This is a genomic window from Edaphobacter aggregans DSM 19364, from assembly GCF_000745965.1.
Classification (GTDB): domain Bacteria; phylum Acidobacteriota; class Terriglobia; order Terriglobales; family Acidobacteriaceae; genus Edaphobacter; species Edaphobacter aggregans.
The window spans coordinates 1-57,671 of sequence record NZ_JQKI01000040.1; the positions used below are offsets into that span (position 1 = coordinate 1).

The window sequence follows — 57,671 nt, forward strand, 5'->3', positions numbered from 1 at the left end:
CTACCAGACTTGGATCATGAAACGGGATGTTATGCGGGCTTCCGCCTTTGCCTCACAGCGTTCCTACCAATGTTTGCCCTCACCCTCCAAAGACCAGAAGAAAGTGTCACCCATCACCAGAATCCAGTCTGGGCTTCAACAGCCGCTCGGGAGAATTCCATCCGGCGCGAATCTCTCAGACATGACGTCGAGTCTGCAGCCCCGTAATGACCTGCTGCCCCCAGTCCAGCAGGAAAACTCCAAGGCCTTCGCCATCATGGCCGTGCCGGACCAGATGGCCGATAGCTTTCTGTGCCAAAATCGTCAGCCGCACGAAGGTGCTCCGGACTTGAAACCTGCTGATGCAAAATACGGAGCTTATTACTTGTCCGCCAGTCGATTGAATTATGGAGAGGAAGAATCACCCGCTCTTCTGTTGTTGTGGACCAAAGAGGAAGCGAGTTGGAAGGTTGTTTCCTGGGCTGTGGAGCTTCCATGACTCCCGCTATGTCGCTGACCGTGAGCGGAAGCGTCAGGGTAAGTCACTTCGAAAAAGGATTCCAACCGGCAATTGCATCAGCCAGATCTGTAGACAAGCATTCTTGAAAGTGCGGAAGGACACGATTAAACCAATGCAATTAAACAAACGTACTCTGAAGATCGCTGGAATCGTTGTCGCGGCAGTGCTGGTAATCCTGATCGCGCTTCCGCTTTTCATCAACATCAACAGCTTTCGACCGAAGATCGAATCGGAACTGACGAGTGCCTTGGGACGGCCCGTGACGCTGGGAGAGATGAGCCTTTCGCTCTTCAGCGGCAAAGTCGGCGTGGAGAATGTCAGCATCGCCGACGATCCGGCCTTCAGCCAATCACCGTTTATAACAATGAAGTCGTTGGAGGTCGGCGTCGAGGTAATGCCGCTTATCTTCTCCAGGCAACTAAACATAACGGGGATCGAGTTGGAAGAGCCCCAGATTACTTTGCTCAAAGCTTCCAACGGAACCTGGAACTTTTCCAGCATCGGCGGGGCAAACAAAAACAAACCTCCTGAGCCGGCGGAGTCGGGTGGCTCACAGAACCTCTCGATTGCCAAGCTGGAGATCAAAGATGGAAAGTTGTCGGTCGGCAAAGTCAACTCCACGGCGAAGCCGCAGGTTTACGACAAGCTAAACGCAGAAATTTCGAACTTCTCTTTAGCTTCTCAGTTCCCGTTCGAGCTGACCGTCAACCTGCCTGGAGGCGGCGATGCCAAGCTCACAGGCAAAGTGGGACCGGTCAATCCGCAGGACTCGGCCAAGACTCCTTTCGGCGCCTCAGTGAAGGTGAAGGGTTTGGATCTCGCAGCCTCGGGCTTCGTCGATCCGGGGAGCGGCATCGCCGGCTCTGTCGATCTTGAGGGAACGTTGAACTCGAATGGCAGTCAGGCCAAGGCGGCGGGCGTGATCACCTGCGAAAAGCTCGAGCTTTCACCCAAGGGGTCACCGGCTCCGAAAGCCGTGACCGTGAAATACGCAATTGACGAAGACCTCGACCGACAGGCGGGCACCATCACCCAAGGGGACATAGCAATCGGCAAGTCAGTCGCTCGGCTCACGGGCGGATTTCAGACCCAGGGTGAAACGCAAGTGATGAACCTGAAGCTCAGCGCCCCGAACATGTCGGTCGATGAACTGGAAGCGATGCTCCCAGCCCTTGGCGTAGTGCTTCCTTCAGGATCGAAGTTGAGTGGTGGAACACTGTCGGCCGACTTGGCCATCAGCGGTTCACTCAACAACTTGGTGATTGCCGGCCCGGTGCGGATGTCGAACACGAAGTTGGCCGGTTTCGATATGGGTTCGAAATTGGGCGCTCTATCAGTCTTTAGTGGAAAGGCTTCCTCTAATCCCGACACGACCGTTCAGAATGCCAGCTCGAATGTGCGCATTGCTCCTGACATGACGAGGGCTGACGCCATCAATGTGACGATACCATCCCTCGGCGTGGTGACGGGAGCCGGTACGATTAGCCCAAACGGGGCGCTCGATTTCAGTATGATTGCCGACTTGCAGACCAACAGATCCGAAGCACGAGCGGAGAGAACGGGTCTGGGCGGCGATAGGGGAGGTGTGGCCTTCAGGATTCAAGGGACATCATCGAACCCGAGCTTTGTTGCGGACGTAGGGAGTTTGGCCGGTAACGCTGCAAAAGGGGCGATACAGAGATCTGTCTCAGAAAAAACCGGCGACAAGACGGGCGGCATCCTGCCGAAGAGGAGGCCGAGATAGGGCTGCGCGTGGAACAACTTCAATTAACTCGAATCAGATGAAAAACATGGCGATGTATTGACCACGCCGGAACGAAGTCCCAATGGGTCCGGGAGGTTCGGCAAGATCTGAAACGACAAGAGTTCGAAAATCGTCCCACTAGGGCCGATCATTATTTCCATTATTTTCAATGGGAGAAAGATCGTCGCTCGCGAAGCTGTAAACTTAACCCCGATCGGTTTCGGCTCGAAATTTACGACGAATCCGTTTGATTGCGGGCATGAAGCGGCTCTCAAAGTAGGTCGCGAAAATGATGGGTGATTTTCTCAGCAAGTGAGAGAACTCCGACGAAGTCAATAGCTACAGTCGGTAGTCAAGAATGTTACTACTGTTACTTTTGGTGGTTACTTTGCGTGTGGCGTATGGTATTATGCCGTTCAGGATTCACCGTCAACTGCTTATGTCTTGACCTGCCGTGACTTCCCTCCCAGTTGTTCTTCACAGGAACGGCGGTCTCCCGGGAGTTACCGTCTTCTTGGATGGAGCCCGCAATAGATGTTTGACGACCTCTGTGCTCTGGAAAGAGTGCCTGGCCTTTTTCGCCTGATTCCAGGAAGCAATTACGCCATGTCCAGATTCACGAGAAGAGCAGTTCCGCCACCTGCCGGGCACCTGTCGGTGATGGAGGATGTTACGGTGAAACATCATCGGGGCCAAGACAATCAGCAAGCTTTGTACGACGATTTGACCGGGCTGCCAAATCGCAGATTGCTCGCGCAACAGATGGTCCGTGCTTTGACTTCGGCGAGAGAAAGTGGACACCGCGCTGCCATTCTTTGTCTGGCGATCGATCGATTTCAGCAGGGCGACGATGGACATGGACAAATAGCGAAAGACAAGTGCATGAAGCGGATCGCAACGATGCTAACCCGGCGCTTGCGAGGAATGGATCTGGTAGTCCGTACCGGAGAAGAAGAGTTCACGATTGTCTTGGGTGAAATAGAAAGTGTGGGAGCTGCAGGCATTGTGGCGAAAGCTCTCGTGGAGTTGTTCGCAATACCTTTGGAAGTTGAGCAGTGCCCGATTCTGCTCCGCGCAAGTGTAGGTGGCGCTGTATATCCGGACCACGGCGAGAGAGAGATGCAGCTATGGCAGGGCGCAGACACTGCAATGCGCCGTGCCAAGCGAGATGGAGGTGGCCGTTACCATTTGGCAGCACAGGACACGAGTACGGACGTTGCCGAAAACGTGGAGCTTGAGGACCATATACGTACGACGCTGCAGGAGGGGGGACTTCGCCTGCACTATCAGCTGCAATACCACATGAATGGTCAAATCCGCGGAGTGGAGGCGCTGTTGCGATTGCCACATCCGACCCTCGGATATGTAAGTCCGGATCGCTTTATCCCACTGGCAGAGGCGAGCGGATTGATTCACCCTCTCGGAAAATTTGTGATCAAAGAAGCTTGCCGACAATTAATGCTCTGGAACAAGGCGGGAATGACACCAGTTCGAATTGCGATCAACGTATCTCCGCTGCAATTGATGCGCAGCGAATTTGCTGCAGAGGTGCAGCAAGCCATACTGGAGTCGGATGTCGACCCAGCATTGCTGGAGATAGAGATCACGGAGAGAGTGATCTTGAATTTCGACGAGACTGCCAAGCGCATGACGGAACTTGCTGCCCTGGGGATTCGTTTTGCCGTCGATGATTTCGGCACAGGTTATGCCTCGCTGCAACATCTGCATCGGTTGCCAATTTCAACGCTCAAGATTGACCGTTCCTTCATTCAGCGATTGTGCGAGTCCAGTCGCAGCTATCCAATTGTCAAGGCCATCGTCGAGTTGGCCCATAGCCTCAAAATGCAGGTAATTGCAGAAGGAGTCGAAGATGAAGATCAATTGCAGCTTCTTCGGGAGCTGAAGTGCGATTGCATCCAAGGCTTTCTCTTATCGCGTCCTTTACCTCCGGAAGAGATAAAGGTCTTCCTGAGCAACCAGATATAGACGTTCGAGGATTGCTGCCGCGTAGGCCGGTCATAATCACGTCTGACCAAAGCAGCTTCATCCTATTCTCAGACGAAGTCCCCAGCGTGGCGGAGTTAGCCCGCAGAAATCTCAGGCGACACGATGCGTGCGATCACGGCAAGCCGTGGAGTCGAACCAGCAGCCAGCGATGAGTGAGGTAATGCTTGCGAACAGCAGAAAATGTTTCTTCGGATTGCCGGGGGTCATCGTCGCAATTCTCTTTTCAGGGTCTCTCCATTCGTAGGACGCGGCCCACACGCCCCACACGCGGATACAGGAGACAAAAGCGAAAGTTCAGTTCATCGAAGTTGAACCGGGCGTTGAGCTAGAAGTCATGGATTGGGGCGGACTAATCGCCCCGTCGTTGTAATCGAGGGCCCTTCCAGAACCGCGTATAGGTTTGAATCCTTCGGATTGATCTGAACAAGAGTGTCCACGTCTACAGGATCAAGCGGAGAGGTTACGGCGCATCAAGCGTGTCAATGCCCACATCGAACAACTATTCCGCCGAGCGGTTGGGAGACGATGTCATCGCAGTACTTGATTCGCTGCAGCTCAAGTCACCCATCCTCATCGGGCACTCATTCGGAGGCGAAGAGTTGAGCTCAACGGAAGCCGGAGACCTGGACGGATAGCGAAGGCATCCGTCTCGCTTGATCCTGGAACTCTCATTGCATTCTACACGGCACCAGAGCCGCGAAAAACCGCGGGGATTGTTTGCAATAGTATTTTAATGTCGAGCCAGACCGACCACTGATCGATATATCGCATATCCAAGGCCATCCATTCGTCAAAACCAATTGTGCTTCGTCCCATAACCTGCCAAAGGCAGGTTATGCCAGGTTTCACGCTGAACCGCCGCCGGTGCCAATCCTGTGAGAATCCCTGGTAGTCCCGAAGCGGGAGCGGCCGCGGGCCAACTAAACTCATATCTCCTACGAGCACATTAATGAGCTGAGGGAGTTCATCAAGACTCGTCTTCCGCAAGAATTTGCCGAAGGTCGTTATACGGGGATCATTTTTCAATTTGAAGGTTGGCCCTTGAGTCTCATTGAGGTGCTCCACTTGCGCAATGAGCTTTTCAGCGTTTTGGACCATTGTGCGAAATTTCAGAATCTGAAACGGTCGCTTACCGTACCCCAATCTCGTCTGGGCGAAGAATACCGGCCCCTCGGATGTGAGCTTGATCAAGACTGCTATCATGAGTAATACCGGCGCAAGAATAATAAGCACAATGGCCGAGATGGCGATATCTGCTACACGTTTAATCATCGAAGCTCGGGCGTCCCACGATTCATCATGCAGAGTAATGGCTCCCAGAGGCCCCGTCAGATACGTTGTTCGCTTCGACTCTTCCTGGTCGAAAAAGGTTCCTATGGAGTGGACTGCAATACCGTGATGCCGGCAAGTCGCAACGATCTCCGCTATCTGCTGGTAAAAAGATGCAAGAGGCAGCGTTATAATCACTTCATCAACCGAAAGGGTTCTGAGGACAGCGGGGATTGCCTCGAATCCTCCGAGTAATGGCCCGAAATCGGACGTCCGATCGTGCCAGCGCTGTTCATCGATGAACCCCTGCACGCGATAGCCCCATTCAGGGTGTAGCCCGATGTCTTGGGCAAAACGATCGGACCGGTGATTGGTCCCTACAATCAATATGTTTCTGAGATTGCGTCCGTGTGAGCGTAATGCGTGCATTATCGCCCGGCCAGCCAGGCGAGTAGACATCAGTACAGTGAAGCTCAAAATGCCAAAGAGGATACTGATGATGCCCCACCCTACAATGTTGTGCTTGAATGGCGTTGAGATCAGCCATAACCAAGCAAGAGTAAACAATGCGCATACTGAGCAGGCGAAACAAATATCCAGAGATTGCTTGAAATAACCCTCCAATCTGCGGGAACGGTAGAACCCGTTTGACAGAAGTGTTCCCTGCCAGGCCAATGCCAGTAAAAACGTAGCCAGAAATACTTGAATTGGATGATGCGTCTCGAGAGAATTAAGCAGATCGAGGACCTTGTGATGGGATTCCAGTGCATAGGCAACGCCCAGACAGGAAAACAGCAGGGCGATATCAACAACTCGAACCAATTCTAAGATCGTTTTTCTGTTTGAAGGTGTCACGAGAAAAGCCTCTTGTCATGTGCTTTCTGTAGGCACAGGTTAGGGTGGAAACAAGGAGATTGCGATGTCGACGTCTGGCCTGATCGTAGGACGTGCCTGTAATCTTGACAATGAAGAGAAGTACCTCAATCCGACTTCTCACATTCCAGTGAACCGCTGTCTGACACCTCAACATCGCAGCCGATATGCCACCCAGGTCAACCCCGAGCAGGGTCCGTAAATGCTGATAGGAATTAAGTTGCAATACCTTCGTACTCTGGACGTGGCGCCAATAAACCCATAACCTTTTGACAGCTAGCTCCACACTCGATCCACCTTGGATTTGAAATCCCTCAAGGTGAAAACTGGTTCTCTAATAAGCGCAACCTCAGGGCCGGAGGTGCTCATGAACGAACTCACGGGGAAAAAGGGGGCGATTGGCATCAGACTCTTGATGGCTAGTCTGCCACTCATGCTTTGCGACCTCTTGCAGGGCGCATTTGAGGCTGTCCCAGACATACAAGTTGTTGAACCGATTAATGACGTACAGCATCTTTTGGATATCTCGAAGAGCGGCACCGCCGACGTAATTCTTCTGGGGTCTTCGCGAGTAGAAAATATTTGCAGCGCTGTCGCCATTCTTGATGCTCTTCCAGATCGTCATAAGGGCGCGAAAGCGATAGTGCTCACCCAAAAACCAGGCTATGCAGAGGTCATTTCTCTGTTCCGGGCTGGAGTGAGAGGCATTGTCTGTAGCGAGGACCTGCGATTCGATCTCCTCTGCAAGAGCATCCGGTGTGTGCATCGGGGGCAGATCTGGGCTAGCAATCAACAGTTGGCATACTTGGTGTCGTCTGTGTCTCGTCCAAAATCCACCGATGTCACCGACGCCAACGGCAGACCTCTGCTCACGGCAAGGGAGCAACAAGTTTTGCACTTATTGGCTGATGGTCTGAGCAATTCCGAGCTGGCCACAATGTTGCGGCTGAGTGAGCATACCATCAAAAATCACCTCTTCCGCATATACGACAAACTTGGTGTATCGAACCGAATGGAAGCGGTTTTGTACGCACTTACTCCGCGCAATACACTTCCAGTCTCCGACGATACTGCAAAAGAAATGGTATCGAGCAAAGTTCGGATGATTCGAACTGGCTAAGACTTGTACAACGTTACAACACACACAAGGTAATCCAACGAAAAATGAGGCCACTAGGACATCTATGAAGGACACGATTCAAATTGCCGTAGTTGGTTCTGGATACGTAGGCTTGGTAGCCGCCGTTTGCTTCGCTGAGATGGGGCATAGTGTTGTTTGCGTAGATAATGACCAGCGAAAAGTCGACGCTCTGCGGAGCGGGGATAGCTTGATTCACGAAAATCATCTGCCTGAGTTGCTCGAACGTTATCGGAATTCAAAGGTAAGGTTTACGAGTGACTTGGGTGAGGCTACGCGTGAGGCTGAAGCAATCTTCATCGCTGTCGGAACACCTCAAGGCGATTCCGGTAAGGCAGACCTTTCTTATGTCGAAGCGGTAGCCAATGAGATTGCGCGATCGCTTACATCTTATAAAGTCATCGTCGAAAAAAGCACGGTTCCCGTATACACAAATGAGTGGATACGGCGAGTGATGGAGCGTAACGGGGTTTCGCAGAGACTCTTCGATGTCGTGTCAAACCCGGAGTTTCTGAGAGAAGGCACGGCCATTAGCGACTTTCTTCATCCGGACCGAATCGTGGTTGGAACCGACAGTGAACCTGCGCGTGCGCTGCTAGCAAGGATATACGAACCGCTGACGAATGGCAGCTACTATGAGCAGGATGATTCAATTGACGGTTTCCGCAGCTCGGCCGCGCCACCGCCGTTGTTATTCACCTCTACCAAGAGCGCGGAGATTATCAAGCATGCCTCTAATGCCTTCCTCGCGCTAAAAATATCTTTCATCAACGCCGTATCAAATCTCTGCGAAGCTGCCGACGCTGATGTCGAACAGGTGGCGAGAGGAATGGGACTGGATAGCCGCATCGGCCCCAGATTTTTACGTCCTGGTATCGGCTATGGCGGATCTTGTTTTCCGAAAGATGTCGCTGCTTTTCGAGTTGTGGCAGAGCAGCTCGGGGTCGACTTCGCCTTGTTGACCGAGGTGGAAAACATCAATGCTGATCAGAAGAAGCGCTTCCTCAACAAAGTGCGTTCAGCCCTATGGACACTCCGAGGAAAGAAGATCGGCGTGCTTGGTCTTTCCTTCAAAGGGGGCACCGATGATATCCGCGAATCGCCGGCAATCGAACTTGTCGAAATGCTGCTGGCGGAAGGCTGTTCAATCAATGCGTTTGATCCAGCAGCAATGGCGCGGGCCGAACTAGTACTTCCTCCCGGCTCCAATCTGCGGTATATGCCGGATGCGTACGCTGTAGCCCATAATGCAGAAGCTTTGCTGATCTTGACGGACTGGGAAGAATTCAGCCACCTGGATCTGCACCGCCTCAATGGATTGATGCGTTATCCCATCGTAGTAGATGGTCGTAATCTCTACGATCCGGATGTCATGTCGCAGAACGGATTCACGTATTTCAGCGTGGGCAGACCGGCAACTCAACATGTGCATGAGCTCACGACTGCATAAGCCCCCAGCGACGGCGACAAACATTCAACCTTTGAATTGCCTGTGGAAAAGAGGCCTGTCCTGATCTACGCATGTAAATCAACCTTTCAGAGGTGGAGATGAACGCCAAGAGAATTCTCGTGACCGGAGCAGCAGGTTTTCTTGGCTCTCACCTGTGTGACTCCCTGCTCAATCAGGGAAACCATGTCGTTGGCGTCGACAACCTTAGCACAGGAAATGAGGTTAATTTAGCTCATCTTTCCAATGAGCCCCAGTTCGAGTTTGTTCAAAAGGACATCTGTCAACCTTTTGATGTCGGCTCAGTTGATTTTGTCTTCAACTTCGCTTCGCCTGCGAGCCCAGTGGATTATTCCCGGCTGGGGATCGAGACTCTGCTCGTGGGATCGGCGGGGACTATTAATACTCTCGATATCGCAAAGAAGCACAATGCCGGCTATCTTCATGCTTCTACTTCGGAGTGCTACGGCGATCCCACCGTTCACCCTCAGTCCGAAACCTACTGGGGCAACGTCAATCCAACTGGGCCACGCTCTGTTTACGACGAAGCTAAGAGATTCTCCGAGGCTGCGGTGATGGCTTATCACCGCTACTATGGGGTCAACACTCACTTGGTGCGAATCTTCAACACCTACGGCCCACGCTTGCAAGTCAACGATGGCCGGGTAATTTCAAACCTGATGAGCCAAGCTCTGCGTGGAGAATCGCTAACCATCTATGGTGACGGATCGCAGACCCGCAGCTTTTGTTACGTCTCAGACCTGATCGCAGGCATTCTGGCACTGGCGGATTCAGATGAACATCTACCAGTCAACATAGGTAATTCAGACGAGTGGACGATTCTCGACTGCGCAGAAGAGGTTCTGAAGGTTACTGGCCTCCACCGAGATATTACCTTCCAACCCCTTCCACAAGATGATCCGACGCGTCGCAGGCCGGACATCAGTAAGGCAAAGGCTCTTCTTGGATGGGAGCCGAAGATCACGTTACGTAAAGGTCTGGAGTTGTCACTTGCCTATTTTCAGGCCTGCGTAGATAAACAGCTCCTCGTGAAGGCTTAGCTCTTATGGAGTCATATTGTCTGGCATTGCCTACCATCTCCTGACTGAGGCCGAACCCTTCTCTGAGTTTCACGGAGGCGCAATTTCACGTTGGGCTGGCAATGTACTTCGCTATGCACCAGCGGTGGTCGTTTGCCCTTCAGCGGACAATACATGGGATTTTGCCTCAGAAGCCATCTTTGTACTTCAGGGTTTACAGCGCTATCACCGTCTTCGTCGCCGTCTTCTTCAGCTTCCATGGACCCTCCATCGGATGGTACTTGAGCGAGTATTTCGTCCACTTCTGAAACGTGTGCGACACGGTGATGTCGTGTGGATTCACAACCGACCGGACTTCGCTATCGCGCTTACGCCGCATATTCGTTGTGTCGGAGGCAAAGTTGTTCTCCATCTGCACAATGCTCACCTGGTCGAATGGCCAACCGCACTGATGAGACGGGTTCGCGTAGATAGGCTTGTCTTCGTAAGTGAATTTCTACGGAATCAGGCGCAAGCAAAATTTACATCACTTGATACCTCTTGTGTGCTTTACAACGGTGCTGACGAAACAATCTTCTACCCCTCCTCAGACCACAAAGAGGAGACGAGAATACCCATTGTTCTGTTCGCCGGGAGGATTGTTCGAGATAAAGGTGTTCACGTTTTAGTCGACGCCATGAAGCTCCTCGCACAACAAAACGTCAAACTTCAGCTCCGCATCGTTGGATCTTCGAACTTTGGCAATAGTCGAGAGACCGACTACATCACTCAACTTAAGGCGAATGCACCTAAGACCGTCACCTTTCTTCCTTATCGTTCTGGTGCTGCGCTAGGCGATCTCTTTCGGGAAGCCGACATATTTTGCTCACCCTCAATATGGGATGAGCCATTTGGTCTCGTCAATGTAGAGGCGTTCGCCTCGGGCATTCCGGTTGTCAGCACGCATGGCGGAGGATCCTCCGAGATCTTTGCGCACGGTGGTGGCATCCTTGTGGAACGCGGATCTGCCGAGCAGCTTGCCTCTGCTCTGCGTCGACTTGCGGAAGACGCAAAGCTTCGTTCCAACTTGGGTACGCAAGGCTATGCCGCGTTCCGCGAACGCTTCACATGGTCAGTTGCCCGTACGCAGGTTCAAGAGATCCAACGAGACCTCTCCATATGATTGCAGCTCAGATTAAACGGATTCGACAAAACACGCTAGCCCGCAATGCTGCATGGATCTTTGCCGGCCAAGGCCTGTCCTTCGTTATCCAAGCGTTGTACTTCGTTTTTCTTGCCCGCCTTCTCAATCCCACTCAGTATGGCGTACTAGCAGGTGCTGTTGCCCTGGTTACAGTTGTCAGTCAGTACAGTACGATGGGATCGGGTCTGGTTCTGCTTCGGTATGTAAGCCAGGACCAAAGACGGTTCCCAGAGTACTGGGGCAATGTACTGATGTCGACCATCATCTACGGCTCGCTCATCGTGCTCATTTTGCACCTCACCGGGCACTGGCTCGTCGGCGCGGAGAGCGCCTCACTGTTAACTCTCATCGCCTTCTCCGATTGCATCTGCGGACAGTTCAGCACATGCGCCGCTCAGGTCTTTCAAGCCTTTGAGCGAATGCGCCTGACTGCTACCCTCAATCTGCTCACGAATCTATTTCGACTCACGCTCGCTTGCATGATGCTACTCATCATGCATCATGCCGTGGCCCGACAATGGGCAGTCGCGATGCTTATTATTTCACTCTGCGCTACGTGTGCCGCCTTCATCATTGTTACGCGGCACTTTGGCTGGCCACACTTCACACCCCGACTGCTTTTCACACGTAGTGCAGAAGGCTTCGTATTCGCAGTCTCGGGGTCAACGACTTCGGCTTACAACGACTTTGACAAAGTTATGCTTGGCCACTACGGCATGACCGTAGCCAACGGCATCTACTCGATGGCATATCGTGTAATCAACATTGCGACGATGCCTATCCAGTCGATTGAGGCAGCGGCGTTCCCTCGTTTTTTTCGTGAAGGAGCGAAGGGCATAACCGCTGTACAGCCGCTCGCTACGAAAATCTTGAAGCGTACTGTCGTGCTTGGCCTTGCTGCCGCCGCTGGTATCTTCCTATTGGCCCCGATCGTTCCTTTCTTTATCGGAAAAGGCTTTACGCCTAGCATCAGCGCCTTGCGATGGCTGTGCCTCATTCCTTTTTTCCGCAGCTTTCACCTATGCGCTGGCGACGCAATCGCCGGTGTTGGTCAGCAGAAGTTACGCCTGCTCTGTCAAATCATTGCAGCCGGGTCGAACTTTGGTCTGAACCTCTATCTGATTCCGCATTATTCGTGGCGGGGCGCCGCGATCGCCAGCCTCTTAACTGACGCCGGGCTAGCCGTGCTTACCTGGTCGGTACTGTTTTGGTTGCGTCGACGAGAGCGAAAGACAGTTCTCGCTATGCAGATCGCCTGATAGCTCGTCTTTGCCCTTCGGTGAACGATTGCATCCGCATTCGCTCCAACTTCAACCCCACACAGGCAAGCAGAAACATCATTGAACCAAGATGCTTCGGCTCAAAGAGAAAGCTCTCATCCAGGTTGTAGATCGCAGTAAGAATTACGATCGCCATGTACCACTCCACGGCCCGAAGCTGGGATTGGTTATATGAGCGCAAGAGGCAGACGACTCCATCACGGAAGGCGAAGCCGAAGAGCGACAAGACAATTATCAAGCCTACTACGCCCATCTCAAGTGTGACATCGAGAAACCCGTTCTGAGCCTGCCCTAAAGCCCACGTCACTGCGAGAATAATGCGATAGGATTCGCCCTTGAAACCTAACCAGAACGCCTGATAGCCATAACCGAAGAGAGGATGTTTGACGATAGAAGTCATCACTTCATCCCATATCTCAGTACGACCGGTCAACGTCGCATCTTTCCCAAGTAGGCTAATCAAGAAGTCAGGCTGCAAGATAACTACTGTTGTTCCAGCGGCAAAGATCACGAACAGCAGGATAAAAGCAACGAAGTAATCTTTCTTTCGAAAGCCGCGCACCATCTTCAACGTCAGTGCGTAGGTAATATAGACAGCAGTCAATAGATAACTTGTCGCGGCTCGCGAAAACGCGATCGCCAGCAGGCAGAATAGGATCTGTGAGACTCGTACGGATTTCCAAAAGTTAGTGCGCGGACGATACGAGACTGCGACGGTTAAGAAAAATAAAGCCATATTGCCGAGATAGTTTTTAGCACTGAAGATACCCTTCCACGCTGTCGAATGACCTCCCATCAGATCACGGCCGTACTGCGGTAGAGCGATAGCGAAGAGGATACTCGCCACTATCGTTCCTGTACCCAGAACGAGAAACAACTCAAGCACTTCATTCAACGTGTATCGAGACATGATGTAAAAGATAAGCAGAATACCGCCCAGCAGCACGATACCAGAGCTGAACGTTCGCGTAATCTGCTGCGATACAGGTGAGAGAAGGAGTGCACATATTGGAAAGCTGGTTATCAGTTTCATCTTCAGACTCAACACGGAGACCGAATGATGGCGGCGAATCACAAAAATCATGCAGACGCCAAAAATCAAAATATTGCTAAATCGATCGAGAAAGACACCACCTGCTGAGCTTGTCTGAACCGCACGCATGGCGGTCCCACTGTTCACGAACGGAGAAACACCATCGAGCGCGAAGTAGAGCAGTGGTAGCAGGAGGCCCCAGGTCGAAGCACGACGCCAGAAATGGAGCGCTCCTTCTTCAGTACTCGCCGCCTTTTTCATATGACCGCCAATAAGGGCCGGTCTCAGGGCTTGGTAGGTCGCCAAACACACCCTCCTTGTTCACAGAAGCAATTCTAGTGAATGTATATTGCGGCGGAAGTAGCCGACGCCAGTATCGATTGGCCATTCACCGCAACATTCCTCAAAAAGCTGAATGGAACGTAGACCACATCGTCTGGCATCAAGGCGATATCCGCTTTTTTCCCTTTCTGCATCGCATTGATCGGCAGGTCGATCTCCTCCACACCTGTCGGTGTTTTGCGAACAAGCTTTGATTTTCCAACCGCTGCTGAGTGGTTTGCCGAGCCTGCAAGCGAAATGGCCTCAAGCACAGTCATCTTTGAATTGTTGGTGCTTATGGGGTAGCCGCCTGGCTTCAATACATCGCCGAGCACATAGACGACCGCAGCCTTTGGCACGACCACTGTATCGCCAGGGTAGACCATTGGATCGTCACTCAACGCTGTTCCGGCGACATTGGAGAAATAGTACTCAATCTTCTGGTTCGGATCACCATGTCGCTCAATGGTAATGTGCCTATCTGCAACATCAGTCAATCCACCTGCCAACGCGAGCACTTCGATGACTTTGCGGCGCGTGTCGATTTCGTATACTCCCGGCTTCAGCACCTGCCCCATCACCGAGGCGTTCTGGGTGGCATATGCATCCACTCGCACTGTCACCTGCGGGTGCAGCATGATAGCTGCGGCGATGAGTCGCTGCTCAATCTCTTTCGCTGCCTGACCAGGCGTGAGATTGGCTACCTTCACATTTCCTACAAAGCTAATCGGAATCTCCCCGGTATCGGTCACTCTGGCACGCTGCTCCATCTCCGGTGTATCGTAGACCTGAATGTGCAGTGCATCCCCAGGACCAATCAATAGACTCTCTTTCTGAGCCGGCGAACTTGTCGCAAGACCGAGAGTAAGGAAGAACAGAGTGCAAATTCGATTTAGATTATTCATCTAAGCCCTCACAGATTTACTTCCGAGATATTCGTAAAATACATGCCCCGCAGCGGGATGTTCGCGTACGCCATTGACGAGGATGTTGATCTTGCGGCCGCTCTCCGATGGCACTGCTTCCAACATCTGGTAGCTTCTCTCGAGCGCTGATAGGGGCGTCTTTTGATGCCGGGCAATCAGCAGGACCGAGGAAACGAACGAACTCAGAATGACTGAATCCGTCACTGGCAGTATGGGTGGAGCGTCCAGAATCACCAGATCATACTGCGATTCCCAGACTTTCAATAAAGTCGCCATGTGACCTGACGACAGGAGCTCCGCAGGATATGGTGGCACAGGTCCAGCGGGCATAAGATCGAGACCCGGGACCTCGGGCACCGGAATCATCGCAGAGGCGCCATCGTCTGAAAGCCCAGTCAACACAGCGCTCAACCCAGTCTGCCCGTCAATCTGCAGATCCCTGTGCAGTCGCGGCCTGCGCAGGTCCGCATCACATAGCAACACACGCTTCCCTTGCTGAGCGAAGAGGATGGCAAGGTTCCAGCTTATAAAACTCTTACCTTCTCCTGCCAGCGGGCTCGTCACCAACACCGATCGCGGAGGCGCTCCGCTGCGAGACAGCATCAAAGAGGTGCGGAGCGAGCGGAGCGACTCCACAAATATTGAGCGTGGACTACCGAGCGTTGGCAGAAAGATAAGCGGAGAGCTCGCTATCGAATGTTTTCCTGCAGGTAAATTCACATGCTCTTTCTGATATGGCAACACAGAAAGCGGAATTTCTCCCAGTTCTCGTGAGATCTCCCGTACGTCCTGAACCTTGGTGTCTGTCACATCACGCAGCAGTGCCAAAGCCGTACCGACAAACAGTCCTGCAACGATCGAGCCAAATAAATAGAGGATTGTCACAGGTTTGGCCGGCTTATCGGCTGCACGTGCCGGATCAACGATGGAAATATTCGTTGAGCGTAGACCTGCCAGCAGTCCTGATTCCTTAAGATGCTTTAAAAGATCTTCGTAGAGGGTGCGGCTCTGGTCGGCTTCCTGCCGGGCCATCTGATATTCAATGGTCTTGTTGTTTAGCGCCTCTGCCTGACCTTTCTCAATCTCGAAATCTTTGCGTGTACTCTGCTCTGTTTGCTGAGCGACGACAAAGTCATTGTGCGCGCGCCCCGCGACACGATCGACCTCAGCTCGAATCGCTCCTTGTACTGCATCCAAGTTGCCGCGAATCTCAGCAAGCTTCGGATAGGAGGCGCCAAACTTCGCAGAAAGTTCCTGCAGTTGCCCTTGAAGATTCGCCTCCTGCAATCGAAGATTCTGAATGAGCGTCAACGAACTGCCAATACCCGAAGACGAACTTGCCAAGATCGTATTTCCGCTCAATCCCGAGATCATCTCCGGATTGCCGGACTTCACGACATCGTAAATTGCTCCTTTCAGAATACGATTTGATTGTGCCTGCGCCACCGCCTGCGTTGCCATCTGTAGCTTGTCAAGCGTCGGACTGTAAACCTGATCCTTGCCTTGTCGATCGACTTCACCCAGAGCAAAGACTCCCGAGTCCTGTCGTAGTTTGACTACTTTCGCCTGTAACTCCTGTGTCTGTGCGCGGAGATCATCAAGTTGTCCGCTTAACCATGACGACGCCTGTGTCGTCGCATCAAAGCGCGTCTGAAACCCTGTCTCAATCAACCCCTGCAGCATGCGATTCACGACTGCGGCTGCCAGTTGTGGGTCGGGGCTTAGGTACTCCACATCGATAAGCCGTGTACCATCGACAACCTTCACCGTAAGCTTGCTATGAAAAACCCTTAGAACCTGCATTCTTCGGTGGGGAGAGTTATCGAGTGACGCTCCCTGAGGATCAGGTCTTCCCTTCGAGCTTAGAAGCCCAAAGACCCAACCGACCGGACTCCATTTTTCCTGGTAGTCTGCCGTTTGATCGAGGTGGAGCTCGTTGATCACACGCAGCGCTAGAGAGTCCGATTGCAGAATCATCGCTTGCGTATGAAGGACCATGTTCTCTTCAAGCGCATCGGAGGGAACATCTGCATTTGTCTGCAACCCCAGCGAACTAGCGGAGTCCTTTTGAACCTGGATCTCTCCGATGGAGCGATAGCGGCGGGTTGAGACCATGAGAGCCAGAATACCGAGCAGTAAGAAAACTGCTATTGCGCCATAGATAATTCTCCGGCGGCGCCGCAGCATCATCCATATCTCTCGAAGCGTGAGTTCGGACGGCGACGAGCCCGCGGAAACAACAACATTTGAGGACTGGAATGCGAGCTTATCCACATCGACCTTCCTTTACGGTGAACACAAGATTGATGACAAGCACCGAGACAGAGATGCGTGGTAACAGAAAATATTCACTCAGACTGGCCGGCTGAGAACTCTGGCGAAACGGTCCTTCAGACGCAAGAAAGGCGATTCCACCCAACGATAAGAGGCAAACGCCAGAATCGTTGTCAGAACAAACCCAAACGCTTTCGTAGCAAGCTGTGCAGTTCCCGAAACCGGATGAAGGAGGCTCTTCGCAATGAGCAGCCCTATGAGATGCAACAGATAGAGCCCGTAGCTCACCTTACCCAGGCTCACTACCCATGTCCCCGTAAGCAACTTACTGCGGCTGTGAAGGCAGCCGTACAACATCGCTCCAGCGGAGAGTGCAATGATCAGGCGCCCAAGCACCTCACGCATGCTGATTGGCCCCGGCTGATCGGTAAGCCATGCTGACGCGACAATCCACCCTGCGAGTCCACTCGCTACTAGCAGGAGACGCACCCCGCGCGTAAGCTTCGGCAGACTATCCGCAAACAACGCAAGCAAAATGCCTAAAGCGATGGAGTCACAGCGTGCCGTACTTCCGTAATAGATGAAACCTCCACTGACACCGGCAAGTACAAAGCCGATTCGGCACACCGTCGCGAGTAGAAACAGGATGATGCCGGATATGATCATGCCGTGACGATCAAGAGCCTTCACCATCACGGGCCAGATCAGATAGAACTGCTCCTCAATTGAGACTGTCCACAACGGAAAGGCTATCGACTCCGGCCGCCCGAAGGCCGCGTGCACCCAATTGCCAATGAAAAGAAGATATCCTGCAACGTAATACCACGGCAGGCTCTGCTTCGCCATCGTATGTGAGAGCACAACGCCCAATGCAATCACCAGGAAATACAAAGGCCAGATGCGCAGAATTCTTCTGTAGTAAAAGAATCGGAGTGAGATTCCACCTGTCTCCTGCTTTTCCTTCAGTAGGAGTGAGGTAATTAAGAACGCACTTAGTGCGAAGAAAAGATCGACACCCGCCGCTCCGGATTTTACTGTCGCGCCCCACAGCCAAGGCAATGGCAGATGGAGGCCACGATAGAACGATGCTTCGAAAGGCAAGGTATGACAGATGAAGACTCCGAGGAACGCGTAGTATCGCAAGCCATCCAGCTCCGGCTGGTAGAAACGGCGCGAAACGGGCGCACTCGATGACGCAACCTCGCTCAAGATTTCAGTTGATAGACCCACCGTCAACGCTCCTTCTACCGTATTGGTTCCGCGATTCATACAGGAGATCACTCTGAACTACCTGTAAAGAGCTGGGCATTCTATCGATAGAGATATTGAACTCCAAAGACCTTATAGCGTGATAGTCGAGACGAGAGTCGCGCGACGATAGCAAGTATCCGAAGAGGTCCTCCAGACGCTCGGTCTGCCGTGCAAGGTTGAAGTTCTCTAGGACGCGCTTCCGACCGGCGACACTGAAACGCTGCCATAGGTGGTCGTCTTGCAACAGCTTGAGAATCGCTTCTGCCAATGCCTCATGGTCGCCTTCCGCTACCAACAACCCGGTACGGCCGTCATCTACTGCCTCTGGGATTCCGCCGCTTCTGGTGCTGACAACGGGAAGTCCCATTGCCTGAGCTTCGATGAATACAATGCCAAAGCCCTCCGCGTCACCTGAGGACGCAATTACACTCGGCACACAAAAAACCGCTGCCCGCGCCATCCACTCCTGCACCACAGTTGCTGGCTGTGCGCCCAAAAAGCGGCAGCATATGTGTCGAGTGGCAGCCAACTCCTCGCACTCGGCGCGCAACGGGCCATCCCCAATTACGATCAGCTCGGCCTTTGCATTGCAACGTTGTACCGCAACCATCGCTTCGATCAGACTTCGGCAACCCTTCTTTTCCACCAAACGACCGACGAACAAGATAACCGGCTCGCGCAGCCCAGACTGGGGCGGCTCAAACCGTGTCACATCGACCCCAATATAGTGAACGATCGTGCGGTCAGCCGGATATCCTCGCTCAATCGCTCGCGAGCGTACGTACTCGGAGCATGCAACGAAAAGTGCTCCTTCCGTTTGCAGCCGCGAGCGCCCCTTCAGGTACTCGCGTCCAAGCCGCGTTGCACTGATGGCCTCGTCGCTCATGGTCACGTCATAACCATGCAATGCAGTCACGAGGGGCACTCCAAGTTGTTTGGCAAGCCGCATCGCTGCGTAGCCGTCCAGTGCGAAGTGCGCATAGACGAGACGTGGCGACTGTGCCCGTAGCTGCGCAATCTCACCGAAGGTAGGGCCTAAATATCGGAAACGCAACTCCCGCAATCGACCCCTACGGCCACCGTCATCAGCCGTCCAGCTTCCGTCCTCAGGCAGATCCAGTCCGGCCACTCTGCGCCAGCCGACGAAGTATGGCTCGAACCGTTTCATCGCCGCAGCCTGCGTGACGATAAACGTCTCGGAGCGTGGCAATAGTTGAATGCGGAAGATCACGACTCCCTCGTTCATAGCGCCGCCCATACTCCAGCCTTATGTTCGGTCCCTATTACCTTGTGGTATAGCTGCTCGTACTGCGGTGCGATCTCTGCCCAGGAGAACCGCCGCGTTGCCGCCCGTGCTGCCTCCCCGATCGCCAGCAATTTTTCCTGTGGCATCGCCAGCACATGCTCAATCCGGGTGGAGAGATCTGTCGCATCTACGTCCGCCAAGAAGCCGCTCACTCCATCCTGAATCACGTCGGGATGCGCTCCAACTCCAGTCACTACAGGTACTGTCGCCGCACTCATCGCTTCAATCGTTGATAGTCCAAATCCTTCGTAGTTCGAGGCAGACACAAAGAGATGCGCCCGTTCCAATAAGCTATACAGAGTCGAACGACTGGTCGCGCCGTGGAAACGCACCCTTTCACCCAGCCCAAGCTCAACAGCACGGCGCTCAAGGGAGGCCTGCAGCCCGGCGTAATCCGCTCCAACCCACTCAAGCCGCATATGTGGATAGCGATCCTTCAAGGGGGCCATCGCCTCCAATACTTTGTGAACGCACTTGTTTTCGGCCAGTCGCGAGATGCCCAACATCAGGCCGGGCTCCACTCTCTTCCGCAGGCTCCAGAAACGATCTATGTTGGCACCGTTTTCAATGAGGTGGATGCTCCGCAACGGCACGATCTCCCCAAATTTTTCGCGATCCTGCTGGCTTACGCACACCACCGCTCCCACCCCGGCCAGCGACATGCGCGTTACGGTCTTGAAGTACATCTGCTTAAAGCGAGTTGCCCATTGCGTGTGAAAGATGCCTCCATGCGTACTGACCACCAGGGGGATTCGATGGATCAGGCGCATCAGGCTTAGGTAGTCCACAAAGAAATCGATGGCATGAATATGCACAAGGTCGTAGCCGCGGATTTCCGTAAGCGCGGCAGGCGCAACTGGATAACGACGAGGTCCCCAATGACGCATGCGCCGGACCTCCAAACCTGCCTCGACCGACTTCGCGGGCGCCGCTGTGCTAGTCGCAAACAGCGACCGAAGGGTTGCCACCCGCACGGTATGCCCCTTCTGTTGCAGGGCACAACTCAGCCCCTCCACGACGCTCTCGATACCACCCTCGGAGGGAAGAAACTGCCGCGTTAGTTGAAGTATTTTCATCGTGAGTGTACTAATGTGCCCAGTACGGGACGGCGCGCCATCCAATCGCGCAGGCGACGGCGACGGCGACGGGGAAGCAACCACATTGCCAAAAAAATCGCATAGTCGCGGACTGTACTCCTGCCATGGCGTAAAACTTCTAAGAGCAGTGTGGGGAAGGCACGCCATTCTCCCTGTTCCGAAGCTTCCGGAGCGATTTGGTGAAAAACAAATCCAGTCAATGCCCTTGGCGTAAAGAGATGCCGATCACTACGCACCCATGCGAGCGAGTATCGCCAGTTCGCCCTACTGCTTACCGAGGCGCGTTCCTCCTCGATGTAGTGAATCGCCAGAACCTCGTTCACGAACATAACTTTCGCTCCAGGCAATCGCCCTACTCGCAGTAGCCACTCGGTATCCTGATGTTTCAACTGACCACTCTTGAAAGGCTGAGCCTGCATAAGCGCTCGCTGTACAAAGAAGGTCGACGTCTGGATCGACCCTTCGCCGCGTGAAAGTGTGCGACGCGCCAACAGATACTCGCAGATCTGCTCCTCCGGCTCCGGCATTCGACGTGGCCACACATAGTCACTACCCGGCGTACGCGCGATAATCTTGCAGGTTCCGATCACGACGGGTGCCGTCAATACTGTGACCGCCTCAAGCTGAGCCTGGAGTTTGCCCGGCAACCACTCATCATCATCATCGAGAAACGCAACCCATTCACCTGAAGCCGCATCCACACCGCGATTGCGTGCATCGGATCCTCCGACACTAGTTTCTAAAGCGATCACACGCACACGTGCGTCCTCTCGCACCAAATCTTCCAGAGCGCGCTCCGTTGGCGGATCATCTCCGTCGATGACGATAACCGCCTCAATATCACGCAGTGTCTGAGCTAGCACACTCCGCACCGCCCGCAGCAAGAGCTCAGGTCGCCCGCGCGTCGGAATGACAGCCGAAACAAGAGCCATAGCTAAAACTCCTTAAGATCTTTGTGTTAGCAGAGCGTTAGGGCTTTCTAAAAATGCATCACGGATCAAACACGACGAGGCGCCGCCTCGAGCGCCTCAGCGATAGCGAAGTACGCCGGCTTCGGCTGGCAATTTATGTCGAATGCAAGGGGCCGCACAGGCAAACCATCCTTGCGCGGACGATATCCGGAGATCCAACTGAAGGCGTCTGAGAGTCCCCACGCGACTACACCTTTCACCGCAGGTTGTCGCAAGCTTGCGGTAAGAAACTTCCTGTAAATGTCGGCAACGATCTTGTCACGTTCTCCGACATCTGCTGGAAGACTCGAATCTTGTATGTCCAATTCCGTGATGAAGATCTTCATTTTGCGTTGCGTCAACTCGCTAAGGAAGGCCTCGTAACTCGCATCACCCAACACGTTTGCCTGGTCCCCTCGCAGATGTGCCTCCAGCCCGACACCGTGAATCGGAACGCCCTTTGCAAGCAGTGCATCCAGCTGGTTGAGCATCGCCTTCCGCTTAGCGTCACCAAAACCGTTGGATACTTCGAGGTAGTTTTCGTTCCACACGAGAAGAGCTTTCGGATCGGCGGCCGCTGTCGCGCGGAACGCTTGCTCGATGTAGCTGACACCAATGTTTTGCAGCCAGAGATTAGACCGAAGACCATCCGGCCGTTGACTACCTGGATCGAGCGCCTCGTTCACGACATCCCAGGAGTACAGCTTGCCGGCGAAGTGCCCAGCGACCTTCTGAATATGGTCTAACATTACGGTCCGGGCCGTTACCGGCGAGAGCTGCCCTGGAACCCATACAGGCAGGGAATCGTGCCACACCAACGTATGGCCGCGCACCTTGATACGATTTGTTGCGCAGAATGCTACAAGCTGGTCGGCGGTACTGAAGTCATATATACCTGGTTGACGACTAAGCGAGTTCCACTTCATCTGCAGTTCTGGCGTCGCAATATCGCACTGCGATACAAACAATTGTTTGTATGCAGGCGATTGCTCGAAATACTTGAGTGCAAGGGATGAGCCGAACATCAGCCCCTTTTGATCAGCTAGCTGTTTTAGCGGGGCTGCCGCAGCCTGCACTGCCGTCTCAAGCGAAGCCCATTTCGTGACTGCCGTCGCGCTTAGCATTGTCACAAAGTCTCTGCGATTCATGGCGAGTTGGCCTCCTGAGAGCTTGTTGCCAGCGAGGGCAATGTTGATGAAGCGGAACGCGATGGTCGTACGGAAAGCAACTCCAGGACATTTGCCTCAACCTTCTCTCTGTGTCGTGACCTTCAGCTTTCCTCCACCTCGCAGGTAATCCATAATCAGCAGCGCCAAAATATACCAAGGCTCGACGAGATAGCGGCCGAAGAGGCGGCGCGGCTCATTCACCAGCCGAGAAGCCCACTCCAATCCCACTCGCCCCATCCAACGTGGCGGCGTCTTCACCGCTCCCGCAACGTAATCCATAGCCGCGCCACTTGACGACAAAATCACATGCGCCTCTATTCGAGCGAAGTTGTCATGAGTCCAGTACTCCTGCCGCGGCATGCTCATGCCCACCATCAGTATGTCGGGCTTGTAGGCATTGATCCGTTGCAACAATGATTCGTTCTCCAGACTGCCCTGTCGCGCGTCGAAGTATCCGTCGCTCACTTCGATCTGAAGCGTCGGGTACTGCCCGCGTAGCACCGCCGCACCCTTCTCCGCAACGCCTTTAGGCGATCCGAGATAGAAGACGCGCCAGCCTTTGGAAGCAGCCAACTCCATCAATGGATGGGTCCAATCAGCAAGCGTTACCCGATGGTTGCGCTTCAATGGATAGCCGTAGAGGCGCCCCAATACTACCAATGGCATCCCATCAATGAATGTCCAGTGTGCACCTGCATAAAAGTCGCGCAGCTTCGGCGACCGGAGAAACAGGTACACACTATGCAGGTTGTGGTTTGTGATTATCCACTTCCGCTGTTCAGTAATTGCTCGCTCCGTCAAGTCATTCAACTCATTCATGGACTTGGGGTGCAGTGTCAATCCAAAAAACGAAATCCCGCTAGTATCTGGACTTCTCTCTGAGGACCGACAATCAGAATTGCCGTTTATTTGCAACTTGTCTTCGTGGCCGCGGCTTGCTTCGCCAGGATCGGATGTTGGGTTGTATGTGTGCATAATCTCGATGCGGCGTCCACGACGATAGTATGGTTGGGCCAGCAGCCCGGACAATGAAGAGAAATACCTGAATCGTTCTTCTCATGCGCATTAGTATCGATCGATTTCTGCTCTAAAGTGCTAAAGCTAACCATGAATTAGAAGCAGGCATAGCCAACAACAAATGCAGTGGCTGCATTTAGCGGTATCGGTCCAGTGGACAGGACAAATCCGGTAGTGGTAGGCGGATTGATATACAAGCTTTTTAGCGCCGCCACTGCCGATGCATTCTGAGCTGCAGGGATACAGACATTTGGTTGCTGAGCCAGAGGGGTTGCAAAGGTAATCGTCGCTACAATGGCGGACGCTGCCGGAGTCGAACCCGTTTTGAACACGACTGAACCGGAAACGTTCGTGCTACCGGGAGCGAGTGATACATTTTCCGGCACCATGCCCGCGCCAGGTCCAGCGGAGATCAAGGGAAGAGCAGAGTTGCCAACGAACTGCGACGCGGAGAGCGTACCGGCATTGAGCCCCCCGGAGGCGTCGGCATTTACTCCATTTCCAAGGCAGAGTACTGGGGTCCCTGTGACGCACGGAGAAAAACCAACATAGTTTGCAGCAGTCGTCGGTCCGGTGGACCAACCTAAGACATAAGGGCCGCCAAGCCTCATGTTGTTTGAAAAGATAGCGAGCGCTGGGATGTTTGAAAATCGCATTAGGATGCTGTTATCGGAGTTCCATCCGAAGCTGTAGGTGGAACGGTTGATCTCCGTCGTCCCGTTCCATGTAAGCACTGCACCGGGGGCGATCGTGTTCGTCATGGAGGCCCCTAAGCTATTCACAAATCCGTTCGCAACAAACTGAGCGGACGGACCAAGATTGAGCAAAGTAGACCCAGTGCAGGGGCCAGAGGTATTGATGCACTCTCCCCGCAGGAAGACAGTGTCGTCACCCCAGTTCCCTCCTACTTTTCCGGTTCCACTCACTGACATAGCCGTGCCGGTGGCGTCAGAAGTCGCGACAATTGCGTCGATATAACTGTGGTACAAAAGAGTTGCGGTCTCTACGGAAAAGCCAATTTGATTCGTTCTGACCTGTGCGCGGAAACCCCGAATTGATGCGTAGCCAAAGCTCTGAGTGAGCACGTTACCTGCAGTATTGGTAAAACGCATTGCAATTGAGTTATTGTTCGCAATTAAGTCCACAAGAGCCATCCCCTCAGTGAAGGAGACCGTGTTGTCAAACCAATAGGCAGCCGATGTGGGTGTTCCATTGAAATTATTCACTGCTACATTTGTGAGGTGGATGTTGGAGATATCCCCGGCATGGATACCGCTGGTGGCTGTTGAGGACGCATTGTAGATTGAGCAATTCTGGACTGACGGGCCTTGATTTGGCTGGGTCGGGGCAGGCCCCGAAATCTGTACGCTGGGCAGAATGCGTATAGCGTCCCCCGACCCTGTATACGTCAGAATGGTACCGGGCTCGCAGCGCAAGTTCACATATGGGGAGTTGAGGACAATCGTTGCGAATTGGCGATAGGTGCCCGCAGGAATCGTGACCGTCCCTTGTGCCCATGTTTGTGAATTCTGAGTCACGGTAGGTAACGAAGCAATCTGGTTATTGACCACAACTCCAATGTCCCAGGTCTGTGCAGTTCCAGACGCGCCGCTCCCAACAAATATCGAAAATGCAAGAATGAGCTTCTTCATCGCAGTCGCCTCTATTCATGAAAATTCTCTAGACGGTGTCACAGTTATGAAGCAAGCAACGTTCATGAGAGAACGTTGGATCGACGCAGTCCTTCATCTCGATAATGGAAATTCTTGTCATCCGTTTCATCAAAAACTCAACCATCCCGACCACCCGGGAGTTAGATATTCTCCCGCGTCCGCTTCAATGGTCCGTGGTCCCGTTGGAAAAGTTATCTCCACTTGTAGCTGCAGGCTATTTTTCGCATCCAGGCTATTTTTCGCATCAAGGAGGGGCAAGAGGATGATCCTCCCGGTAATACTGTCGCTATCTGACGCCGATCTCTAGGGAACTGGCACCCGTGCCCCAAAGCCCCATTCATCTCATCAGTCCCGTAAACTCTAGTCTAAGAAACGCTTAATTCAATGTGTCTTAATACGTGACTCGCGATTGTCACTCACCGAGATTCAGATCGCACTGGTAACCGATGGGATTGTGCCCATGGTTTTTGTGACGATTTAGGGGGTCACCTCACAGCGTGGGTCCATTATGGGTCCAATAAGCGTTGCGTCGGATTATTTTCCGCTCTTTAGCGTATGGATAGGTTTCGCTAAGCTATTCAAATTGCGTCGTTTCTAGGGTTGGGGTGGGTGAGGTCGCTAGTTCGAATCTAGAGTCTGTTATGAACGTTGCACCCAGCTAGCTTCTTTGCGTGTGGAGGTTTGTTTGATGAGCATGGAGGGATGGGGAACAAGGGGCAGGTTGGATATCCAAGCGATGTGACGGACGAGGAGTGGGCGTTTGTGGCGCCGTATCTCCTGTTGTGCCGGGAGGACGCTGCGCAGCGGGAGTACTCTGTGCGAGCGGTCTTACACTTCTGCCGTCAATTTGCCGGGCACTCCAGGCAAAGATGGGTCAGCAAAGACAGTCCGTTGAGAAGTTGTTCGGCGACGCCCTGGATATGGCGCCCGAGGCCGGGCGTGCGTTTCTCGATGCCGCGTGCCAGGATGAGCCGGAATTGAAGCACCTGGTCGAACAAACTATTGATGGAAGACGAGCGCGCCGACAGCTTCCTCAAAGAGCCTCCTTACGATTTTCCTACAAAGGTCGGAATCCACACTCATACCATTGCGCTGACCCCAGGCACCAGACTTGGCCGTACGAGATCCTCGCAGCGGTCGGTGCTGGTGGAATGGGAGAGGTGTATCGCGCGCGTGACACGCGTCTCGGCCGCGACGTCTCTGTCAAAATTGTTTCAACCCATCTTTCGTTCGATCCTGATCTGAACGGCGGTTTGAGCGCGAAGCGCGAGCCGTCTCTCTGCTCACACATCCGAATATTTGCTGTCTGTATGACATCTGCTCGCAGGACGGAATTGATTTCATCGTCATGGAGTATTTGGAGGGCGAAACCCTTGCTGACCGGCTGGCAACTGGTCTGCTCCCCTTGCAGCAGGCGATGAAGATAGTCGTGGAGATTGCCGATGCTCTCGACAAGGCTCACCAGGAGGGCATCATCCATAGGGATTGGAAACTTGGCAACATCATGCTCACCAAATCTGGTGCGAAGCTGATGGACTTCGGATTGGCCAAGCCGGTCACCGCGACGATCATTACCGTCCCTCGGGCTTCGTCACAGACTCCGTGTCCGCCAACGATGAGTGTGACAGCTCTGACCGCGCAAAGGGCGATGTGGTTGTCGTCCGCAATGCTGACGATCTTGCGGCCTCTTCGTTTTTGGGCAGCGATACTTTGCAGGACAATGCGCACGAGGTTTGAGAGTGTTCAACGAAAACCAGTTTGGCGTCGAGCGACCGGGCGTGGAGCCGGAGACCGTGCAGCCGCGAGGTGAGGAGCGCCGCCGCCACGCGCGCTACGCGGTCGATGGCGATGCCGACGTGCTGGTGGCCGACAGCTCGCAAATCTTCCGCGGAAGGATTCGCGACATCAGCCTCTCCGGCTGCTTCATCGAGACGCGGGCGCGCCTGCGCATGGGCGTCGGGACACCGGTCGAAATGGTCTTCCGCGCCAACGGTGTAATGCTGCGCACCGCGGCGACCGTGCGGGCGGTGCGGATGGGAGCCGGCGCGGGATTTCTGTTCGACGGTCTCAACGCCCGAATGCAGGACGAGTTGGAGACGCTGATCGAAGCTCTCGAAGGCCGCGGGGGCTAGGCAATGGCGATCTCACACGCCCTGATACACAAAGCGCGTGAACATCTCAGGCGTAGTAAATCCTTTGCCCCACTTCTCGTCGAAGGCGACCGTAGGTTTGGCGGCGATGGTCTCGTCGATGCTCTTTCCCTGCTTCCTCAGATCGGCTACCTTGTCGCGAATTGCGGACAGCATCTCCAGAGATTCTGAGACCTGCTGCTTGTCGCCCACCGGACCGTGGCCCGGAATCACAATCGTCGATGTGGTTCCGGTGGCCAGCGTGCGCTTTGTTGCGCGGATCATGCCGTCGATGTGTCCACCCGTCGAGTAGTCGATGAAGGGATAGACGCCGTTGAACCATGTATCGCCGGTATGCAGCACGTCGGCATCGGCGAAGTGGACTGAGATGTCGGTGTCGGTGTGGGCAGGATCGTAGTGCTCAAGATAGAGCGTGTTCCCGTTCATCTGCAGGGTGTGCTGGCCGGTGAAGATCAGCGTGGGCAGAGCGCCGGCCGGTTCGGAGGGGAAGGTCGCATGAAAGAGCTCAATCTTCTGCGGCGAGGCGAGGCGCTGGCGAGTCTTCTCGTGCGCGATGATGGTCGCGCCGGCGGAGTGCATCCAGAGGTTGCCGTCGGTGTGGTCGTAGTGCCAGTGCGTATTGATCAGGTGCTGGATCGGGTCTGCGCTGATCGCAGCCAGCGCCTCCTGGATGTGCGGCTGCGAACTCGAGATGCCGGAGTCGACCAGCAGCTTGCCCTGTGGCCCCGACAGCACGGCGATGTTGCCTCCCGAACCCTGCACCACGCTGATATTTCCGCGAAGCTTCTGGGTGGTGATCTTTGCGCTCGCGGCGCCGGCGCGGGCCTTGAGGACCATCTCGGGCTGCTGGGGCTCCTGCTGGGCAAAGAGCGAGCGTGACGCGAAGCACGTGGCGGCAGCAGCGGTGGTCGCGAGAAAGTGGCGGCGAGTAACGAGCATGATGAACCTTTCCGTTAGGAGTTGATCATGAAACAGGGCAGAAGCAGCGGGGAAGCGGGCCTAGCCCGTCGTGTGGTCGACGATGATCTTCCAGCCCTTCTCCGTCTTTTCCAGTACCAAAGAGAAGATGCCGTCGGTGTTGCCGCCTTCCTTTTTGCTGCGCTCGAGGTGATAGCGGCCAATCACGACGGCAAAGCGCTCATCGAGCGGGTGGGCCTCGAGCTCGGAGAAGGAGAGCGTGCCCATCGCCGCCTTGTTGGGATAGTCACGGCGGTAGGCATCGACCATTCCGGCAAAGCCGCGGTTGACGGAATTGGTGATAAAGAGTGTGTCGGGCGAGTCTTTATACGCCTGTGAGAAGCCGTCGAGGTCGCCTCGGTTCCACGCGGCCTCCTGCGCCAGCAGAACCTTTATGATGTCCAGCTCCTGCTTAGGAACGGTTGTGAGCTGCTGTTGTTGGGCCAGAGCAGGAAAGCACGCAAACATCAGAGCAAGAAGAGCAGGAAAGAGGCGGAAGCGAAGGGACACGGGTCACCTCAGGGTTTGGCTCCACTGTAGCAAATCGCGGTTGCGCCTTGGGAGTCATAAACGCAGCCGCTACGCTGGCGCGGCAGGAATAGAATGGAGCGATGAGCCAGGAGCTTGTGGACGCGCGAAGCGAAACCCGGACGGCGACGCGTACGGTGCATGCGGTCTGCTCGCATGACTGCCCGGACTCCTGCGGTGTGCTGGTGACGGTCGACGAGCTGAGCGGCCGCGCCGTAAAGGTGCAGGGCGATCCTGCGCACCCGGTCACGCGAGGCTTTCTCTGCGGCAAGGTGGCGAAGTACCTGGACCGTGTCTACTCGCCGGATCGCCTGCTGTATCCCATGCGGCGCAGGGCTGGCGTCCCGAAGGGGCCGCTCGAGCAGGGGCGCGAGGCTGAGGCCTTTGACCGCATCTCGTGGGATGAGGCGCTCGACGAAATTGCTGCGCGCCTGAAGAAGATCGCCGCGGAGCACGGACCGGAGAGCATTCTGCCATACAGCTACGCCGGAACCATCGGCCAGCTTGGCTACGGTTCGATGGATCGCCGCTTCTTCCACCGGCTGGGAGCCTCACAGCTTGACCGCACGGTCTGTTCTTCGGCGGGCGGCACGGCGCTGCTCAGCGTCTATGGCGTGAAGTTGGGGACGTCGCCTGAGGACTTCGCGCATGCTGGTCTGATCATCGCGTGGGGCGCGAACATCCACGGCAACAACATTCACCTGTGGCCGTTCATTGAAGAGGCGCGCAGGAACGGCGCTCGGCTCGTAGTCATCGATCCGTACAGGACGCGCACCGCTACACTGGCCGACGAGCACCTTGCCATTCATCCCGGGACAGACACTGCACTCGCGCTTGGGATGATGCACGTCATCCTTCGCGAGGGCCTCGAAGACAGCGAGTACATCGAGCGCTGCACGCGCGGCTTTGCGGAGCTTCGCGCTCATGCCCTGAAGCCTGAACACGCGCCCGAGGCAGTGGCGAAGATCACCGGAATCGATGCTGCAACGATCGAGCGGTTGGCGCGAGTCTACGCTGCTGCGGGACGCAACGGACGCAAGCCGGCCGCGATCCGACTGAACTACGGGATTCAGCGCAGCGAGAACGGCGGGACGGCGGCGCGCACGGTGGCGATGCTGCCGCTGCTCACTGGCTCGTGGACGCAGCACGGCGGCGGTTTTCAGCTTTCGACCTCGGGCTCCTTTCCGTTCAACTCCAATGCGCTGCAGATGCCGGAGCTGATGAAGGCAAGTCCGCTCGGCCGCGCCGCGCGCGTGGTGAATATGAGCCGGCTGGGCCAGGCGCTCACGCAGCCGGACGCCGGCGTCGGCGGACCTCCGGTGAAGGCGCTCTTCGTCTACAACTCCAATCCCGCGGCTATCGCGCCCAACCAGAACGACGTGCTGACCGGAATGCGCCGCGCCGATCTCTTTATGGTGGTCCACGAGCAGTTCTTCACCGATACGGCCGACTACGCCGACATCGTGCTGCCGGCGCCAACCTTCCTCGAGACGAAAGACGTGCAGGGAGCTTACGGACATCTCTACGCCCAGGTCTCCGCGCAGGCGATTGCTCCGCTGGGCGAGGCGCGGAACAACGTCCGTCTCTTCGGCGAACTCGGCCGGCGGATGGGCTTCGAGGAGAGCTGTTTTGACGATCGCGAGGACGAGCTGATCGACCAGGCTCTCGGAAGCGGCAATCCGTGGTTCCAAGGCATCACGCGGGAGCGGCTGGAGCGCGAGGGCCATGTTCGGCTCACGCTTCCGGTGAATGAGGCTGGCGTGACGCTGCCGTTCTCCTCGCCGGAGTGGTTCCGGACGCCAAGCGGCAGAGGCGAGCTGGTTCCTGTCCCTGTCTTCGCCGCGCCGGTCGAGTCACGCGCCAACGCGCAGCAGTATCCGCTCGAGTTTCTGCCGCGCAAGGCGGACAACTATATGAACTCCACCTTTGCCAACATTCCTCTGCACCAGCGGATGGAGGCGAAGACGGCGGGCGTGCTCGAGATGCATGCCTCGGACGCGGCTCCGCGCGGGATTGTGTCCGGCCACGAGGTGGAAGTCTTCAACGCTCGCGGCAGGGTTACGCTGCGGGCGCACGTCAACGGTCACGTCGGCGCAGGCGTTGTGGCTGCACGGCTGGACTGGAACAAGCTGAGCCGCGACGGCGCTAATGTCAACGCGCTGACCAGCGAGCGGCTGACCGACCTTGGCGGCGGCGCGACGTTCTACTCCACGCTGGTCGAGGTTCGGAAAGCGTGACGCAACTTGAGATTCTGGCGATCCGCGACGCTGAAATGGCGAGCGTGCGACCGTTTTTGCGCGACTCCCGGGCGGAACCGGGGCCAAATTAGGCAAAGGGAACGGTTTATCGAGCGCTCGAACTCGCTAAGGCCCTGTGCGCTCCCATATAATCGAGACTCCCCCATCAGGAACCGGCGGGGCGTGATTTTCAGAGCAGTGAGGGTGTGCGTATCTTTACCGTAGATCGAGAGAGCGGAAGCTCCCTGAAAAGTGTGACCAGGCCTGTGTGCACGCGCTCCAGCTGCTCCCGCATTGCTTACGCCGTGTCGTTAACTCTTCTTGCCTTTGCGATGGTTCCCTCGCTCAAGGCGCAGCAGGCTGCCGGCTCGGCCCAGACGCTGTGCCAGCCGCAGGTGGTGGGGAACCGCAGGATTCCGAAGGAATCGGTGCTCGCGCGGCTGTTCTCGCATCAGGGCGACCTGTTCGATCCGCAGGTGGTGGAGCGGGACTTCAACTCGCTGTGGAACACGGGCTACTTCGACGACGTCCGCATCGAGCGGGTCGATACCGACAAGTGCGTGCAGCTAGTGATCTACGTTCGCGAGAAGCCGACGATCCGCGAGATCAACTACAAGGGCGTGAACGCCGTCTCGCAGTCTGACATTCTGGACCGCTTCAAAAAGGCGAAGGTGGGTCTCTCCGTCGAGAGCCAGTACGATCCGACGAAGATCAAGAAGGCCGAGGTGACGCTGAAGGACCTGCTCGCCGAGCACGGCCACCAGTTTGCAACGATCAGGACCGAGGTAAAGACGATTCCTCCGGCGGCGGTTTCGCTGACCTTCACGGTGAAGGAAGGTCCGACGGTCAAGGTGGGCAAGATTCAGTTCGACGGCAACGTCAGCGTTCCCGATCGGACGCTGCGGGCGTCGATGAGGAACCTGAAGCCGATCGGAATTCCACACTCGATCATCCTTGAGAACCTGTTCGCGCGCACCTATGACGAGAGCAAGCTCGAAGAGGACACGGAACGGGTGCGAGGGGCATATCGCGATCGTGGTTACTTCAAGGCCCTGACCAGCACACCGACGACGCATGTGCGGGACGCGGGCGGAATCAATCCCTTCACGTTGCGGCCTTCGACGGGCAAGCGCATCGACATCCTGATGCCGGTGGAAGAGGGCTCGCGTTACCGGCTCGGCGGCATCACCTTCACGGGCAACAAGAACTACCCGAACACGAAGGCGCTGCGCGCGCAGTTTGCCCAGAAGGACGGCGAGTACTTCAACGCCACGCTGTTCGGCAAGGGACTGGAGCAGCTGCGCAAGGCCTACGGCGAGGGCGGATACATCAACTTCGTCGGACAGCCCGTTCCGCGCATCGACGAGGCGAAGCAGCTGATCTATCTCGATATCGACATCGACGAGGGACAGCCATATTACGTGTCGCGCATCGAGTTCCAGGGCAACTCGATCACGCGTGACAAGGTCATCCGCCGCGAGCTTCTGCTCGATGAAGGCCAGATCTACAACTCGCGTCTGTGGGAGCTGTCGATCCTGCGACTGAATCAGCTGAACTACTTCGAGCCGCTCAAGGCCGAGCAGGATTCCGAGAGCCGCCAGAACCAGGACGACCACACGGTTGACCTGCTGCTGAAGCTGAAGGAGAAGGGCAAGAACTCGATCGGCCTGAACGGCGGCATCAGCGGCCTTTCGGGAACGTTCATCGGTCTGAACTACGAGACGAACAACTTCCTGGGCCTCGGCGAGACGCTGTCGGTGCAGGCGAACATCGGCGATCTGTCGCGCAACCTGAGTTTCGGGTTCACGGAGCCTTACTTCCGGAACAAGCCGATCTCGTTGGGCATTCAGGTCTTCACGAGCAAGTATGACTTCAACCCCGCGAAGGGCTACTCGATCGCGCAGGGCGCGAGCCAGAACCTGACCAATGCGCAGCAGTCGCTGCTGACGAACTATAACCAGTCGCAGACTGGTTTTACGCTGTCGGTGAGCTCGCCTTTGCGGCACCTGTTTGCGCGGACGGGCGTGACGCGCGTTGGCGTCTCGTATGCGCTGTCGCGGTCGTCGGTGACGACGTTCAACGACAATACGCGCAACGTCTTCCAGACGCTGGCGTTCCGCTCGGGCGTGCAGGGGCAGAACCAGCTGAACGGCATCATCTCCTCGGTGATCACGCCGAGCTTCACGTTCTCGAGCCTCGACCGCGCGGTCGGTCCGCACTCGGGCAAGGACTTCAACATCGCGGTGCAGGTGGCGGGCGCGGGCGGCAACGTGAAGTACGTCAACCCGGTGGCGAGCTGGCGGCAGTTCTTCCCGATGAAGAACCTGAAGGTGAACCGCGAGGGCCACAACGTTCTGGGTTACCGCGTGCAGGTCGCGCACATCTCGGGCTTCGCGGGCGAGGTCGCTCCTCCGACGAACCGCATCTACTCGGGCGGCGAGGCGGACGTGCGCGGCTTCGACGTCCGGTCGGCCTCTCCGTATACGTTCATTCCGAACCGTGTGATGTTCAACCTGACGAATCCGGATGGGAATACGGTTCCGCGCGATCCGACGAATCCGGCGCTGGGAACTGTGCAGATTCCGCTGCCGCTGTACCGTCTGGTCTCGATAGGCGGCGACACCAGCATGACCGCAAACCTGGAGTACAGGATCCCGATCGTCAACCAGGTGACGTTCGCGTTCTTCACGGACTTCAACATGACCTTCGATCTGCGCACAGACCAGCTGCGGCAGAGCGTCGCGGGCCAGCAGGAGATTTCGAGCCCGCTTTATGGCTGCCCGAACTTCGTCAACGGCGCGTGCTTTGGGGGCGAGAAGGTTTCGTTCCCGAATCCGCTGCGCCTGGTTCCGGGCACGAACTACGTTCCGCGCATGTCAAACGGTGCGGAGCTGCAGGTGATCCTGCCGATCGTGAATGCACCGTTCCGTATCTACTACGCGTATAACTCGCTTCGCCTGTACAAGGACGTTCCGCAGGCGCTGGCGACGGACCCCGCGACCTTCCGGAGCTTCTTCCCGAACTCGGGAGCGGGCCAGTACACGTACCTGCAGGCGATTCAGCTGTACGGATCGGACTACACGCTGCGCGAGCCGAGAAAGACGCTCCGGTTGACGGTGAGCACAACCTTCTGACCCCTCCCCCCAGGGGGGGGGATTGAGGCAAGCCGCCTGATTTGTTGATGTTAGGCGATTCGCGTAGGGCAAAATCTTGATTCCATGCGGTTTATGGGTCAAAATCTTGATTCGAAAAGAGATAGGGCCGGGATAATATCCCGGCCTTTTTTTATTTCTCTGGTTCTATTTAGCGAGTTGAGGGAAATGAATCGGCGCTTTTTCAGGGGTTGATTTTTTGGGGATAAGTGGTTTGGTTTGTGTTGATTGCGGAAATCATGGGCGGATGCGGGGCCTCGACATCTCTCTAACGCTGCTTGCGCCGGAGGCAGTTTGGAGACGGCGCGGCGCATGGTCGCCAGCTTGTGGCGGTGCATCAGCAACCGGCGCAGGTCGCGCGTAGCCTGGTCCGAAACCCCAATGCGCGGGAACCGGTCTTGCTCCAGAAGTTCCAGCAGCAGCCGGGCATTGTTGCGGTCGGTCTTCTGTTTGCGCGGCGCTGGAAGCGATGTCCGTTTGCGCGTCAGTTCAGTTCGCTGACCCGAAAGACAGCCTGTTTGCACGGGCCTAACGCGCCTCGTCCGTGAACTGCCGCTTCCAGTCGTGACCGGAGAGCGTGAAGGAACTTGAGGGTGCTGGCTGAGTTGCTTCGATCGAGGTGATGCTGATCCGCACGGCAAGTTTGCCATCGGAGAGGACACCGATCAGACGAGGGACCTGAACGCCGCGAAAGTCCTGAAATTGAGATTGAACCGTATCGAGGCCGCGGAAGTGGGAGCGGATGAGGAGGCCATCGGAGTTGAACCAGAGGCCACGTGATTGGCCGTCGAGGGTGCCCTCTGCAGACTCATGTCCGGTGGCGACGCGGATAAGCGAGACGTTATCGATCGTTTTACGGTCGATACGCCAGTCAGACTCGACGAAGGTGTCGGTCGCAGGGATTGGCTCGATGGCTTTGAGAACAATCTGGAGCAGAGGCGCGTGCTCTCCCTTCGAGAAGAGGTACCACTTATCTCCGTTGCGGCATCGGGAGAAGTGACTGTTGTCGAAGGTCGCTTCACGGCACCATTGCGCATCGGAGTTCCACGTGTCGCTGTACTGGCCTTGTTGAACGCCGTTCTTGGTTCCGGCTTCGAAGGTGGCGTGGAGGACGTACGGAGAAGCGGTTGTCCCGGCGGAAGGAGAGATGAGGCGGCGGCCATGTTCGAAGTAGTTGCGAGCGGAGTCAAAACTATCCTCGCCGGGGGGCCGGGTGGTCTTGAATGGCATGGTGATGCGGGAGTAGGCCTGAACGGGTTCTCGATTGAGGAGAAAAGGCTCGAAACGAATCGAGGCGATGTAGTCATGGGCCGCGGCATTGGTTCCCGGATTGTCGGAGACCATGAACCCGATGTCGTGGACCTGGCCGTTGCGGTCGACGACGACCGTCGTTGTGGTGACCCCCTCAAGTGGGCCGTCCTTGAGTGTGGGCCAGATTGGCGGAGCTGTCGGGAGAAGCTTTTTGCGTAAGGTGGCCTCGTCGATGGGTACTGTACGGAGTGGATTTGGATCGGAGCCAGGCTGAGTTGTGTCGAAGATGTCTTGAGCGACGGGATTCAGGTCTTCCAACGTTGTGATGGTGGCAGTGACTTCGGGATCGCTTCCGCCGCTGGCGGAGACGATCCGAGCGATCAAGAGGCTATGGAAGGCGGAGTAACTCTTGTTTTGGAAGTCCCAGTCAAAGCCGCCGCCATGAGCAAGCAGACCGGAGTTGTCATTGATGGTTATGCCTGCTCCCATCGCCTTCGTGGTGTCTCCGTTGGAGCTGAACTCCATCCAGCTGAAATGTGTGGTGCCCAGGATGGAATGGACTTCAGCAGTTTTGACCTTGGCGAGCACGGCATCGCGGTTTGGAACCGGCTCGATGAGGGCGATGGAGATCTCGCGGAGCCACTCTGGAAAGTAGTCGCCTTCGGTGTGCTGCCAGTGACGGGAGCCATCGGTGATCTCGATAAGGCGAAAGCCTGCGACCGCGAGGTCACGCTTCCACTGCGTCGGGGACGCCCACCAAATTTCGATCGTGCCGGTGCGATTGGAGGCACGGTCACGTTCCAGCGATGGAACCAGTGTGGCTTTGAGATGGAAGGGTGGCGTTTTTGGTTGATCGAGCGTACTGCGTTCGATGGCCTTGCGGACGCGAGAGACGTTGTCTTCAGAGTGGGCAGTCAGGGAAATGGAGAGCAGAAGACCAACGAGCAGTTTGAGACGCATGGGCTTAGTTGTAGCTGATTTTGCAGCAGAATTTTTAGTTATAAGATGGCGGCGTAAGATTTTGTATTGCTGAGGTCAATCATGGGACGTGACAAGATGCGTGGTCTGGGGCGGCGTGGTTTTTTGAAGGGTGGCGCTGGAGCGGTGGCTGTGGGGGTGGCCGGGGTGGCGATGCCGGTCCGCGCGAACGGCGCGGAGGCCGCTGAAGCTCTGGATGCAGCAGCCGCGGCAAAGGCCGTGCAGGCGATGATGCCTACGCGGAACCTGGGGAAGACGGGGTTCAAGGCCGGGATCTTTGGTCTGGGTGGTCAGGGTGCTCTGGAGACGAAGAACAATGCGGCGGTTGCTGTTCCGGTGATTGAGCGTGCACTAGAGCTGGGGGTGAATTACTTCGACACGTCGGCGATCTATGGCGGGCCGGAGCGGTGGAGCGAGCAGTATCTCGGAACGGCGCTGAAAGGACATCGCAACGATGTGTTTATCGCGACGAAGACGAAGGAGCGGACGCGTGATGCGGCGATGCGGAACATCGAGGTCTCTCTGAAGCTGTTGGGGACCGATCATGTGGATTCGTGGCAGTTGCATGATGTGGGGATCCAGGAGGACGTGGACCAGATCTTCGCGAAGGGCGGTGCGATGGAGGCCTTGCTGGCGGCGAAGGAGCAGGGGATGGTAAAGCATCTTGGCGTGACGGGCAGGTTTCGACCGGAGGCGCTGATGGAGTGCATACGCCGCTTCGACTTCGACACAGTGCTGATGGGGCTGAACGCTGCGGACAAGTATCACTACTCGTTTGCAAAGGAGCTGCTGCCGATGGCGGTAGGCAAGCAGATGGGCGTGATCGGCATGAAGGTGATGGCGCGGGGAAGGATTCTTTCGAGCTGGACTCCGCCGCCGGTAGAGCAGCAGAAGAAGAGCTGGGAGGGCACCGGTGCGATTGCGACGCGGCCGGGTACGCTGACGAAGCGGGAGACGACGTTCTACACACTGTCGCTGCCGCTCTCGACGGCGATCATCGGCTGCGACTCGGTGGCGCAGGTGGAGGAGTGTGTGAAGCTGGCACAGGAGTTTACTCCACTGAGCGAGGCGCAGATGACGGAGCTGGCGGAGAAGACGGCCCCGATTGCGGAGCAGGCCTTGTTCTTCAGGATGATGCCGCGATAGCGGGAGCCAATCTGCGGTTTGCGGTGTCTATATGGAAGAAGAGTCAATCGCCCTGCGGTTCGCGTGGGGTATTCGTGCTGGTGTAATCTGCCGGTAGCAGGGCGGTGTTTATGGTTCAGGTCGGGCGACGGCTTTGGGTGCTGGTGCTGTGGGGCATGGTGTTTGCGGCGGGAGCGATGGCTCCGGCACAGGACACGAAGACGACCCTGGTGGTTCCGCCTGCGCCGTTGCTGCCGCAGCAGGTAGGGGAGTGGGTTCGTCAGCCCGATAACGCGGCGCAGGCGGCGGCGAATGATCCGGCGAATGATCAGAAGACCGATGCGATCCTGACGGAAGACGGGTTGAAGCGCAGTGAGCAGGGGACGTATCGCGTGGGGAGCTCGGGGCCGGTGGTGACGGTTTCGGCGCGGCAGTTTGTGGATGCTACGGGCGCTCATGCGGCGTATAGCTACTATCAACGGCCGGGCTCGGCGTACCGCGGAGTTGGGCTGGGGGAAGAGACGAGTCTGAACGGCGACCGCTATCTGTTTCGCAGCGGCGTGAGCGTGGTGGAGGCCGCGGGCGCGCGCGGGGAGAAGGTCGATGCTCTGCTGAACGGGATCGAGGCGCGGCTGCCCAAGGTGGGCGGGCCGAAGGCGATCGCTCCGATGCTTCCGACGCTGCTGCCGGGGAGGGGGCTGGAGCGGGACTCGGTGAAGTACGCGCTGGGGCCGGTGAGCTATGAGGCGATGGGGGGAGTGCTGCCGGGTTCGCTGCTGGGCTTCGATAAGGCCGCCGAGGCGGTGACGGCGAGGTATGCGGGCAAGGGCGAGTTGACGATGCTGCTGTATCCGACGCCGGAGATTGCGGGCGACAGGATGCGGGCGATCGAAGAGGAGATTCATCGGCGGGGCTTGTCGGCGGGGACGGTGGTGATGCGGCGGACGGGCAACCTGCTGCTGGTGACGACGGGGAGATGGCAGTTGGCGGAGGCGAAGGCGCTGGTGGCGGGGGTGAGGCCGCGGGTCGAGCTGAGTTGGCACAAAGATATGCCGGTGAAGCTACCGGAGTTTCACGCGGAGCTTCGCAAGACGTACAGCCTGCTGTCCAGCATCCTGATCTTCTGCGGCTTCGGGGCGCTGGCGGCTGTGGTGCTGGGGCTTTCGCTGGGGGCGGGACGGGCGGCCATCCGGGTGCTGCAGGGTAAGCCGGCGGCGACGGAGCCGGAGTTTCTGCGCATTGATTTGAGCGGGAGGGCGGCACCGATCCATATGGAAGGCCCGGGGGCGGGAGCTAAAGGGTAGATTTTCCAACGCGAAAGCGGCTTGAAGCTTGCACCGGCGACGGTGCAGCGCGGGGGGTAAGCGGCTGATTCAATAGCCTTTTGAGTGCTGGCGGGACGTGGCAAAAGCGAATATCGAGCGAATAGAATACTGGTCGTTATTCACTTGATAACCCCAGTAACTATATGGAAAATAAAGAGTTATAGATTTCCCGTTTAAACCTTGACACGTCATTTTGACGACCATAGTATTTCGCCAGAAAGTTCTGATGGCTTTGCCTCCGTTGGAACTATTCTCCCTAAAGAAGAGGCTGCCCTGTTGCCGGGTGGCCTCTTCACGTTTTTGGCGGAAGCTAACGAGCGTACGTTGAGCATGTTACGAAAGGGCTATATCGGAGACTGAGACCGTGATGTGGTGCTGTCGCGTGCCGATGGATGAGTGTCGAGAGAGATGTTTGCTCTCTCCTTGGAGACGCTCAAGATGCTCCGTTTTCGGATCATTATTTTGCTATGGCTTGCGATGCTCGTGCTGCCGTGTGTGGTGGCGCCCAGGATCGACCTCGAGGAAGAGGACGCACTGGAGTGAAGGCTTTGAGGAAGATTTTGTTGGTGGGCGGGACGTGTTAGGGTCGCACTTGATCTTTGAGGGGGTCGCGACGAACGTTGCGGCAAATGCTTTTTTGTTTCTGTGGTTGTGGTGTCGACGGCGTTGTGCGCGACGGCGCAGGATACGCGCACGGTGGTTTAGCCGAAGATTCCGCGATCGTGCACGACGCTGAAGTCGGTGAACAATATGCTGGGGCCGGGCGGGACGAATATCCCCTTCAGCGACATATTAAGGTAGGGTCGCCGATGGCGCCGAAGCGGGTTGAGCCTTACTCGTGCGAGGGAAGTTTGTTCCGATGCAGTGAGGCGTTCGGTCAGAGCTGCAGGCGGAGTTTCGATCGCGTCAGCAGCGAGGCGATGGCGACGATGACTGCGGTGAAGACGATGGAGCGGATGACCCCGGGGAATCCCCAGGCGAGGTGGGTGCGGAACCAGGTGATGCCGAGGGCTCCGAGGATGAAGTACCAGAGGTCGGGGAGCAGGTAGGTGAGCAGGGTGTTCGATCCGGGGGCGTGAGTGAAGGCGGCCCAGCGAGTCTTCTGGCGCACATCGCAGAGGTAGTAGAGCAGCGTGAAGATGAGAATGGATGAGCCGACGCAGTAGAGCGACCAGGTGGGTGTGGCGCGGATCTTCGAGATGCCGAGTGGGGTGAGGATGTATCCGGCGATGAACACGATGGCTGCGAAGGCGAGGGCGTAGGTGGCCTTGGAGCGGAAGGTGGGCCAGCGGCGGCTCTGTTCACCGATGAAGAGGATGGAGGTGGCGACACCGGCCATGGAGATGAGGGTGTCGGAGCCGTTGCCGAAGGGCCAGAGATAGAGGCCGGCGCGGTGGGGGAACTCGACCCAATGCGCGGCGCAGAGTGCGCAGAAGGCGGTGAGGGCGACGAACCATGCGAATGGCGCCCAGCGCCAGCGTCGCGTGGGGAGATAGAGGATGCAGGTGGTGAGGTAGGCGAAGGCGAGCAGGCCGAGGATCTCGGGGTATGCGGTCTTGATCCAGGCGACGCTGCCGTCCTTCGTTGTGCGGCGGAAGATGGCGAACATCACGACCATCAGCGGGAGACCGGAGTAACGCAGGACGTTGTAGAGGGTGCGGCGGCTGTCGTTGTTCGGATAGACGCTCCAGAAGAGGATGGCGCCGGTGAGGGCGAGGAGCGCCCAGATGTAGGGCGGCATGTGGATGAGGGCGGGATCGCCGGCGCCGGCGTTGGCGAGGATGAGGCCGAGGACGAGGAGCGAGAGCGAGCGCATGACGACGTGCAGCCAGAGGTGGGGCTGCGAGGGATTCTTGCGCAGGCGCTGCTCGAAGGCGAGCGGGACGGCCATGCCGAGGATGAAGAGGAAGGCAGGGAAGACCATGTCGACGTAGGTCATGGCGTCGACCTTGCCGGGGGCGTGATAGGTCCACCAGGGGAGACCTTTCACTTCGGCGAGGTCGTTGACGAAGATCATGACGATCATGGTGAGGCCGCGGAAGATGTCGACGGAGGCGACGCGCGGGGCGCGGAGGGTGGTGGGGGTTTCGATGGCGAGCTGCTGAGGAGTAGAGGCCATGACGTTAGTCGGCTCCTGAGTTGGAGTCTGGCGGAGGCTGAAGACCGGCGTGGAGGGCATCGAGGAGGATGCCGGTCGAGTCGTTGGAGTACTCCCAGAACATGACGCCGGCCAAGTGGCGCTCACGGACGTAGCGGCACTTGCGGGCGATTGACTGTGGGTCTTCGTAGGTGACGAAGACCTGCGTGGAGGGATTGTAGAGGAAGGGGACGGAGGCGGTCTGATCCCAGTAGCGCGCGAAGCCGGTGGCGAGGAGGTTGGGGAGGTCGGGGTAGGAGAAGTGCACTCCGCGGGCGGCTTTGCCGGGCTGGAAGAGGCCGTTGTTGATGTTGGGGACCTCGCCCCAGCTGCGTCCGTAGAAGGGGAGGCCGAGGACGATCTTCTTTTCCGAGACCTCAGCCTGGAGGTAGAGGTCGAGGGAGTGATCGGCGGAGACGTTCTTGGGGTCGGCGGGGTTGTGGAAGAGCGGAGCGTCGTGCCCGGTGGTGGGTCCGCCGACGTAGAAGTCGTAGGTCATGAGATTGATGGTGTCGACGTAGTGCTGCACCTTGGCCATCTCGGTGTTGTCGAGGAACTTCTGTGAGGCTCCGGTGGCGATGGAGGTGTAGAGGCGGCGGCCGAGGCGCTTCTGCTCGGCGTCAAAGCGCTGGCGCAGCTCGGCGAGCAGGAGGGTGAAGTTGTGCTTGTCCTCGGGGCGGAAGGTGTTGCCGTTGCCGATCTGGTTGGGATACTCCCAGTCGATGTCGAGGCCGTCGAGGTGGTAGCGCTCTAGGAAGCGGACGGCGCTGGCGATGAAGCGTGTGCGCGACTGGCGGGTGAGAGCGGCGTCGGAGAAGTTGCCGGACCAGGTCCAGCCGCCGACGGAGACGAGGATGCGGAGCGCGGGGTTGTCGCGTTTGAGGGCGTTGAGGATGGCGAGGTTTTCGGCGTCGTGGGGGAAGCCTTCGACGATCTCTCCATCCTTAATATTGGCGAAGGCGTAGTTGATGCGGGTGAGCTTGCGGGCGTTGATCTCGTCGGGGGAGAGGACGCGGTCGCGGGGGAAGACGTAGGCGATGATGACTTTGTCCTGTGCGTGGGCGAAGGCGGCTGGCATCGTGATGAAGAGGAACAAGGCTGCGAGGAGCAGAGTGCAGTGGAGCTTCAGCCTGGAGAATGGCCGTTCGGCGTGTGTCATGTTGCCTTAGAGGGTAGCTGATCGAGAGACGGAAACACAGCGTATCTGGGCGTTGCGCCTCACGGCTGTTCCCGGTAGACTTATAAATGGAGCAATCGAAGTTTTGATCCTCGGATTGCAGGTGGGTGGCCTGTGCGAGTGAATCCTCCGATATGCCGACGTAGCTCAGTTGGTAGAGCAGCTGATTCGTAATCAGCAGGTCATCGGTTCAAGTCCGATCGTCGGCTCCATCTTTCTCAAGCACTTACGAGTCACTGGACCATCGCTTGGTGTACAAGTGGTGTACCAGTGATTTTTTCTGCCAGTTTTTGCATCGCTTCATGAGCCGCCTGAGGCGCGGTCTTGATGTAAAAGCGCTGTGTGGTACTCACGTCCTCATGCCTCAGGATGCACTGGATCGTGGTGTCCTCCACGCCCAGTTGCTTGAGGTTGGTTGCGAGGCCGCGGCGGTACGCATGCCAGCCCTTCCACTCCATGCCGTTCGCTTTGAAGATCGGTTTGATTACGCGATCGGCGAGGTTATCAAGATCGAGGGCGCCTCCCAAGCTGTTCGGGAAGATGAATCCCGCCGCGCGCTCCGGCTTGATCGCATCGAGCATCAGACGAAGAGGCTCGATGATCGGTACAAAGCCCGGCTCATCGACGTCTTCTTCCGTCTTGGTGTGCTTCAATGTGCTTCGCCATACACTCCTGCATATGGAGAGCACATCGTTGCGATCATCGTCCCACCACAGCCCTCGAATCTCCCCTTGTCGAAGCCCCGCAAATCCCGCCACACCGAGGATTGCGCGGACTTGCTTTGCGCTGATCGACGGTACGTGAACGTCTTCTCGTATCCCCGTTCGCCGGCAACGGACGAGGCTTGTCTTACGCTTGCGCGGAAGACGCTGGGGAACGATGAGTGGCTGATCCTGCGAAAACAGCTCCAGATGCTTAAGGATCTCGTCCAGGCCGTAGGCAAGACGTTTCCGTCCGTGCTTCCTGCCCTTGGGAATCCTGACACCTGTAGTGGGATTGCTGCCGTCGTACAAGCCAAGGTTGCGAGCCTCGGTGAAGATCGCGCTGAGCGTGACCTTCATGGTCTTGTACGTTCCGTGCGCAAGATTCGTACCGTGTTTCTCCTCAACCCGATTCAGCATGTTCTGGAGATGGACGGGACGAACGTCTCGAAGGCGAAGGCCATCGGTGAGAGCGCTTAGATGGCACCTCCAGGTGTCCCGGTAGCACTTCGCTCCGGCACCTGAAAGTCTCTTCTCGCTCGCCGGGATAAATGTTTTTTCGACAAAGTCAATAAACGAAATCCCGGCTTCGGGAGTGAACCCGATCCTGTTCAAGCTTTCCATGAAACGGTTTTTGAGCGGAATGACCTCCGACTTCTTCGGATAGTCCTTCACGCTCGCCAAACGATAGGCAGGGTTCTTTCGCGTGAGGGTACCGTCTTCGTTCTCGACGGTGTCCCAATAGCGAACGTACCAACTGCCGTGATGCATATACAAACTTCCTTGCTGGGGGGGTGCCCTACCGTTAGGCTACTGACCCGCCATCATAGGTTTACCACGAACTTCTGCGCCGACTCAGGGTCCAAGCCGAAGGCGACACGGAGCTGCGTTCTCACATTGTTCGCTTGCCGCGTGACAGATCCGCTTCAAAGCTATCCAGCAGTCCGACGGCATTCGTTCAACAGCTTTCGGGCAAACATGGAATCCGCGTTGACGTGTTCGATCTCGAAGAACTCGATCTCAGACCCGAGGACGATATTGCGCCGGGGTCGATACAGCCCGTAGTTGCCACTACCCAAGACGGCGAACGGCGGATCGAACTCATGCGGTGGGGATTCAAACTGCCTGACCGTCTTCTCTTCAATGCCCGAAATTCGTGCCAGTCTCGTTGAGAAGTCCGACATATCAAACAAACAAGTGAGTCTCTTCGACAACCAGTAAGAAGAACGGAGCGTATGCAGAGGCGATAACAGAAGCACTACTGGCCTCCTCGGAGTTCGTTGTGCTGCCACGAGGCTGCTATGTCATGTTGCATATTAGTCTCGGCCCAAGCAGCTTCAGGAGACGTGTAGTTCACTGCTCATTGTTGGGGGCGGTGATCGCTTTGAACTCAGCGACAATATTTGAATCGAAATGCTGGACGAAGAAACGGCCAAGCATGTGCCCGATTCGACGGATTTCGTGGGCTACTGTCCCTTGGGCCGATGGAGAGATTTCTTCGTGGGTTTAGGCTTTCCATTGAGCAACTCTTCCGCTTCAACGATAAGCGTTCCCAGCGACACATTAAGGAGCGTTGCTAGATCGTTCATTGTGCGCAAAGTCGGACTCTTTGCACCCCGTTCGACGTCTCCCATGTAGCGCAAGCTGTAACCAGCAGACACAGCAAGGTCCATCTGGGAAAATCCTTTTTTCTCCCGACGAGCCAAAAGAACCTGACCAAAGGCTTGCTCCAGAGTCGCCGGTCGTTGGTTTTTGCTCCTGGGCACAGGCTCAATCTTTTCTGACCTGACCGCAGATGTAAGGCACTATAGTACCTATGCATAAAGAGCTTAGCTCTGATTCGCACTACAGCGTCTCATCGCGTAGTCGCTTCGCTCGGATGATGATCTCTTCAATTGGAATGCGATAGAACATCGCGAGCGCATCCAATGACCGGATGGTCATGCTTTGCCTGCCATGTTCCATTGTCCGGATGGACCTTAAGCCAAAGTTTGTTGCAACCGCGACATCAATCTGGTTGAGGTTTCGTTCGGTCCGCAAATGAAGCAGGACCCGGCCGATTGCCTGTTCCAGAGTCAATGATTCCGGTTTTTGGAAATCCGCCACCCATACATGGTCGAGATTGACGACACAATTAAGAGGCACTATAGTGCCTACATGGAGAGGCACTATAGTGCGTATGGCGTGAAAGGGTGCGCGGACCGGGGCCGGTCCTTGCAGGTATTTTCACCACTCCATTCTCTTAACTGAATGAGGCCCTATGAGTTCCGACGCCGCCGCCTACTTTGCGAATAGGCTAGCCGACGCCTCCGATATCGGTGAGGTGGCAGATGAGCGGCATCATTCGCACGATGAGGCGATCGGCAATTTCTCCATAGCTGAGACAACCGACGAGCAGTTGCTATCGCAGGTTGGCTTGGGATCGAGAGATGCTCTTGGGCTCCTATTCCGCAGGCATGCTCGCGCCGTGTTCCATGTCGCCTGGAGAATCCTTCGAGACGAGTCTGAAGCGGACGACCTCCGCCAGGAAGTTTTCCTCTATCTTTCCCAGCGATCGCAATACTTCGACGCCCAGAAGGGTTCCGGGGCTTCCTGGATCATGCAAGTGACGTACCATCGTGCGATCGACCGGCGACGCTATCTGGATTTTCGGCAGCACTACAGCACGGAAGAGTTCGACGAACAGCGGATGCCCACAACGGCAGCACAACCTTCCCCAGATGCACTCGATGGGAGAGCGATTCGAGATCGTCTGAGAGAGCAACTCACCGAGGCGCAACAGCAAACATTGGAACTTCATTTCTTCGAGGGATATAGCTTCCGCGAGATTGCAGAGAGGAACGGGCAAACGGTCGGAAATGTCAGGCATCATTATTACCGGGCTTTGGAACGCCTACGCTCTCATCTCTTCCCCCAGAAGCGTGGCTAGGGTGAGAGAATGGTTGGCAAACTGAACCGCAAGGGAACTGAGCCGGTGAACCCTCAACTTCATGACGAGTTCGTTGCTCTGGTTGCACTTTTCTATTCCGGGGAACTCACAGACGAAGAGTGGGCGTTACTGCAGGTACACCTTGCGTACTGCGACACCTGCCGGAACACGTTTGAGCAATACAAGCACATCACCACGAATATGATTCCGGTGATGGCGGCAAGCGCCGCTGCCGAGATCAATAGCCTGCCCAGGGAATCGGAGGGCGCCCTCACGGAAGCAGAGCGGCGTCTAATGGGCCAGTTGGGTGCCGCGCCCTATCCGAAGGGGCCACCAGCCACTCAGAAACCATCGCGACGGATGCTTACCGGCGCTCTCGCCGCCTGTGCTCTCGTAGTCGCGGCGTTCGCCTCTGTGCATCTGGTCCGTCAAAACTCCCAGCCCCCGGCGCCCTCGAGTCCGAGTGTCCCTGCTGCCATGCCTTCGGCATCAACGGCAGCGGCGGGCTCAAACGAGAATATGAGGGAGGCGATGGAACGGGCACAGCAGGAAGTGACGAAGCTCCAACAGCAGTTAGCCGCAGCGAATGACCGGAATGCGCAACCAAAGTCCTCTGACCCGACTCTGCAACGTCAGATTGAAGCCGACCACGTACGACAGCAACAGCTCGCCTCAGAGAAAGATGCTCTCAGCCAACAGCTCGCCGCTGCGCAGGCAGATGTTCAATCGCTCCGTGACAAGATCGCATCCACCCAGGCAAACGCAGACCAACAGGCCGAACGCACTACGTCCCTTGAAGCCAAGGTTCGCGAACTCAACGTCGCTCTCGACGAAACCACTACAGCCCTCAGTGACAAAGAACGCATCCTAGCTCTCGACAAAGACTTTCTCGCGCACGACCGGGACATCCGAGACCTGATCGGCGCACGCAATCTGTACATCGCCGACATCTTTGACACGAACGAGAACGGGAAGACGGCGAAGCCATTCGGTCGTATCTTCTATACCAAAGATCGGTCACTAGTGTTCTATGGGTTCGACCTCGAAAAGCAAGCGGGTCTCAAGCAATCGGTTGCGTTCCAGGCATGGGGAAGTGGCAGCGATAAGGAGCCCACGAGCCTCGGCTTGTTCTACCAGGACGATAGCCACAGGAGATGGGTGTTGCGGTGCAACGATGCGAAGGCCCTGGCGCGGATGAACATGGTCTTTGTGACCGTGGAGCCTCTAGGCGGGAGCGAAAAACCTACAGGCAAGCAGCTCCTCCGGGCGTACCTCCAGATTCAGCCGAATCATCCTTGATGCTGAATCATCCTTAATTAAGCGAAAGCATTGGTACACCTTTGGGCGGCCATCCGTAGACGGAGTGTACCCAATTCACTCTTGCTTCTTCGGAGCGCTGCTCAATGAAACGCGGGTTCTTACTCCTTTGTATCGCTCTTCTCCCCTCCATTGCCCGCTGTCAGTCTACGAATGCCACAATCAGCGGTGGAGTGACGGACGTCACGGGCAATCTCATCCTGGATGCCGATGTGGAAATCGCCAACGACGCAACGGGTGTGATCTACTCGGCGAGAACAAACGGCTCAGGCATGTACCTCGTTCCAATCTTGCCTCCCGGCCATTACCACGTCCAGGTCTCGAAGCCGGGTTTCAAGACGATCATCAAAGCCGATGTCGTCCTGAATGTGCAGAGTGCAGTCGCCCTGAACTTCGTTCTCCCGGTCGGAGCAACTTCGGAAAGCGTGACGGTGGACGCTACCTCGCCGGCGATGAATACAACCGACGCAACCGTCAGTACGGTCGTTGATCGGAAGTTTGTCGAAAATCTTCCCCTGAATGGACGAAGTTTCCAAGACCTGATTTCGATGACCCCAGGCGTCGTGACTCAGAGTCCTCAGAGCACAAGCCAAGTGGTGGGTGTCGGTGGAGATTTCAGCGTCAATGGGCAGCGCACGCAATCCAACTACTACACCGTCGACGGCGTATCTGCCAATATAGGTTCGGGCAATGGCGGTGGCGTAGGGGAAGCCGCCACCGGAGGAACGCTCGGAGGATCGACGGCTCTGGGAACGACACAGACGCTGATCTCCGTCGACGCACTGCAGGAGTTCCGCGTTCAAAGCTCGACCTACTCTGCCGAATTTGGCAGATCGCCGGGAGGACAATTCTCCCTTGGAACGCGCGCCGGGACCAACTTCGTTCACGGAAGCGCCTTCGACTACCTCCGCAATAACGTCTTCGATGCCAATGATTGGTTCAACGCGCACTACGGTAAGCCGACGCCTGCTCTTCGACAGAATGATTTCGGCGGTACAGTGGGCGGGCCGGTCTGGATTCCTCACCTCTATAACGGTAGAAACCAAACCTTCTTCTTCGCCTCGTATGAAGGGCTCCGTTTGACGCAACCCACCGCCGCCACGATTCAATATGTTCCGGATCAGTTCATGCGGCAACAGGCGGTTGCGGCCATGCGTCCCATCCTGAATGCCTTTCCCTTGCCGAACGGAGTTGATTACGGTACGGCTGCGAGCCCGAGCCTCGCGCAGTTCATCGCGCCCTTCTCTCTGCCCAGCACCATCAACTCGACCAGTGTCCGGATTGACCATACGCTTCGTCCCAAAGTTGCGCTCTTCTTCCGTGTCGGCAACACCCCAAGTTCTACGGTGGCAAGGCCATACTTCGCTCGAACGACCACAAGCATCAATGCGCAGAGCTACACTCTCGGGGCGACGGTCCAGTTTTCGAATCGGCTTACGAATGAGTTCCGGCTCGGATATGCACGTTCCGATTCCACGCAGCTTGGAGTTCTGGACAGCTTTGGTGGGGCAACTCCAATCGATCTGGCGGCGGCGATGGGAGCTGGTTCGTATCAACAAGTGCAACCGGTGATCACAATCTCGATCTCAGGAATCGGATCACCGTTGATGACGCCGTACAACGGACGCAACGCAAGCCGGCAATGGAATGCCGTAAACACGGTCAGCCTGCTGAAGGGGCTTCACGCGTTGAAGTTTGGCTTCGACTATCGCCACATCAAGTCTCCTATCGCTCCGCCGACGGTGGAACCGTATGCGATCTTCCTCAGCACGCAGGAGGTCATGAGCGGTGCGCCAAGCCTGCCGTACGTCTATAACTTCGTTCACGCGACACCGCTCTTCCATCAGGCTGCCTTGTTCGCACAGGACGAATGGCGCGTGCATCCGCGACTTAACCTTTCCGTTGGACTGCGCTGGGAGCTTAACCCACCGCCGACCGAGCAACACGGTCGAGATGCTTACACGCTGTTAGGAGACATCAATAACCCCTCTACCCTCGTGCTCGCGCCGCAAGGAACCCCTTTGTGGAGGACAACCTGGTATAACTTCGCTCCCCGGTTGGGTCTGGCTTGGGCCGCACACGATCAACCCGGAGCCGAAACAGTGTTCCGCGTGGGCGGCGGTGTGTTCTTCGACTCCGCGAATGAAGTTGCGTCCCTAGGGTACAGCGGTCTTGGCTTTCGAGCGTTCCAACTCCAGAGCGGCGCTCAGATTCCGTTTACCGCCAGCCAGCTCGTCGTTCCGGTCACGGTGACCGCGCCCTATACCAGCGGAACGATCATCGCATTCCCATCCCATCTGCAACTGCCCTACACGCTGCAATGGAACGTCAGTCTGCAACAGGCGCTTGGAAAGAATCAATCGCTGACGTTTTCCTATGTGGCAGCAGAGGGACGACGGTTGACTGGTCTGCAGCAAAAGTCCCTGACCAAGCTCAACCCCAACTTCGGCACGGTCCAGTATTTTGCTTCTGGCGTCACCTCGAACTACCAGGCCTTGCAGGTGAAGTTTCAACGCTCGGTCACAAAAGGTGTCCAGGCACTTGCATCCTATACCTGGTCACATACTCTCGATTTCGGCTCGAACTCCAACGCCCTGCCGCTTCAGCGAGGGGATGCCGACTTCGACGTCCGCAACAATCCGCAGGGAGGCGTCAGTTGGGAGCTTCCCGCTCTTCGGGATTCGAAATCCGCTGGTCTCTTTCTGAACAACTGGGGTGTGGATGCACGCCTCAGCTCCCGGTCAGCATTTCCCGTGACGCTTGGCGGAGCGCTCACAACCGATCCTGCCACCGGAAGCCAGTACTCCGGAGGCCTGAATCTCATACCCGGCCAGCCGGTCTATCTCTACGGATCGCAATATCCCGGAGGCCGCTCCATCAATAAGGCGGCGTTCAGCCTGCCGGCGACTGGGACAGCCGGAGATGCTCCCCGCAACTTCGTGCGAGGCTTCGGGGCTGCGCAAGTCAATCTGGCTGTCCGACGTGACTTCCCTCTGCATGATGTGGTCGTGCTCCACTTCCGCGCGGAGACCTTCAATCTGCTCAACCATCCAAACTTTGGGTATGTCGATCCCACCTACACCAACGCTACCTTTGGTCAGGCGACCAAGATGCTGAATGCGAGTCTCGGAACCGTCGCGTCGCAGTATCAACAGGGTGGTGCCCGTTCGATGCAATTCGCCCTCAAGCTCACATTCTGAGACTTGAGAGAATCCCCTTTTCCCGACTGAAATTAAACCTCCCCTCGGTTCGCAACTCCATGGAGTAGACAATGAACCTCCGTGTGTTTCTTGCTGCTATCGGTCTCGCAACACTATCCCCCTTGGCCGCGAGAGGCCAGAGCCATTCCTTCTCCGTCAAAGACGACATCGCGATGGCGCGCTTTAGCGAGCCATCGTCTGATCCAGATGTTGCAGGCAGCGAGATGGCAAAGCCGTCCCCGGATGGAGACTATGTCGCGATTGTTACGACCAAGGGACTTCTGGAGTCGGACCAAATCGAATCCGATCTATCGATCTTCCGTCTCAAGGAGGTATCCGCCTTCCTCGAAGGCGCTGGGCAACAGCCCCAGCCGCGTGTAATTGCCTCCATCGTCTCGTATCCGCACCGCGAGCAAACAAACGCATATGCTCCAGTAATCAAGGATCTTCGTTGGTCATCTGACCGGAGGGGCATTTATTTCAGGGGAGAGAACCGGGCGGGCGCCTACCAACTTTACCTCGCCAAATTGGACGGGAGCGGGTTCCAATCTCTCACCCCCGCAAACCAGAGTGTCGACCGCTTCGATGTTGCAAACACCACCATCGTGTACAAAGCATCCATGCTCGGCGATAAGCATGGTCCACCGAGCAACACGATCAATGTAGATGCACTGGTAGCGACTGGTTCTCGCATTCAGGACGTGATCTTTCCGGATCAGCTCAGCACCATCGCACCGGAGTCCTTTACGCTCTCCATTCTGCGGCATGCCAATGGTCGCTGGAGCACGACGCACGTGCCGCACTATTCCACCCGGGACTTGACCTATCTCTCATCCTTCTTCCCGTTTGCTCTCTCCCCAAAGGGAACCAAACTCATCACGCTTGCTCCTGTCCTCAGCATCCCCGATGAGTGGAAGCATTTTGAGCCGGTGACAGGATTCGAAAACCTGCGTCTTCTGCCCAATGTGGGCGGCCGCCTCACGAGCGCCGACAACCTGATGCGGCCACAGGAGTACATGCTGATCGACCTCACCACAGGAAAGAACACTCCGCTCGTGGACGCTCCCAATGCCCGTAGCCTGGCGTACTACCTCGACAGCAGCCACGTCACCTGGGCTGCGGATGAGAAGCGCGTGCTAGCGACAAACACGTTTCTTCCGATGGAAGAGAAGGATGCTTCCGACAGAAAGAGACCCTGCGCGGTCGCGAGCTTCGATCTGCCGTCGCTGAACGCTCAATGCCTCTTCTTTGAGGGGAAAGACCTCGACCCGACTGGCTTGCATGTGCAAGACGTGTCCTTCGGGACTACTGACGATGAAGCCTCGGTGACCTTAAAGCGAGGTTCGAAAGAGCAAGTGATACAGCGGTATCGCTTGCGCGAGAACGGGTGGCGTCTGATTGCATCAAGTGCGGTCAATGAAGCGAGCCGCGAATCTGCGGACTTGGCACTTCGGAATGCGCCGGAGAACCGCGATATCGAGGTCACGGTCCGACAGAGCCTGAACGATCCGCCGACCCTTTGGGTGTCGAGCAGCCGGACAGGGAACGCCAGCCGTCTATGGGACCCCAATCCCCAACTCAGCCATGTGCGCTTCGGGGAGGCGTCCCGGTACCAATGGAAGGATAAGTCTGGCCGCGAATGGTCCGGCGTATTGGTCAAGCCCGTCGACTACCAGGCTGGGAAGAGATATCCCCTCGTCGTGCAGATGTACTCCTACGTCGACGGTCAGTTCCTGACCGACGGACTCTACCCAACTGCCTTTGCGGCGAGACATCTTGCCAGCGTGGGATTCGTTGTCCTGCAGATCAAGAAAAAGCCGGATACCCTATCGGAAGCTGATCCGCAAGTTCATCTGGAAGGCTACCGCAGCGCGATAGAGAGTCTTGACGCGGATGGACTGGTCGATCGGAGTCGAGTCGGAGTGGTGGGATTCAGTTGGACCTGTTGGTATGCAGTCAACGCTCTGATCAAGGATCCAAAACTCTTCGCGGCGGCGACGATCGCCGATGGGCTGGATAACAGCTATATGCAATACCTGATCTTTGGCGTGGGTGCCTATCCCATTCTTCGCCAGATGGAGCGTATCCGGGAGACAAGTCCATTTGGAGGCGGACTGAAGAAGTGGATGGAAGAGGCCCCAGGCTTCCATCTCGATCAGGTGCAATCGCCCGTTCGTATCGAAGCGATCAACCCGGGGTCTGTGCTGCAGGAGTGGGAACTGTATGCGTCACTCCGCATGCAAAATAGGCCGGTCGATCTCATCTATTTTCCGCATGGAACCCACATCCATCAGAAGCCCCTGGAGAGGCTGGAGTCTCAACAGGGAAACGTGGATTGGTTCCGATTCTGGCTGCAAGGTTATGAAGACCCCGATCCAGCGAAGCAAACCCAATACGAACGTTGGCGAGTGTTACAACGTACTTCGCCCTCCGTTCCCCCCGCGGGGCCTCGACCGTAAGCGATACGACCGTCAAGAGAGCAGCCCAGTCTCTCCCGTGAATCCGGGAAAGACTGGACCGGTTCAACGGCAAATGCCGACTCCCCTACTCGTCTGCCTGATAGGCAGCACCGTTCGTCAGGAGGCTGCTGCCGACTTCAGATTGGGGTGCGATCTTCGCACTCTTGATGGTGGACGTGGCGTTGAACCTGCCTGTGATTTTCGGTTGGATATAGCGCATGGCGTTGTTCCTCGTTTCGTGTTCGAATTTCCGTCTCCATCGGAAAGCCTGCACCGGTGTAGGCGGATCTTGTGAGCCGCCTTCAGGCGGTCAATCTTAGGGGCGGATTCCCGGCACGGTGCCTGTTTCCTTGAACGATGGATCGAAGCCATAGCTCAAGAGCGATAGTCCGAAGCATCGCTTGCCACCAAGCTGGGTCTCCCTCTGCCGTGCGGCGCAGGAAGACCCGCAATGTTTTCCCATCGATCAGGCCGGCGTCGGCGAGCATGGGGTTGGCGAACAGCTTATCGAGAACGTCATGTGCCTGCTGGAGAGCATGGAGTGGTGCGCGAAGCTGATAGGCCTTGCGACGCCTCTCGAGAACCTCATGAGGGACAATGTTTGCGAGTGCCCTCCGCATGAGCGAACGTCGTCGACCGGGCCGCAGGATCTGCTCCCGCGGAATGCTAAAGAGGTAATTCACCAGATCCTTGTCGAGGAAGGGATACCGGTATTCCGGCCGGACAAGCAGCTGCGGAAACAGATGAGGGAGGGTCTCCATGAGAGACCACCATGCAAGGCTGTTATCGAGGCGATGCGGGGCGATACCTACGCGGGAACGAAGAACGGGATTCACGGTCTCGATCTCCCGGCTCCGCTTCCGCAGAGATTCCGCAATCCACGGCGGAAGATTTTCATCCTTCGGTTTCGAATTTATATAGAGGCGGCCCACGTAGCTCGCCGTACGCCAAAGGGTTCCCAGAAGCGGGCTGCGATCAACGAGCGACCAGGCAATGGATTGGCGTAGCAATCTGCGCACGTTGCCTGAGACCAGATAGTCAGCGAGTTCGGGCAGCGGGTCTGGGATACCACCTAATACCTCGTCGCCCCCAATCCCCGAAAGGACGCTTCGATAGCCCTTCCGCCAGACGGCATCACGGAATCTGCGTTCCTGTTCGATGGAGAAGCTGTCCGCGCCGGGAATCAAATAGATTCCATCTGTACCGTCGTATGGCTCGAACGTCCGCTGGGAGAAGGCGATATCCAGGTGTGTACCCACCTTTCCGCGTTTCGCTTCCGTGATTGAAAAATACGGTTTCTCGTTTAGTGACGTCTCCGAGTCGTCGTAGAACGACACCGTATCGAGAATCTCGGAGTTGGCATTCTTCCTGCGGTGTATCTGATCGGACATACACACGATGGCGGTTGAATCCATGCCCCCACTGAGTTGTGCGAGAACCGGTGCCCCAGGACCAGTACGTCGCTCGACGGACTGTTGGAAGAGCGTCAAAAAGCGTCCTTCATACTCCGTGTCTCTGTCGTACCGGATGGTGGTCTCGACCGTGGGACTCCAGTGCTGGTGTCGACTGAGCGCACCATCACGAATCCTGAGATAGTGGGCAGGCGGTACCGAACGAATCCCCTCGTATGGGGTGAGGTCGCAAACGAAGCGGCCGGCCAGGTAGCAGGCTGCGTAGTCGTGCGAGAGTTGGGACTTGGCCTCTCTTGTGTGGAATGCGTCCAGATAGGTTGCCCATACCGCTGCGCCTTGCTCGTAGCGGAAATAAAGCGTCCGGGTGCCTGCATGGTCTCTGGCGAGATAAAGGGATTGATCCTTTTCTGACCACAGGGCTAAGTCCCAGTCTCCAACGAAGTGTGAGAAGCACGCCTCACTCCACCGGGCAAAAGCCGCAAGAACAATCTGAGAGTCCGACAGAGCGTCTGGATCGTGGAGGCCAAGCTCCTCGGAGAGCGCCTTGTGGTTATCGAGGCGGCCATCGAAGCAGAGCGCATGACCATGAGGGCTGCCGGTCGGGCCTTGCTCCAATCCCGAGCGTAGGTGACTGGAATAAGGTTGAAAGCCCATGCCCAGCCTGCCTTGGATGTGCACCGAACCTGCGCCGGTGGCGTATCGCTCCGTGGCGGCGGCAAGATGCCGCAGCTCCGATTCGGTCACCCGGACTCCGTGTTCTTTCAACAAACCGTAAATGATGCTCATCACAGGCCCTCGCTCAGCAGCGCTCCAACACCTGGAAGATCTCGGTGATATAAGGCTTGTCGTTGACCACCCGTCCGTCGATCTCGACCCATGCGTGCGACTGTAACGGAAGCAGTTGCGCGCCGATAACCATCTCCGCGTTCCAGCCGTGATGACGCAGCAGGACCGCCGTCGCCGCGGAACGCTGGAGACACAGCACAGGCTTGAAATAGAAGACGCAGGCAAGATCGACAGCATGCGATAGCTCGCAGTCGCTCTCCTGCACCTTGGCCGCACGCAGGTGTTTCTGTGCACGCACTACCGCGTGAATGCGCTGAAACCCACGGAAGTGCATAAGCCAATCGAAGTACAACAGCAGAAGCCAGCTCTCGACAACACGTCGCATCATGAATCCCTCCTGACTCTCGATCAAACCGAAAGCGCCCCCAGCAAGGCGGGCTCTCGTGCCGCTCGATCCATGTGCCGGGCAATCCCTCGCACATACGCCTGCCGTCGCGGATCGTTCCGCTCAGGCGTCCCAAGCCAGTCTCTCCGTCCAAGGATTGTGGACACAGCAGCGATCAGCGGCATGCACGCAAAGCCCGCGTCAATCGCTCTGGAATCACACATCTTGGCCATGGCACTGCGATACGTCTCTCGAAGACGTCGATTGCAGGACGCCTTCAGGGATGGGTCCTCGATCTGATTCAGCAGCAGAAGATGCTCGAAGGTCACGAGCGGGTTCCCCACGTAGGCTTCACACCAGTCGATGAACACGCAACGCTCACCCACGATCAGGACGTTGCCGAGATTCATATCGCCGTGCAGCACCGTATCGGAGAGACCCAAGTCCTCCATGTAACTGCAAGCATCCTCGAAGAGGTTCTGAAGTTCGCGCAGCCGCTTCGGCTCGATACGCGCAACCTTCGTCGAGGTTTGGAAGCCCATCGCCTCGTCCACGTAGGCAAAGAGCGCTTCCGCATCGGCTCGCAAGACACGGGTCCTATGGTCGAGCGCACCGGCCTCAAGCAAGTCCAGCTCCGCTCCCACTGTTCTTATCTGCAGCTCAGCCAGGGACTCGACCGCGCCTTCCATCATTCGCGCTACGCTGGACGCGTCAGGCGCCAACGCCGCGATGTTGTCGCCGTCGTGACACATCAACCAGGCGTTCCACGCAGGCCGTTCCGCCACCACTTCAGGGGCATAGCCGCGGCACAACTTGGACAACAGCGATGTAACCCGAATCTCATGCGTGTTCGGAGCACCGGTTGCTTTGAGCCAGTAGTCGCATCCGTGTTCCATCCGAAGCCGAACAAGCGTGAATCCTCGGCCCGCGTTGTACTGCTCCACATCAGACTTGGAGCAAACTCTCCTGTCCGTCGTAGTCTCGACCCATGCAATGGCTTCATCGATCCATCCGATTCCTCCAAGTGGGCTCGTCGTATCGCCATCGAGCATGGCAAGGAATGAGGCGCGCTCCTGTTCCGATAGTTCATCGCTTGGAAGCTGTTCCGGTTGGATGCCCCTGAACTCCGCAGGAAGTTCGCCGTGCAGCAGTTCTGCGACCGCACACGGCGACATGCTGTCCTCCGTTGTCAGGATGTCCAGAATCAGAACCGCGAGCCCCCACGCATCGCGAAGAGTCTTCTGCAACTCTCTGGCAAGGCGCGTCCTCTGCGCTACGGCAACGCGGATCAGACGATACTCGCCCCCTCTCTCCAGAGCGCACAAGCCGCGAGATTCCGGGTCTACGAGGAGCACGCGATACTCGTTGGTGTCGATCGGGATTGCCGCTGCCATAGGAGTTCCTCTAGATCGTCAATGGGACAGCAACTGCTGCGCTCTCAGGGTCTCAACGAAGTCCCTCACATCTCGTCGTACGACTTCGGGCTGTTCTCCCGTCTCTCGGGACAAGTTGGCAACGATGGTCTCCAGGCTCTCTCCACGCTCCAACCCTTGCCACACATAGGCTCCAGTCGAGTTGAGCGTAGAAATCGATCCCAGCTTTGTATCCAGCACCGCGGCCCCATCCTGGTTCACGATGGTCCGAAGATGGGAGTTGTCGTTCACCATGAGCACACCTCGCGACGGTCGGCGCTGTATCGAAACAGCGGTGAAGACGAGCTTAACCCGATCGATTCATCGCGCAAGCGGAAACTGCTCGGTTGGCCAAAGATACTGTGACATCGCAGAGCACGGGACTTGCATGCACTAAGTGCTACAAGCTTTGTGCAGGAATAGAGCCTGTTTCGGCCAAATTTACTGCGCAAGAGCAACAAACCGTCCTGCAATGCCTAGACGGGGACTGCGACGCCGCAGATTCGGCTTACATTGAGAAGCTCGTCAGAGTGCAACGTCACCTTCGCGTTCTCCT

At 56.6% G+C, this 57,671-nt stretch carries 49 protein-coding genes, 1 tRNA gene and 1 pseudogene (1 of these 51 running past the window's edge); 22 read left to right on the forward strand and 29 right to left on the reverse strand.

All coding sequences use genetic code 11. The features are described from left to right. The 4 genes from Q363_RS42825 to Q363_RS38250 all read left to right on the forward strand — a co-directional run. On the forward strand, positions 1 to 478 hold a 478-nt coding region (locus Q363_RS42825; RefSeq protein ID WP_035352100.1), incomplete at its 5' end, for a hypothetical protein. Between the two features lie 133 nt (positions 479 to 611). Beyond that, positions 612 to 2,243 carry an AsmA family protein gene (locus Q363_RS16065; RefSeq protein WP_035352101.1) on the forward strand — a complete coding sequence of 544 codons (1,632 nt, stop codon included), beginning with the start codon at positions 612 to 614 and terminating at the stop codon, positions 2,241 to 2,243. A 534-nt stretch (positions 2,244 to 2,777) separates the two neighbouring features. Then, positions 2,778 to 4,229 (forward strand): putative bifunctional diguanylate cyclase/phosphodiesterase, encoded by a 1,452-nt coding sequence (locus tag Q363_RS16070; RefSeq protein ID WP_051978860.1) that lies wholly within the window; start codon positions 2,778 to 2,780, stop codon positions 4,227 to 4,229. Positions 4,230 to 4,669: 440 nt separating this feature from the next. Next, positions 4,670 to 4,885, forward strand: a complete 216-nt coding sequence (locus tag Q363_RS38250) for an alpha/beta fold hydrolase (protein ID WP_281176011.1) — start codon at positions 4,670 to 4,672, stop codon at positions 4,883 to 4,885. A 43-nt stretch (positions 4,886 to 4,928) separates the two neighbouring features. Here Q363_RS38250 and Q363_RS16075 read toward each other — a convergent pair whose 3' ends face one another. Continuing rightward, entirely contained in the window at positions 4,929 to 6,374 is a 1,446-nt protein-coding gene (locus Q363_RS16075; protein WP_084080418.1) for a sugar transferase, read from the reverse strand. 64 nt (positions 6,375 to 6,438) lie between these two features. On the opposite strand from Q363_RS16075, the gene Q363_RS40600 reads away from it, so the two are divergent. The 4 genes from Q363_RS40600 to Q363_RS16090 all read left to right on the forward strand — a co-directional run bounded on the left by Q363_RS40600 (position 6,439) and on the right by Q363_RS16090 (position 10,038). Then, entirely contained in the window at positions 6,439 to 6,594 is a 156-nt protein-coding gene (locus Q363_RS40600) for a hypothetical protein (RefSeq protein WP_157466983.1), read from the forward strand. Positions 6,595 to 6,759: 165 nt separating this feature from the next. Next, positions 6,760 to 7,512 (forward strand): helix-turn-helix transcriptional regulator, encoded by a 753-nt coding sequence (locus Q363_RS16080; protein ID WP_035352103.1) that lies wholly within the window; start codon positions 6,760 to 6,762, stop codon positions 7,510 to 7,512. A 64-nt stretch (positions 7,513 to 7,576) separates the two neighbouring features. Beyond that, the gene (locus tag Q363_RS16085) at positions 7,577 to 8,980 is read left to right on the forward strand and encodes a UDP-glucose dehydrogenase family protein (protein WP_035352105.1); all 1,404 of its coding nucleotides are present in this window, start codon (positions 7,577 to 7,579) and stop codon (positions 8,978 to 8,980) included. Positions 8,981 to 9,078: 98 nt separating this feature from the next. Further along, the gene (locus Q363_RS16090) at positions 9,079 to 10,038 is read left to right on the forward strand and encodes a UDP-glucuronic acid decarboxylase family protein (RefSeq protein WP_035352106.1); all 960 of its coding nucleotides are present in this window, start codon (positions 9,079 to 9,081) and stop codon (positions 10,036 to 10,038) included. A 193-nt stretch (positions 10,039 to 10,231) separates the two neighbouring features. Here Q363_RS16090 and Q363_RS45870 read toward each other — a convergent pair whose 3' ends face one another. Then, complete coding sequence (locus Q363_RS45870; protein WP_157466986.1) at positions 10,232 to 10,435, reverse strand: hypothetical protein; 204 nt, start codon at positions 10,433 to 10,435, stop codon at positions 10,232 to 10,234. Positions 10,436 to 10,468: 33 nt separating this feature from the next. On the opposite strand from Q363_RS45870, the gene Q363_RS42055 reads away from it, so the two are divergent. Both Q363_RS42055 and Q363_RS16105 read left to right on the forward strand, forming a co-directional pair. After that, entirely contained in the window at positions 10,469 to 11,179 is a 711-nt protein-coding gene (locus tag Q363_RS42055) for a glycosyltransferase (RefSeq protein ID WP_157466998.1), read from the forward strand. Then, a complete protein-coding gene (locus tag Q363_RS16105; RefSeq protein WP_035352110.1) occupies positions 11,176 to 12,459 on the forward strand; it encodes a flippase in 1,284 nt (427 codons plus the stop codon). Before Q363_RS42055 ends, Q363_RS16105 begins: the two co-directional genes overlap by 4 nt. Here Q363_RS16105 and Q363_RS16110 read toward each other — a convergent pair. The 10 genes from Q363_RS16110 to Q363_RS16155 form a co-directional block, all read right to left on the reverse strand. Beyond that, complete coding sequence (locus Q363_RS16110; RefSeq protein ID WP_035352112.1) at positions 12,443 to 13,819, reverse strand: O-antigen ligase family protein; 1,377 nt, start codon at positions 13,817 to 13,819, stop codon at positions 12,443 to 12,445. The genes Q363_RS16105 and Q363_RS16110 overlap by 17 nt on opposite strands. Before the next feature lie 29 nt (positions 13,820 to 13,848). After that, entirely contained in the window at positions 13,849 to 14,739 is an 891-nt protein-coding gene (locus Q363_RS36180; protein ID WP_084080421.1) for a polysaccharide biosynthesis/export family protein, read from the reverse strand. Beyond that, positions 14,740 to 17,034, reverse strand: a complete 2,295-nt coding sequence (locus tag Q363_RS16120; protein WP_035352114.1) for a GumC family protein — start codon at positions 17,032 to 17,034, stop codon at positions 14,740 to 14,742. It abuts the gene before it with no gap. A gap of 78 nt (positions 17,035 to 17,112) precedes the next feature. Further along, positions 17,113 to 18,264 (reverse strand): acyltransferase family protein, encoded by a 1,152-nt coding sequence (locus tag Q363_RS16125; RefSeq protein ID WP_035352116.1) that lies wholly within the window; start codon positions 18,262 to 18,264, stop codon positions 17,113 to 17,115. After that, a complete protein-coding gene (locus tag Q363_RS16130; protein ID WP_169747012.1) occupies positions 18,248 to 19,531 on the reverse strand; it encodes a glycosyltransferase in 1,284 nt (427 codons plus the stop codon). The genes Q363_RS16125 and Q363_RS16130 overlap by 17 nt, the downstream gene beginning before the upstream one ends. Further along, the gene (locus Q363_RS16135) at positions 19,528 to 20,667 is read right to left on the reverse strand and encodes a glycosyltransferase family 4 protein (protein ID WP_051978865.1); all 1,140 of its coding nucleotides are present in this window, start codon (positions 20,665 to 20,667) and stop codon (positions 19,528 to 19,530) included. Before Q363_RS16135 ends, Q363_RS16130 begins: the two co-directional genes overlap by 4 nt. Then, positions 20,664 to 21,620, reverse strand: a complete 957-nt coding sequence (locus Q363_RS16140; RefSeq protein WP_035352118.1) for a glycosyltransferase family 2 protein — start codon at positions 21,618 to 21,620, stop codon at positions 20,664 to 20,666. Before Q363_RS16140 ends, Q363_RS16135 begins: the two co-directional genes overlap by 4 nt. Positions 21,621 to 21,685: 65 nt before the next feature. Further along, a complete protein-coding gene (locus tag Q363_RS16145) occupies positions 21,686 to 22,786 on the reverse strand; it encodes an endo-1,4-beta-xylanase (protein ID WP_051978866.1) in 1,101 nt (366 codons plus the stop codon). 96 nt (positions 22,787 to 22,882) lie between these two features. Next, positions 22,883 to 23,782 (reverse strand): WecB/TagA/CpsF family glycosyltransferase, encoded by a 900-nt coding sequence (locus Q363_RS16150; RefSeq protein WP_084080423.1) that lies wholly within the window; start codon positions 23,780 to 23,782, stop codon positions 22,883 to 22,885. 137 nt (positions 23,783 to 23,919) lie between these two features. After that, the gene (locus Q363_RS16155; protein ID WP_035352120.1) at positions 23,920 to 25,476 is read right to left on the reverse strand and encodes a hypothetical protein; all 1,557 of its coding nucleotides are present in this window, start codon (positions 25,474 to 25,476) and stop codon (positions 23,920 to 23,922) included. Positions 25,477 to 26,199: 723 nt separating this feature from the next. On the opposite strand from Q363_RS16155, the pseudogene Q363_RS46300 reads away from it, so the two are divergent. After that, positions 26,200 to 26,310: pseudogene (locus tag Q363_RS46300) on the forward strand (transposase); the annotation flags it as partial. Between the two features lie 29 nt (positions 26,311 to 26,339). Here Q363_RS46300 and Q363_RS40615 read toward each other — a convergent pair. After that, entirely contained in the window at positions 26,340 to 26,534 is a 195-nt protein-coding gene (locus tag Q363_RS40615) for a hypothetical protein (RefSeq protein ID WP_157466989.1), read from the reverse strand. Positions 26,535 to 26,803: 269 nt separating this feature from the next. Here Q363_RS40615 and Q363_RS46305 point away from each other — a divergent pair, with 269 nt between their 5' ends. Both Q363_RS46305 and Q363_RS16170 read left to right on the forward strand, forming a co-directional pair. After that, the gene (locus tag Q363_RS46305; RefSeq protein ID WP_425387688.1) at positions 26,804 to 27,307 is read left to right on the forward strand and encodes a protein kinase domain-containing protein; all 504 of its coding nucleotides are present in this window, start codon (positions 26,804 to 26,806) and stop codon (positions 27,305 to 27,307) included. Next, positions 27,237 to 27,629 carry a PilZ domain-containing protein gene (locus tag Q363_RS16170; protein WP_245632265.1) on the forward strand — a complete coding sequence of 131 codons (393 nt, stop codon included), beginning with the start codon at positions 27,237 to 27,239 and terminating at the stop codon, positions 27,627 to 27,629. Before Q363_RS46305 ends, Q363_RS16170 begins: the two co-directional genes overlap by 71 nt. Before the next feature lie 12 nt (positions 27,630 to 27,641). Here the strand turns inward: Q363_RS16170 and Q363_RS16175 are convergent, their stop codons facing one another. Further along, positions 27,642 to 28,586, reverse strand: a complete 945-nt coding sequence (locus Q363_RS16175; protein ID WP_035352128.1) for an MBL fold metallo-hydrolase — start codon at positions 28,584 to 28,586, stop codon at positions 27,642 to 27,644. Positions 28,587 to 28,646: 60 nt separating this feature from the next. Further along, on the reverse strand, positions 28,647 to 29,114 hold the full coding sequence (locus Q363_RS16180) for a YybH family protein (protein WP_035352130.1): 468 nt from the start codon (positions 29,112 to 29,114) through the stop codon (positions 28,647 to 28,649). Between the two features lie 101 nt (positions 29,115 to 29,215). On the opposite strand from Q363_RS16180, the gene Q363_RS16185 reads away from it, so the two are divergent. Beyond that, complete coding sequence (locus Q363_RS16185) at positions 29,216 to 31,369, forward strand: molybdopterin-containing oxidoreductase family protein (protein WP_051978868.1); 2,154 nt, start codon at positions 29,216 to 29,218, stop codon at positions 31,367 to 31,369. A 332-nt stretch (positions 31,370 to 31,701) separates the two neighbouring features. Then, positions 31,702 to 34,503: an outer membrane protein assembly factor BamA gene (gene bamA / locus Q363_RS16190; RefSeq protein ID WP_245632266.1), complete on the forward strand. Its 2,802-nt coding sequence runs from the start codon at positions 31,702 to 31,704 to the stop codon at positions 34,501 to 34,503. A 98-nt stretch (positions 34,504 to 34,601) separates the two neighbouring features. On the opposite strand, the gene Q363_RS40620 is transcribed toward bamA, so the two are convergent. Further along, positions 34,602 to 35,045: a hypothetical protein gene (locus Q363_RS40620; RefSeq protein ID WP_157466992.1), complete on the reverse strand. Its 444-nt coding sequence runs from the start codon at positions 35,043 to 35,045 to the stop codon at positions 34,602 to 34,604. A 4-nt stretch (positions 35,046 to 35,049) separates the two neighbouring features. Beyond that, entirely contained in the window at positions 35,050 to 36,732 is a 1,683-nt protein-coding gene (locus Q363_RS16195; RefSeq protein ID WP_035352132.1) for a hypothetical protein, read from the reverse strand. Between the two features lie 81 nt (positions 36,733 to 36,813). Here Q363_RS16195 and Q363_RS16200 point away from each other — a divergent pair, with 81 nt between their 5' ends. Both Q363_RS16200 and Q363_RS16205 read left to right on the forward strand, forming a co-directional pair. Beyond that, positions 36,814 to 37,896, forward strand: coding sequence for an aldo/keto reductase (locus Q363_RS16200; RefSeq protein ID WP_084080427.1), 1,083 nt, complete (start codon positions 36,814 to 36,816; stop codon positions 37,894 to 37,896). A gap of 110 nt (positions 37,897 to 38,006) precedes the next feature. After that, the gene (locus tag Q363_RS16205; protein WP_035352133.1) at positions 38,007 to 39,179 is read left to right on the forward strand and encodes a DUF6599 family protein; all 1,173 of its coding nucleotides are present in this window, start codon (positions 38,007 to 38,009) and stop codon (positions 39,177 to 39,179) included. A gap of 898 nt (positions 39,180 to 40,077) precedes the next feature. On the opposite strand, the gene Q363_RS16210 is transcribed toward Q363_RS16205, so the two are convergent. Both Q363_RS16210 and Q363_RS16215 read right to left on the reverse strand, forming a co-directional pair. Continuing rightward, on the reverse strand, positions 40,078 to 41,319 hold the full coding sequence (locus Q363_RS16210) for a DUF5009 domain-containing protein (RefSeq protein WP_051978870.1): 1,242 nt from the start codon (positions 41,317 to 41,319) through the stop codon (positions 40,078 to 40,080). A 4-nt stretch (positions 41,320 to 41,323) separates the two neighbouring features. Further along, positions 41,324 to 42,496, reverse strand: coding sequence for a glycoside hydrolase family 18 protein (locus Q363_RS16215; protein ID WP_051978871.1), 1,173 nt, complete (start codon positions 42,494 to 42,496; stop codon positions 41,324 to 41,326). 154 nt (positions 42,497 to 42,650) lie between these two features. On the opposite strand from Q363_RS16215, the gene Q363_RS16220 reads away from it, so the two are divergent. Then, a tRNA-Thr gene (locus Q363_RS16220) sits at positions 42,651 to 42,726 on the forward strand. A gap of 21 nt (positions 42,727 to 42,747) precedes the next feature. Here Q363_RS16220 and Q363_RS16225 read toward each other — a convergent pair. From Q363_RS16225 to Q363_RS38270, 4 genes are all read right to left on the reverse strand, one after another. Then, on the reverse strand, positions 42,748 to 43,986 hold the full coding sequence (locus tag Q363_RS16225) for a tyrosine-type recombinase/integrase (protein WP_035352134.1): 1,239 nt from the start codon (positions 43,984 to 43,986) through the stop codon (positions 42,748 to 42,750). A gap of 161 nt (positions 43,987 to 44,147) precedes the next feature. Then, positions 44,148 to 44,408: a hypothetical protein gene (locus tag Q363_RS40625; RefSeq protein WP_157466995.1), complete on the reverse strand. Its 261-nt coding sequence runs from the start codon at positions 44,406 to 44,408 to the stop codon at positions 44,148 to 44,150. A 273-nt stretch (positions 44,409 to 44,681) separates the two neighbouring features. Next, complete coding sequence (locus Q363_RS46310; RefSeq protein ID WP_064742659.1) at positions 44,682 to 44,981, reverse strand: helix-turn-helix domain-containing protein; 300 nt, start codon at positions 44,979 to 44,981, stop codon at positions 44,682 to 44,684. A gap of 79 nt (positions 44,982 to 45,060) precedes the next feature. Then, positions 45,061 to 45,321, reverse strand: coding sequence for a helix-turn-helix domain-containing protein (locus Q363_RS38270; protein WP_169747013.1), 261 nt, complete (start codon positions 45,319 to 45,321; stop codon positions 45,061 to 45,063). Positions 45,322 to 45,475: 154 nt separating this feature from the next. On the opposite strand from Q363_RS38270, the gene Q363_RS16245 reads away from it, so the two are divergent. The 4 genes from Q363_RS16245 (at position 45,476) to Q363_RS16260 (ending at position 53,120) form a co-directional block, all read left to right on the forward strand. Beyond that, on the forward strand, positions 45,476 to 46,144 hold the full coding sequence (locus Q363_RS16245; RefSeq protein ID WP_035352137.1) for an RNA polymerase sigma factor: 669 nt from the start codon (positions 45,476 to 45,478) through the stop codon (positions 46,142 to 46,144). A gap of 9 nt (positions 46,145 to 46,153) precedes the next feature. Next, positions 46,154 to 47,443: an anti-sigma factor gene (locus Q363_RS16250; RefSeq protein WP_035352138.1), complete on the forward strand. Its 1,290-nt coding sequence runs from the start codon at positions 46,154 to 46,156 to the stop codon at positions 47,441 to 47,443. A gap of 104 nt (positions 47,444 to 47,547) precedes the next feature. Further along, a complete protein-coding gene (locus Q363_RS16255) occupies positions 47,548 to 50,661 on the forward strand; it encodes a TonB-dependent receptor (RefSeq protein WP_035352139.1) in 3,114 nt (1,037 codons plus the stop codon). A 71-nt stretch (positions 50,662 to 50,732) separates the two neighbouring features. Then, a complete protein-coding gene (locus tag Q363_RS16260) occupies positions 50,733 to 53,120 on the forward strand; it encodes a hypothetical protein (protein ID WP_035352140.1) in 2,388 nt (795 codons plus the stop codon). Positions 53,121 to 53,205: 85 nt separating this feature from the next. On the opposite strand, the gene Q363_RS45495 is transcribed toward Q363_RS16260, so the two are convergent. From Q363_RS45495 to Q363_RS44150, 6 genes are all read right to left on the reverse strand, one after another. After that, on the reverse strand, positions 53,206 to 53,340 hold the full coding sequence (locus Q363_RS45495; RefSeq protein ID WP_281176010.1) for a hypothetical protein: 135 nt from the start codon (positions 53,338 to 53,340) through the stop codon (positions 53,206 to 53,208). A gap of 82 nt (positions 53,341 to 53,422) precedes the next feature. Next, positions 53,423 to 55,318 (reverse strand): asparagine synthetase B family protein, encoded by a 1,896-nt coding sequence (locus Q363_RS16265; protein ID WP_035352141.1) that lies wholly within the window; start codon positions 55,316 to 55,318, stop codon positions 53,423 to 53,425. A gap of 13 nt (positions 55,319 to 55,331) precedes the next feature. Then, positions 55,332 to 55,706, reverse strand: a complete 375-nt coding sequence (locus Q363_RS16270) for a lasso peptide biosynthesis B2 protein (protein ID WP_035352142.1) — start codon at positions 55,704 to 55,706, stop codon at positions 55,332 to 55,334. A gap of 20 nt (positions 55,707 to 55,726) precedes the next feature. Then, positions 55,727 to 57,097: a phosphotransferase gene (locus Q363_RS16275; protein ID WP_035352143.1), complete on the reverse strand. Its 1,371-nt coding sequence runs from the start codon at positions 57,095 to 57,097 to the stop codon at positions 55,727 to 55,729. Between the two features lie 18 nt (positions 57,098 to 57,115). After that, positions 57,116 to 57,370: a PqqD family protein gene (locus Q363_RS16280; protein WP_035352144.1), complete on the reverse strand. Its 255-nt coding sequence runs from the start codon at positions 57,368 to 57,370 to the stop codon at positions 57,116 to 57,118. A 221-nt stretch (positions 57,371 to 57,591) separates the two neighbouring features. Next, positions 57,592 to 57,671 carry the final stretch of a hypothetical protein gene (locus Q363_RS44150; protein ID WP_035352145.1) on the reverse strand. Its footprint extends 1,477 nt past the window's final position, so the window shows 80 of its 1,557 coding nt (coding positions 1,478-1,557); the start codon falls outside the window, past its right edge — the gene reads right to left on this strand; it ends in the stop codon at positions 57,592 to 57,594.

What these genes read in the sequence shown, in the direction of transcription:
- Q363_RS16210 (WP_051978870.1), bottom strand. Translation starts at nt 41,319, where the DNA reads ATGGCCTCTACTCCTCAGCAGCTCGCCATCGAAACCCCCACCACCCTC.
- Q363_RS16135 (WP_051978865.1), bottom strand. Translation starts at nt 20,667, where the DNA reads ATGAAAATACTTCAACTAACGCGGCAGTTTCTTCCCTCCGAGGGTGGT.
- Q363_RS36180 (WP_084080421.1), bottom strand. Translation starts at nt 14,739, where the DNA reads ATGAATAATCTAAATCGAATTTGCACTCTGTTCTTCCTTACTCTCGGT.
- Q363_RS16065 (WP_035352101.1), top strand. Translation starts at nt 612, where the DNA reads ATGCAATTAAACAAACGTACTCTGAAGATCGCTGGAATCGTTGTCGCG.
- Q363_RS16080 (WP_035352103.1), top strand. Translation starts at nt 6,760, where the DNA reads ATGAACGAACTCACGGGGAAAAAGGGGGCGATTGGCATCAGACTCTTG.
- Q363_RS16085 (WP_035352105.1), top strand. Translation starts at nt 7,577, where the DNA reads ATGAAGGACACGATTCAAATTGCCGTAGTTGGTTCTGGATACGTAGGC.
- Q363_RS16195 (WP_035352132.1), bottom strand. Translation starts at nt 36,732, where the DNA reads ATGCGTCTCAAACTGCTCGTTGGTCTTCTGCTCTCCATTTCCCTGACT.
- Q363_RS16260 (WP_035352140.1), top strand. Translation starts at nt 50,733, where the DNA reads ATGAACCTCCGTGTGTTTCTTGCTGCTATCGGTCTCGCAACACTATCC.
- Q363_RS16155 (WP_035352120.1), bottom strand. Translation starts at nt 25,476, where the DNA reads ATGAAGAAGCTCATTCTTGCATTTTCGATATTTGTTGGGAGCGGCGCG.
- Q363_RS16185 (WP_051978868.1), top strand. Translation starts at nt 29,216, where the DNA reads ATGAGCCAGGAGCTTGTGGACGCGCGAAGCGAAACCCGGACGGCGACG.
- Q363_RS16215 (WP_051978871.1), bottom strand. Translation starts at nt 42,496, where the DNA reads ATGACACACGCCGAACGGCCATTCTCCAGGCTGAAGCTCCACTGCACT.
- Q363_RS16225 (WP_035352134.1), bottom strand. Translation starts at nt 43,986, where the DNA reads ATGCATCACGGCAGTTGGTACGTTCGCTATTGGGACACCGTCGAGAAC.
- bamA (WP_245632266.1), top strand. Translation starts at nt 31,702, where the DNA reads ATGGTTCCCTCGCTCAAGGCGCAGCAGGCTGCCGGCTCGGCCCAGACG.
- Q363_RS16265 (WP_035352141.1), bottom strand. Translation starts at nt 55,318, where the DNA reads ATGAGCATCATTTACGGTTTGTTGAAAGAACACGGAGTCCGGGTGACC.
- Q363_RS16105 (WP_035352110.1), top strand. Translation starts at nt 11,176, where the DNA reads ATGATTGCAGCTCAGATTAAACGGATTCGACAAAACACGCTAGCCCGC.
- Q363_RS16250 (WP_035352138.1), top strand. Translation starts at nt 46,154, where the DNA reads ATGGTTGGCAAACTGAACCGCAAGGGAACTGAGCCGGTGAACCCTCAA.
- Q363_RS16200 (WP_084080427.1), top strand. Translation starts at nt 36,814, where the DNA reads ATGGGACGTGACAAGATGCGTGGTCTGGGGCGGCGTGGTTTTTTGAAG.
- Q363_RS16130 (WP_169747012.1), bottom strand. Translation starts at nt 19,531, where the DNA reads ATGAACGAGGGAGTCGTGATCTTCCGCATTCAACTATTGCCACGCTCC.
- Q363_RS16255 (WP_035352139.1), top strand. Translation starts at nt 47,548, where the DNA reads ATGAAACGCGGGTTCTTACTCCTTTGTATCGCTCTTCTCCCCTCCATT.
- Q363_RS40600 (WP_157466983.1), top strand. Translation starts at nt 6,439, where the DNA reads ATGTCGACGTCTGGCCTGATCGTAGGACGTGCCTGTAATCTTGACAAT.
- Q363_RS16280 (WP_035352144.1), bottom strand. Translation starts at nt 57,370, where the DNA reads ATGGTGAACGACAACTCCCATCTTCGGACCATCGTGAACCAGGATGGG.
- Q363_RS16205 (WP_035352133.1), top strand. Translation starts at nt 38,007, where the DNA reads ATGGTTCAGGTCGGGCGACGGCTTTGGGTGCTGGTGCTGTGGGGCATG.
- Q363_RS16070 (WP_051978860.1), top strand. Translation starts at nt 2,778, where the DNA reads ATGTTTGACGACCTCTGTGCTCTGGAAAGAGTGCCTGGCCTTTTTCGC.
- Q363_RS16140 (WP_035352118.1), bottom strand. Translation starts at nt 21,620, where the DNA reads ATGGCTCTTGTTTCGGCTGTCATTCCGACGCGCGGGCGACCTGAGCTC.
- Q363_RS16150 (WP_084080423.1), bottom strand. Translation starts at nt 23,782, where the DNA reads ATGCACACATACAACCCAACATCCGATCCTGGCGAAGCAAGCCGCGGC.
- Q363_RS16245 (WP_035352137.1), top strand. Translation starts at nt 45,476, where the DNA reads ATGAGTTCCGACGCCGCCGCCTACTTTGCGAATAGGCTAGCCGACGCC.
- Q363_RS45495 (WP_281176010.1), bottom strand. Translation starts at nt 53,340, where the DNA reads ATGCGCTATATCCAACCGAAAATCACAGGCAGGTTCAACGCCACGTCC.
- Q363_RS16275 (WP_035352143.1), bottom strand. Translation starts at nt 57,097, where the DNA reads ATGGCAGCGGCAATCCCGATCGACACCAACGAGTATCGCGTGCTCCTC.
- Q363_RS16090 (WP_035352106.1), top strand. Translation starts at nt 9,079, where the DNA reads ATGAACGCCAAGAGAATTCTCGTGACCGGAGCAGCAGGTTTTCTTGGC.
- Q363_RS16175 (WP_035352128.1), bottom strand. Translation starts at nt 28,586, where the DNA reads ATGCTCGTTACTCGCCGCCACTTTCTCGCGACCACCGCTGCTGCCGCC.
- Q363_RS42055 (WP_157466998.1), top strand. Translation starts at nt 10,469, where the DNA reads ATGAGACGGGTTCGCGTAGATAGGCTTGTCTTCGTAAGTGAATTTCTA.
- Q363_RS16145 (WP_051978866.1), bottom strand. Translation starts at nt 22,786, where the DNA reads ATGAATCGCAGAGACTTTGTGACAATGCTAAGCGCGACGGCAGTCACG.
- Q363_RS16270 (WP_035352142.1), bottom strand. Translation starts at nt 55,706, where the DNA reads ATGATGCGACGTGTTGTCGAGAGCTGGCTTCTGCTGTTGTACTTCGAT.